Annotated in this window: 52 protein-coding genes and 1 pseudogene (1 of these 53 only partly in view); 18 read left to right on the forward strand and 35 right to left on the reverse strand. The window is 30.2% G+C overall.

Features of this window, described 5'->3' with window-relative positions; genetic code table 11:
- A protein-coding gene (locus tag Q4528_RS05305; protein WP_046467269.1) for a hypothetical protein crosses the window boundary here: on the reverse strand, positions 1–410 show its beginning. Its footprint begins 544 nt before the window's first position; 410 of the gene's 954 nt are visible here — the first part of the coding sequence; its start codon is at positions 408–410; its stop codon lies beyond the left edge, outside the window.
- Between the two features lie 283 nt (positions 411–693).
- On the opposite strand from Q4528_RS05305, the gene isaB (Q4528_RS05310) reads away from it, so the two are divergent.
- A complete protein-coding gene (gene isaB / locus Q4528_RS05310) occupies positions 694–1,203 on the forward strand; it encodes an immunodominant staphylococcal antigen IsaB family protein (protein ID WP_046467270.1) in 510 nt (169 codons plus the stop codon).
- Positions 1,204–1,269: 66 nt separating this feature from the next.
- Here the strand turns inward: isaB (Q4528_RS05310) and Q4528_RS05315 are convergent, their stop codons facing one another.
- The 3 genes from Q4528_RS05315 to Q4528_RS05325 all read right to left on the reverse strand — a co-directional run bounded on the left by Q4528_RS05315 (position 1,270) and on the right by Q4528_RS05325 (position 5,002).
- Complete coding sequence (locus Q4528_RS05315) at positions 1,270–2,007, reverse strand: methyltransferase domain-containing protein (RefSeq protein WP_046467271.1); 738 nt, start codon at positions 2,005–2,007, stop codon at positions 1,270–1,272.
- Between the two features lie 493 nt (positions 2,008–2,500).
- Positions 2,501–3,739 (reverse strand): ArgE/DapE family deacylase, encoded by a 1,239-nt coding sequence (locus tag Q4528_RS05320; RefSeq protein ID WP_072291838.1) that lies wholly within the window; start codon positions 3,737–3,739, stop codon positions 2,501–2,503.
- Positions 3,740–3,922: 183 nt separating this feature from the next.
- On the reverse strand, positions 3,923–5,002 hold the full coding sequence (locus tag Q4528_RS05325) for an amidohydrolase family protein (protein ID WP_046467273.1): 1,080 nt from the start codon (positions 5,000–5,002) through the stop codon (positions 3,923–3,925).
- Positions 5,003–5,219: 217 nt separating this feature from the next.
- On the opposite strand from Q4528_RS05325, the gene Q4528_RS05330 reads away from it, so the two are divergent.
- The 4 genes from Q4528_RS05330 (at position 5,220) to Q4528_RS05345 (ending at position 10,248) form a co-directional block, all read left to right on the forward strand.
- Entirely contained in the window at positions 5,220–5,816 is a 597-nt protein-coding gene (locus tag Q4528_RS05330) for a TetR/AcrR family transcriptional regulator (protein ID WP_017637806.1), read from the forward strand.
- A gap of 283 nt (positions 5,817–6,099) precedes the next feature.
- Complete coding sequence (locus Q4528_RS05335; RefSeq protein WP_046467274.1) at positions 6,100–6,801, forward strand: ABC transporter ATP-binding protein; 702 nt, start codon at positions 6,100–6,102, stop codon at positions 6,799–6,801.
- Between the two features lie 11 nt (positions 6,802–6,812).
- Entirely contained in the window at positions 6,813–9,431 is a 2,619-nt protein-coding gene (locus Q4528_RS05340; RefSeq protein ID WP_046467275.1) for an ABC transporter permease, read from the forward strand.
- A 163-nt stretch (positions 9,432–9,594) separates the two neighbouring features.
- On the forward strand, positions 9,595–10,248 hold the full coding sequence (locus Q4528_RS05345) for an FMN-dependent NADH-azoreductase (protein ID WP_303520929.1): 654 nt from the start codon (positions 9,595–9,597) through the stop codon (positions 10,246–10,248).
- Positions 10,249–10,358: 110 nt separating this feature from the next.
- Here Q4528_RS05345 and Q4528_RS05350 read toward each other — a convergent pair whose 3' ends face one another.
- Positions 10,359–11,729 carry a CitMHS family transporter gene (locus Q4528_RS05350; RefSeq protein WP_303520785.1) on the reverse strand — a complete coding sequence of 457 codons (1,371 nt, stop codon included), beginning with the start codon at positions 11,727–11,729 and terminating at the stop codon, positions 10,359–10,361.
- A gap of 219 nt (positions 11,730–11,948) precedes the next feature.
- On the opposite strand from Q4528_RS05350, the gene Q4528_RS05355 reads away from it, so the two are divergent.
- The 6 genes from Q4528_RS05355 (at position 11,949) to lip (ending at position 19,122) form a co-directional block, all read left to right on the forward strand.
- Positions 11,949–12,977, forward strand: a complete 1,029-nt coding sequence (locus tag Q4528_RS05355; RefSeq protein ID WP_046467278.1) for a family 20 glycosylhydrolase — start codon at positions 11,949–11,951, stop codon at positions 12,975–12,977.
- 288 nt (positions 12,978–13,265) lie between these two features.
- Entirely contained in the window at positions 13,266–14,489 is a 1,224-nt protein-coding gene (gene icaA, locus Q4528_RS05360; protein ID WP_017637812.1) for a poly-beta-1,6 N-acetyl-D-glucosamine synthase IcaA, read from the forward strand.
- Positions 14,459–14,785 carry an intracellular adhesion protein IcaD gene (icaD, locus tag Q4528_RS05365; RefSeq protein WP_046467279.1) on the forward strand — a complete coding sequence of 109 codons (327 nt, stop codon included), beginning with the start codon at positions 14,459–14,461 and terminating at the stop codon, positions 14,783–14,785. Before icaA ends, icaD begins: the two co-directional genes overlap by 31 nt.
- A complete protein-coding gene (gene icaB / locus Q4528_RS05370; RefSeq protein ID WP_046467280.1) occupies positions 14,769–15,647 on the forward strand; it encodes an intercellular adhesin biosynthesis polysaccharide N-deacetylase in 879 nt (292 codons plus the stop codon). The genes icaD and icaB overlap by 17 nt, the downstream gene beginning before the upstream one ends.
- The gene (gene icaC, locus Q4528_RS05375; RefSeq protein ID WP_046467281.1) at positions 15,631–16,698 is read left to right on the forward strand and encodes a polysaccharide intercellular adhesin biosynthesis/export protein IcaC; all 1,068 of its coding nucleotides are present in this window, start codon (positions 15,631–15,633) and stop codon (positions 16,696–16,698) included. The genes icaB and icaC overlap by 17 nt, the downstream gene beginning before the upstream one ends.
- A 249-nt stretch (positions 16,699–16,947) precedes the next feature.
- A complete protein-coding gene (gene lip / locus Q4528_RS05380) occupies positions 16,948–19,122 on the forward strand; it encodes a YSIRK-targeted triacylglycerol lipase (protein ID WP_046467282.1) in 2,175 nt (724 codons plus the stop codon).
- Positions 19,123–19,425: 303 nt separating this feature from the next.
- On the opposite strand, the gene Q4528_RS05385 is transcribed toward lip, so the two are convergent.
- The 3 genes from Q4528_RS05385 to Q4528_RS05395 form a co-directional block, all read right to left on the reverse strand.
- The gene (locus Q4528_RS05385) at positions 19,426–19,743 is read right to left on the reverse strand and encodes a hypothetical protein (RefSeq protein ID WP_046467283.1); all 318 of its coding nucleotides are present in this window, start codon (positions 19,741–19,743) and stop codon (positions 19,426–19,428) included.
- A gap of 214 nt (positions 19,744–19,957) precedes the next feature.
- Positions 19,958–21,013, reverse strand: coding sequence for a PTS sugar transporter subunit IIC (locus tag Q4528_RS05390; protein WP_029056677.1), 1,056 nt, complete (start codon positions 21,011–21,013; stop codon positions 19,958–19,960).
- 713 nt (positions 21,014–21,726) lie between these two features.
- The gene (locus Q4528_RS05395) at positions 21,727–22,578 is read right to left on the reverse strand and encodes an arginase family protein (RefSeq protein ID WP_177244140.1); all 852 of its coding nucleotides are present in this window, start codon (positions 22,576–22,578) and stop codon (positions 21,727–21,729) included.
- A 315-nt stretch (positions 22,579–22,893) separates the two neighbouring features.
- On the opposite strand from Q4528_RS05395, the gene Q4528_RS05400 reads away from it, so the two are divergent.
- Positions 22,894–23,367 carry a peptide-methionine (S)-S-oxide reductase gene (locus Q4528_RS05400; protein WP_017637820.1) on the forward strand — a complete coding sequence of 158 codons (474 nt, stop codon included), beginning with the start codon at positions 22,894–22,896 and terminating at the stop codon, positions 23,365–23,367.
- Between the two features lie 450 nt (positions 23,368–23,817).
- Here the strand turns inward: Q4528_RS05400 and Q4528_RS05405 are convergent, their stop codons facing one another.
- From Q4528_RS05405 to Q4528_RS05415, 3 genes are read right to left on the reverse strand one after another with little or no spacing between them, the layout of a single operon-like run.
- Positions 23,818–24,228 carry a phosphate-starvation-inducible protein PsiE gene (locus Q4528_RS05405; RefSeq protein ID WP_046467284.1) on the reverse strand — a complete coding sequence of 137 codons (411 nt, stop codon included), beginning with the start codon at positions 24,226–24,228 and terminating at the stop codon, positions 23,818–23,820.
- Positions 24,229–24,275: 47 nt separating this feature from the next.
- Positions 24,276–24,614, reverse strand: coding sequence for a nucleotide pyrophosphohydrolase (locus tag Q4528_RS05410; RefSeq protein ID WP_046467285.1), 339 nt, complete (start codon positions 24,612–24,614; stop codon positions 24,276–24,278).
- Positions 24,607–26,337, reverse strand: a complete 1,731-nt coding sequence (locus Q4528_RS05415; RefSeq protein WP_303520792.1) for a DUF2075 domain-containing protein — start codon at positions 26,335–26,337, stop codon at positions 24,607–24,609. Before Q4528_RS05415 ends, Q4528_RS05410 begins: the two co-directional genes overlap by 8 nt.
- Before the next feature lie 400 nt (positions 26,338–26,737).
- Between Q4528_RS05415 and Q4528_RS05420 the strand changes: the two genes are divergently transcribed.
- Positions 26,738–28,429 (forward strand): DUF262 domain-containing protein, encoded by a 1,692-nt coding sequence (locus Q4528_RS05420; protein WP_046467287.1) that lies wholly within the window; start codon positions 26,738–26,740, stop codon positions 28,427–28,429.
- A gap of 700 nt (positions 28,430–29,129) precedes the next feature.
- Here the strand turns inward: Q4528_RS05420 and Q4528_RS05425 are convergent.
- The 7 genes from Q4528_RS05425 to Q4528_RS05455 all read right to left on the reverse strand — a co-directional run bounded on the left by Q4528_RS05425 (position 29,130) and on the right by Q4528_RS05455 (position 35,445).
- Positions 29,130–30,818, reverse strand: coding sequence for an ATP-binding protein (locus tag Q4528_RS05425; protein ID WP_046467288.1), 1,689 nt, complete (start codon positions 30,816–30,818; stop codon positions 29,130–29,132).
- Positions 30,811–32,226 carry an SIR2 family protein gene (locus Q4528_RS05430; RefSeq protein ID WP_232515337.1) on the reverse strand — a complete coding sequence of 472 codons (1,416 nt, stop codon included), beginning with the start codon at positions 32,224–32,226 and terminating at the stop codon, positions 30,811–30,813. The genes Q4528_RS05425 and Q4528_RS05430 overlap by 8 nt, the downstream gene beginning before the upstream one ends.
- Before the next feature lie 385 nt (positions 32,227–32,611).
- Complete coding sequence (locus Q4528_RS05435; RefSeq protein WP_046467290.1) at positions 32,612–33,019, reverse strand: aldehyde dehydrogenase family protein; 408 nt, start codon at positions 33,017–33,019, stop codon at positions 32,612–32,614.
- Between the two features lie 151 nt (positions 33,020–33,170).
- Complete coding sequence (locus tag Q4528_RS05440) at positions 33,171–33,557, reverse strand: UCP028583 family protein (protein ID WP_303520796.1); 387 nt, start codon at positions 33,555–33,557, stop codon at positions 33,171–33,173.
- Positions 33,558–33,662: 105 nt separating this feature from the next.
- Positions 33,663–33,797 carry a hypothetical protein gene (locus tag Q4528_RS05445; RefSeq protein ID WP_256219690.1) on the reverse strand — a complete coding sequence of 45 codons (135 nt, stop codon included), beginning with the start codon at positions 33,795–33,797 and terminating at the stop codon, positions 33,663–33,665.
- Between the two features lie 261 nt (positions 33,798–34,058).
- Positions 34,059–34,634 carry a TetR/AcrR family transcriptional regulator gene (locus Q4528_RS05450; protein WP_017638061.1) on the reverse strand — a complete coding sequence of 192 codons (576 nt, stop codon included), beginning with the start codon at positions 34,632–34,634 and terminating at the stop codon, positions 34,059–34,061.
- Positions 34,635–34,659: 25 nt separating this feature from the next.
- Positions 34,660–35,445: an arylamine N-acetyltransferase gene (locus Q4528_RS05455; protein ID WP_029056664.1), complete on the reverse strand. Its 786-nt coding sequence runs from the start codon at positions 35,443–35,445 to the stop codon at positions 34,660–34,662.
- 141 nt (positions 35,446–35,586) lie between these two features.
- Here Q4528_RS05455 and Q4528_RS05460 point away from each other — a divergent pair, with 141 nt between their 5' ends.
- Genes Q4528_RS05460 through Q4528_RS05470 form a run of 3 tightly spaced genes read left to right on the forward strand, consistent with a single transcriptional unit; the run spans position 35,587 to position 38,396 of the window.
- On the forward strand, positions 35,587–36,984 hold the full coding sequence (locus Q4528_RS05460; RefSeq protein ID WP_046467291.1) for an MDR family MFS transporter: 1,398 nt from the start codon (positions 35,587–35,589) through the stop codon (positions 36,982–36,984).
- Positions 36,985–37,006: 22 nt separating this feature from the next.
- Positions 37,007–37,378 carry a DoxX family protein gene (locus tag Q4528_RS05465; RefSeq protein ID WP_029056662.1) on the forward strand — a complete coding sequence of 124 codons (372 nt, stop codon included), beginning with the start codon at positions 37,007–37,009 and terminating at the stop codon, positions 37,376–37,378.
- A gap of 52 nt (positions 37,379–37,430) precedes the next feature.
- Positions 37,431–38,396 carry an amidohydrolase family protein gene (locus tag Q4528_RS05470; protein ID WP_029056661.1) on the forward strand — a complete coding sequence of 322 codons (966 nt, stop codon included), beginning with the start codon at positions 37,431–37,433 and terminating at the stop codon, positions 38,394–38,396.
- A gap of 203 nt (positions 38,397–38,599) precedes the next feature.
- On the opposite strand, the gene Q4528_RS05475 is transcribed toward Q4528_RS05470, so the two are convergent.
- On the reverse strand, positions 38,600–39,481 hold the full coding sequence (locus Q4528_RS05475) for a LysR family transcriptional regulator (protein WP_046467293.1): 882 nt from the start codon (positions 39,479–39,481) through the stop codon (positions 38,600–38,602).
- A 108-nt stretch (positions 39,482–39,589) separates the two neighbouring features.
- Here Q4528_RS05475 and Q4528_RS05480 point away from each other — a divergent pair, with 108 nt between their 5' ends.
- On the forward strand, positions 39,590–40,159 hold the full coding sequence (locus tag Q4528_RS05480) for a LysE family translocator (RefSeq protein ID WP_029056659.1): 570 nt from the start codon (positions 39,590–39,592) through the stop codon (positions 40,157–40,159).
- A 257-nt stretch (positions 40,160–40,416) separates the two neighbouring features.
- Here Q4528_RS05480 and Q4528_RS05485 read toward each other — a convergent pair whose 3' ends face one another.
- The 7 genes from Q4528_RS05485 to Q4528_RS05515 all read right to left on the reverse strand — a co-directional run bounded on the left by Q4528_RS05485 (position 40,417) and on the right by Q4528_RS05515 (position 44,731).
- Positions 40,417–40,626, reverse strand: a complete 210-nt coding sequence (locus Q4528_RS05485; protein WP_141768797.1) for a hypothetical protein — start codon at positions 40,624–40,626, stop codon at positions 40,417–40,419.
- Between the two features lie 6 nt (positions 40,627–40,632).
- Positions 40,633–40,881, reverse strand: a complete 249-nt coding sequence (locus Q4528_RS05490) for a hypothetical protein (RefSeq protein ID WP_029056657.1) — start codon at positions 40,879–40,881, stop codon at positions 40,633–40,635.
- Between the two features lie 167 nt (positions 40,882–41,048).
- A complete protein-coding gene (locus Q4528_RS05495) occupies positions 41,049–41,777 on the reverse strand; it encodes a hypothetical protein (RefSeq protein ID WP_029056656.1) in 729 nt (242 codons plus the stop codon).
- A 330-nt stretch (positions 41,778–42,107) separates the two neighbouring features.
- Positions 42,108–42,605 carry an immunodominant staphylococcal antigen IsaB family protein gene (isaB, locus tag Q4528_RS05500; RefSeq protein WP_052728890.1) on the reverse strand — a complete coding sequence of 166 codons (498 nt, stop codon included), beginning with the start codon at positions 42,603–42,605 and terminating at the stop codon, positions 42,108–42,110.
- 301 nt (positions 42,606–42,906) lie between these two features.
- Positions 42,907–43,710: a Cof-type HAD-IIB family hydrolase gene (locus tag Q4528_RS05505; protein WP_046467294.1), complete on the reverse strand. Its 804-nt coding sequence runs from the start codon at positions 43,708–43,710 to the stop codon at positions 42,907–42,909.
- A gap of 283 nt (positions 43,711–43,993) precedes the next feature.
- A complete protein-coding gene (locus Q4528_RS05510) occupies positions 43,994–44,572 on the reverse strand; it encodes a Fic/DOC family protein (RefSeq protein WP_052728891.1) in 579 nt (192 codons plus the stop codon).
- The gene (locus tag Q4528_RS05515) at positions 44,573–44,731 is read right to left on the reverse strand and encodes a hypothetical protein (protein ID WP_017638051.1); all 159 of its coding nucleotides are present in this window, start codon (positions 44,729–44,731) and stop codon (positions 44,573–44,575) included.
- 200 nt (positions 44,732–44,931) lie between these two features.
- Here Q4528_RS05515 and Q4528_RS05520 point away from each other — a divergent pair.
- Positions 44,932–45,201, forward strand: a pseudogene (locus Q4528_RS05520) (type II toxin-antitoxin system PemK/MazF family toxin); the annotation flags it as partial.
- A gap of 145 nt (positions 45,202–45,346) precedes the next feature.
- Here the strand turns inward: Q4528_RS05520 and Q4528_RS05525 are convergent.
- The 9 genes from Q4528_RS05525 to yycF all read right to left on the reverse strand — a co-directional run bounded on the left by Q4528_RS05525 (position 45,347) and on the right by yycF (position 57,202).
- Positions 45,347–46,846 (reverse strand): NAD-dependent epimerase/dehydratase family protein, encoded by a 1,500-nt coding sequence (locus tag Q4528_RS05525; RefSeq protein WP_046467295.1) that lies wholly within the window; start codon positions 46,844–46,846, stop codon positions 45,347–45,349.
- Positions 46,847–47,136: 290 nt separating this feature from the next.
- On the reverse strand, positions 47,137–48,300 hold the full coding sequence (locus Q4528_RS05530) for a hypothetical protein (RefSeq protein WP_046467296.1): 1,164 nt from the start codon (positions 48,298–48,300) through the stop codon (positions 47,137–47,139).
- Between the two features lie 29 nt (positions 48,301–48,329).
- Positions 48,330–50,120 carry a DUF4209 domain-containing protein gene (locus Q4528_RS05535; RefSeq protein WP_303520805.1) on the reverse strand — a complete coding sequence of 597 codons (1,791 nt, stop codon included), beginning with the start codon at positions 50,118–50,120 and terminating at the stop codon, positions 48,330–48,332.
- Between the two features lie 46 nt (positions 50,121–50,166).
- Positions 50,167–50,646, reverse strand: coding sequence for a 23S rRNA (pseudouridine(1915)-N(3))-methyltransferase RlmH (rlmH, locus tag Q4528_RS05540; RefSeq protein WP_002466394.1), 480 nt, complete (start codon positions 50,644–50,646; stop codon positions 50,167–50,169).
- A gap of 363 nt (positions 50,647–51,009) precedes the next feature.
- Positions 51,010–51,810 carry an MBL fold metallo-hydrolase gene (locus Q4528_RS05545; RefSeq protein WP_026083453.1) on the reverse strand — a complete coding sequence of 267 codons (801 nt, stop codon included), beginning with the start codon at positions 51,808–51,810 and terminating at the stop codon, positions 51,010–51,012.
- Positions 51,811–52,536: 726 nt separating this feature from the next.
- Entirely contained in the window at positions 52,537–53,328 is a 792-nt protein-coding gene (locus tag Q4528_RS05550; RefSeq protein WP_046467298.1) for a two-component system regulatory protein YycI, read from the reverse strand.
- Positions 53,329–54,669 (reverse strand): two-component system activity regulator YycH, encoded by a 1,341-nt coding sequence (yycH, locus tag Q4528_RS05555; RefSeq protein ID WP_046467299.1) that lies wholly within the window; start codon positions 54,667–54,669, stop codon positions 53,329–53,331.
- The gene (walK, locus tag Q4528_RS05560) at positions 54,662–56,488 is read right to left on the reverse strand and encodes a cell wall metabolism sensor histidine kinase WalK (RefSeq protein WP_046467300.1); all 1,827 of its coding nucleotides are present in this window, start codon (positions 56,486–56,488) and stop codon (positions 54,662–54,664) included. The genes yycH and walK overlap by 8 nt, the downstream gene beginning before the upstream one ends.
- Positions 56,489–56,500: 12 nt before the next feature.
- Positions 56,501–57,202 carry a response regulator YycF gene (yycF, locus tag Q4528_RS05565; RefSeq protein ID WP_017636740.1) on the reverse strand — a complete coding sequence of 234 codons (702 nt, stop codon included), beginning with the start codon at positions 57,200–57,202 and terminating at the stop codon, positions 56,501–56,503.
- Positions 57,203–57,671 lie beyond the last annotated feature (469 nt).

Raw genomic sequence — 57,671 nt, forward strand, 5'->3', positions numbered from 1 at the left:
TCAGGTGAATTTGGAATATCTTGAATTTCTCTACTTACAGCAAAATTTTTCAAAGTTTTAGTCTCTTTACCATCTGACATCTGAGCTGTATATCTACCAGTCAAAATATCATTTTTCGTTAAAGTATATTTACCTGATTCATTCGCTAAAAATACTAAAGCTACTTTCTCTTTCTCAGATAAGTTAGCTATGTCATTACTAGATGAACTTTTCGAACTATCTGAATTACTTTCTTTATTTGAGCTATCTTTACTAGAAGATGATTTAGAATTATCCCCTTTACTGCTATTTTCACTCTTTTGACTATCTTCTACATTTGATGCACCTTTGTTTCCACTTGATGAGTCATCATTATTACACGCTGCCAATAATAAAAGTGCTGTCCCACTTAAAAATAACAATTTCTTCACTAATAAGTCCCCTTTGTTTAGTTAATGATTTAATTTAAATATACATAAATTTACATTTATTGCAAAAATACTTTATACATACAGACTATACTATATTTTTATATAAATATAGACGCGAAACAAAATATTTCACAATATAGATATAAATGATTGATGTACTATATATCATTAAATAAAATAAACGAAAATAAATTTATACTTTAAGTTTGAATATCTTATAATAATATTGTAAATTAAAAGAGGTAGCGTTTTCACTACCAAAATCATATAGGAGTGATGCTTTATGAAGAAATTAACAAAAACTTTTGTTGCTAGTAGTATTATTCTCGGCACTGCATTAGGAGTAAGTGTTTCTGCAGACAATGTATCATCTCACGAAGCTCATGCTGCTTCATCTCAATATTGGTATAAATATAATGGTTATACCGCTTCTGGTGGCAATTTTGTATTAAGTTCATCTTTCTACAATGGACTAAAAGCAGGTAACGTAGAATTCAACGGTGTGAAAGTAAATAGTAAGTATCAAACACCTAATAATTCTAAAGATATTTATGATCAAAATTTCCAACAATATAAAAACCACAAAGCAAATAATGTAGAATTTAAAATCAAACCAAATACAATTACTTTAAAACAAGTGAAACAAAAATATGGTAATCACTACGATTTCCAAAATCCATTAAATGGTCCTACTAAGAAGAAAGGCGATGGCTTATATAGTTATCAAGTAGGTAAAGGGCATATTGTTTTTGTTGTACAAAATGGATATGTCACATACGCGAATGTATCTTAAACATAACTTTTAATATATAAACGAGGCTAGAACCCATTTTGCGGGTTCTAGCCTCTATCTTGTTTATTAACCTTTGATTTTTCCTGTTATGGCAAAGGCCATATCTCGTATAAAAGCAGCTAGATTTTGATTCGCTTCTTGATTTAATTTGTCTTTAAATGTATCGATTGAAAAATCCTCTTCCACTACTTGGTGTGCTTTCATTCTAGGTAACATCATTCCCACTAGCCATTCTAAATCATTATTTTCAGAAGTATGAATCACCGCTTCAGCGAAGTAATCTATATCACGCATACCTATTTCGTTAAATAATTGATATAGTTTTTGTCCAATATGAATATCTCCACCTTCTTTTTCAACAGTGTCCCAAATACACTGTATTGCTGTTTGATGGTTTGGTAATTGATCTGCACCCGTTCCTCCATTAATCGCATCACTCTCTTGAAAACAAAATTGCCCGCCAGGTTTTAAAAATCCTTTTAATACAGATAAAGCTTGTTTCACATCAGGCAAGTACATTAATACGCGTCGACCAACAATTGCATCAAATTGACCTAACGTCTCGGGTAATTGATAAATATCATGTAACTGATAACTGACATTTTGATATGCATTTCCTTCAATTGCTTTAGCCAATAAGTCTTCATTCATATCGATACCAATAACTTCTCCTTGTGCACCTACGCGTTCGGCGATTAATTGTGTTACTTCACCAGTAGCACATCCAATATCTAGTACACGCATACCTTCATGAATATCTGCACGCTCTAGTAACTTGTTAATAACTTCATTTCTCTCATTCATCTATTTTTCTCCTTCATCAAACATTTTTGTTTATATATCTTACTGAAGCTCACTTTACATAAAAATATAAATGACGCATTAAATCTATTTGCAAACTGAACAACAAAATTATATAATATTATCTTAATATAAATACATGATTAGAAAGGACAGACATCATGAAATCAACTCGCATCTTATATTTATTATCAATCATTTTAAGTATAGTTAATTTATGCGTTGTTTATACAACATTTTTTACTAACTTATTTAATGGTAACACTTTCTCACTATGGTATTGGCCAGGTGCCACTCTTATTATCATAACTTTAATCATCAATTTAATTTCTCTTTTTAAATATGGGCATCGCTTTGCTCTTATCATATTAATAATACTGAACGCAGTCTTACTTCTTATATATTCTGCGCCATTACTATTAGTTTAAATTAAAATGGAGTTAGCCTACGAAGACATATATTATGTTTCCATAGGCTAACTCCAAATACTAAGAAACTAATCCTCATTTAAATAAGTCGTTAATAATTCAGTATAGTACTCAATAAATTGATGATAAGTCTCTTTATTAACATGTTCATTGATTTGATGTGGTACAGTTCCAGGTCCAAACATTAAGAATGGAAAGTGTTCATCTTTATCTCGAAGTAAATTAGAGGCATCAGTCACACCTACAGTTGGAGTCGCAACGACCTCACGATTAAAGATAGTCTTTGCAACTTGTTGACCTAATGCTATTAAGCGATTCTCTCCTGTTGTAAGCACTGGATCTAAATCTAAATATATATCCTCTTCAAGTTGTCCACCTTCTCCATTAATTTGATTGATATGTTTGTCGAATAGTGCTTTCACTTTATCATTATCAAATTCTGGGACAGTACGTATATTAAAATCCGTTGTGGCCTTATCTGGTATTGAATTCACTTGATTACCACCATGAATCATTGTGTGATTAATAACTAAACCTTTGACCACTTGTGCTAATTGTTGTTCATCTATAGGGCCGTTTATTCTTTCCTTAACGCCTTCTATAAAATGTGAAAAGTCTAACTGTTGATAATTTAATTCTTGTTGAAGTTGTTCATATTCATCATCTATATTACGCACAAAATCTAATAAAGGTTTAATCGCATTTTTACCTACAATTGGCACAGAACTATGTGCTGCTTGTCCTCTAGACACAATTTGATAATCCATTGAACCTTTATGTGCATAGACAATACCTGACTCAGATGGTTCAGCAATGATAAGTGCATCTACATCGTCCATATAGCCTGCTTTGTATAATTGTTCGGAACCAAGCTGTTGCATTTCTTCTCCAGCTGTCGCCATTAACTTAATTGTACCTTTTTCCAATAAACCACGTTCATGAATGTCTATCATTGCAATGACTAATGCAGCTAGCCCTGCTTTCATATCCGATGTCCCACGACCATATAACAAGCCGTCTTGTTCAGTTAATTCAAATGGTGGATATGTCCAATCGCCATAATCACCTTCCGATACTACGTCCATGTGACCAGAAATGCCTACAACGGGATGACCGTCGCCTATTGAGGCAATTAGATTAGCACGCTGATGACGTCCTTTAATTTCATCAATTTCTGCTTTGATACCGTGCTTTTGTAGTAATGATTGTAAATATTTTGCTACTTCAATTTCATTATCATTTACGGTTTTAATCTCTATCAAATCTTTTAATATTTGTAATTGCTCATCTTTTGAAAATACACTCATGTTAAATACTCCTTTAATACTGTTGTTCCATTAGGATCATTTAATAATATTACCCATATCCTAACCTGCAAAAATTTAATCTTTGGCAACAGATTCATGGTATCTATCAAAGTGCAGTCAATCAAACAATTCATATTGAAATATAGCTATTGCCCTTTAAAATCTTTCAATTGATAGCTGTTACTATTTTAACAATGCGTTACTATTGTCATTAAAAATCTGATGCTGCTCATTTTCATCAAAATAATTAGACGCCCCAATATCTTGTTCCATTTTAGCAATCCAATCGTTAGGTGCATAATGTGCATCTGAGCCAAAAACGATATGAGATGTATCAGTAACTTCTTTTAAACTCGCAAATGTAGAGTCACCTGTTGAAAGTGCTGTATCATAATAAAATCGACGAATATAATCGTCAGCAGAATATTGTAATTGTGACATTCGCTTCAAACTATGTAGATATGTTTTGAACATTTTTCCATAGCGAATAGGGTGTTTAGCAACTTCTCCAATCATCCTTGTCTTACTTCCCGTTAAATATGGCTTCAGACGTTCTTTCGGATTCACCATTATATAACTTAATGTTTCAAGTGTTTGGTTAATTCGCCATTCTAAATACGGCAACGTACCTCCAGCATGCGCCAAAATAAATGTAATATTTGGATAACGATCTAACGTACCACTCAATATTAAATTAGTCGCTGCTCGCGAAGTATTAAAGGTAAATTCTTCTATAAAATCCGCTACAACATATTGAGGTTTTTTCACTTTATCTGAAGACGAACTAGGGTGCACAAACACCACGCCATGACGATCATTAATTGCTTTCATCACTGGCTCAAATATATCGTCGCCTAAATATTGATCTCCATAATTAGATAACAATCCAATACCGTCTAATTTCAATTCATCTAGAGCATAAGCTACTTCATTGATTGACTGTTTAACATGCGGCATCGGTAGTAAAGCAAAGCTTTTAAAACGTTCTGGGTAGTCTTTCTTTAATTGTGCTTGATACTCATTTACTTCTCTAGCTACTTTAGAAGCTTGCTTCTTATTAAACGGTAATGTTGCCGGCTCTGAAATAGAAGTTACACCTATATTTATGTTTAATTCATTCATCATATTAAGACTGTCTTCAGGCTTCCAATCCTTGATAGGATAGCCCCCAGCAGTTGTTACACCTATTTTACGTAATGCGTCTTTATATACTTTAGGAATAATGTGATGATGAATATCTATTATTTTTAGATTCTCTTTCACAATCAAACACTCACTTTCTATAATTGGGATCAATTGCAATATCATTTAAGTTATCTTATATTTTAATGGACAATACGTCTATTAAATAACTTAACAAATTTCCATAATGAATACTCGTAGAAACTTCACCAAATATAGGTTTAATGTACATATCAATGATATATGTTGATTATCTTTAACATAATAGAGTATTTATGTAATAAAGGATGGAGCAGAAATGGACAAAAGACAAATTCGTACTAACCAATATTTAAAAAAGGGACTTACTCAATTATTAAATCAAGTGAGTTATTCTAATATCACGATTAAACAATTAGCTGACGCTGCTAATATCAATCGCAGTACTTTTTATTTACATTATAAGAGCAAGGACGATTTCTTAAACTCTGTAATTGAGGAAACGATTGATGAGCTTACCGATTATGTAAAACAATCTTCAGTCAATGATGATGCTATATTTAATACTGAATTTAAAGTGTCTTTCACACGGTTATTAGAATATATTGAACTTAATTTTGAGTTTGTAAAAGTACTCATTACAAATATGAATACAACCTATTTCCGCGCATTACTAGTAGAAAAGGTTCGTGAAAATATTTACTATCCATTATTGGAAAAAAACAACGTTGAAATGAACTTCCAAAAAGATATTATATTGAATCATACAATATATGGTGATTTAGGAGTTATTGAAAGTTGGTTTAACAGCGAGAATTATTATAGCTCTCATTATATTGCGGAGGTACTTTTCGATGTTTCTAGCCATTCTCCCATATCACTATTAGGTATTGAATCTGAATTTGAAAATCAATAACCTAACGTCACCTATATCATATTCAAATATGCACTCTAAAGATTAGTTACTCGTCTAATTTTTAGAGTGCTTTTTTAGTTAGCTTAGTTTCAAATCAACTCGTACTTATCTATTATTTCTATTTTGATAGACGATAATATACATACTGTCTATTAAGTCAAATTTTTACAAAATGAAAGCAAGATTTTCTAATCAAAATATGCTACTTTAACTAATAGACACACTGTCTATTATAAACAAACCAATTATTATTAATATTTGACTATATGGAAAGAGGGATCATATGGCGTATATAAAATTAGAAAATTATTCAAAAATATTTGGAACTGGAGATCAAAAGGTCTATGCAAATAACAATATTTCATTTGAATTAGAAAAAGGTCAACTTATGGTCATTGTGGGTTCATCTGGTGCAGGTAAATCAACATTATTAAATACATTAGGTGGTATGGATTCAGCTACAGAAGGAAAAGTCATCATTAATGGTACGGATATTGCTCAATTTTCCGAAAAAGAATTAACTACTTATCGACGAAAATCAGTTGGCTTTGTCTTCCAATTTTATAATCTCATCCCTAACCTAACGACTTTAGAAAATTTAGAACTTGCATCTGAATTATCATCAGAAGCATTAGACCCTAAAGAAACGCTAAAAAAAGTTGGTTTAGAAAAAAGAATGGGTAACTTCCCTTCCCAACTATCTGGTGGTGAGCAACAACGTGCTTCTATTGCCCGTGCCGTTGCGAAAAACCCAGACTTACTCTTATGTGACGAACCAACAGGCGCATTAGATTACAAAACTGGTAAAAAGATTTTACAAGTTCTGCAAGATTTAAGTCATGAAAATAATAAAACGGTCATCATCGTGACGCATAACGCAGCATTAAAAGATATGGCAGACCATGTAATTGAAATATTCGATGGAAAAATTAAAGAAGACTACATCAATGATCATCCTAAACCAATATCAGAAATTGAATATTAAGGAGGATATACATGAGTAAATTAAATAAAACGATATTACGTGAATTTAAATCTTCATTTCCTCGCTTCATTTCAATTACTATTTTGTTAGCTTTAGGTGCTTTCATATTAATCGGCTTAAAAGTAACGGGCGATGATATGCGACTAACTGGAGATCAATATTTTAAAGATCATCATATGGCTCACGCACAAGTAACAAGTCCTATTGGCTTTTCAAAAGATGATAAACAACATATTAATAATATGGATCATGTGGCTAAGACGGAATATAGCATTTCCAAAGATGCTCGTATTGCAAATTCAAATAAAGCTATTCGATTAAACGAAAACACATCAAAATTATCTACCTACAAAGTTAAAAAGGGTCGTTTGCCAAAATCTTCTAATGAAATTGCTTTAAATGCGCAAGATACTTCAAAATATAAAATTGGACAAACAATCGATTTTACAAATAATAAAGGTAAAAAAGATATTTCTGGACTTAAACATCATCAATACAAAGTTGTTGGTTTCGTAACCTCAAGTGATTACATGCAAAAACAAAATTTAGGCGTAACGAATGTTGGTAAGGGACAAATCGATACATTCGGCGTACTAGCAAAATCTGGATTCAACACTTCTAAACCTAATGTAGCCAAATTAACTTATAATAACGCTCACGGTAACAGCTACTCAGACCGATTTGAAAAACAAATTAATAGTAATGCTTCAAATAATGCTGATGATTTAGAAAAATGGTCTGACAAACAACGTTCAGATATGAAAGATGATAAACAAGCAGAACTTAACAAAGCGAAAAAAGAGTTAGATCAACAAAAAGATTCAGTTAATGAAAATAAAGCTACACTTCAACAAACTGGCAAACTAAAAGACGCTCAACAAGATATAGCAAAATCTGAAACACAACTCAAAAATAAAGAAAATGACATTAAGAAATTAGATGGTATTAACTATGAAATCCAACCACGTAGTGATTACAATCAAGGCTATAGTCAATTTGGTGAATCAGCGAAACGTATTGATATTTTATCTAACACATTCCCTATCATTTTCTTTGCAGTAGCAATTTTAGTTACATTTATCACAATGTCTAGAATGGCTGAAGAAAAAAGAATGAATATGGGTGTAATGCGTGCTCTTGGCTATACAAAATTTGACGCTATGAAACTGTTCTTAATTTATGGCACAAGTGCTGCAGTTATAGGTACTGCACTTGGTAGTTTCTTCGGTACATGGTATTTACCTGAAAAAATTTATCAAGCCTATGCTGCTAACTTGATTGTGCCTGAAATCCAAACACCTACTCACTGGTTGTGGATTGGTATTAGTCTATTAGTCGCATTACTTTGTACAGTTGTACCTTCAGTATATATTGCTTGGAAAGCTTTAAAAGAACAACCTAAATATTTATTATTACCAAAACCACCAAAAGCCGGTTCAAAAATATTATTAGAACGTCTACCATTTATTTGGAATAAATTGTCATTCAATCATAAAGTGACTGCTCGTAACCTGTTCAGATACAAAGGCCGTATGTTTATGACAATACTCGGCGTGTTTGGCTGTACAGCACTGTTAATTACTGGTTTCGGTATGCGAGATTCATTAAATGGTATTATCCATAACCAATATCAAAATATTATTCATTACGATATTATTAGTGTTTATAATACGCATGCCTCACAACAAGACAAAGATAAATATAATGACAAAATTAATGATTTAGACTCAGTTAAACAAAAAGATGATGTCTACTATCAATCGGTTACTACTAAACCTAAAAACGTTATAGATAATCAACAAATTTCTATGATTGTTCCTAAAAACTCTAATAACTTTCAGGATTATATGACCTTACGTGACGCCGGTTCAGATAAGAAAATGAAATTAAGCAATAATGGTGTTGTTATTTCTGAAAAATTAGCTAAACTTGGCCACTACAAAAAAGGTGATACCCTAACAATTAAAGATGATACGAATGCAAAACATAAAGTCAAAATTGATGGTATCGCTCAAATGTATGCTGGACATTACATGGTGATGAACAAACAATATTACGAAAAAGCATTTGATAAAGATATCGATTACAATGCTAAAATTTTAAATTTAAAAGATAGATCCGCTTCAAATATTAATAAAGTTTCAAGTGAATTAAATGAACAAGATGCGAGCCAAACAGCCGTGCAATCCAACCAAGCTAAAACAGCCATCAATACAATTTTAGACGGTCTTGATAATATCGTCTTAATCATTGTCGTTGCATCATCTGCATTGTCATTCGTTGTACTCTTCACATTAACGAATATTAATGTATCTGAACGTACACGAGAACTCGCCACACTTCGAGTATTAGGCTTTTATAAAAAAGAAACAGTGATGTATATTTACCGAGAAACAATACTTCTCACTATCATCGGTATTTTAACTGGATTTATCGGTGGCACTTATTTACATCACTTTATTATGGATACATTGCCACCTAACAATGCTATGGCTGACTTAACGTTATATTGGACAAACTTTACATTCTCTACGCTATTAACGTTAGTATTTGCATTTATTGTAATGCTGATTATGGCTAGAAAAATAAGTAGAATTGATATGCTCAATGCGTTAAACTCAGCAGATTAAGGTAAATATATGTATATATTCCTGTAATTAAGGGACATGCAACTCATGAGCGAAGCGTTCTAGAGTTGCGTGTCCCTACTTTAATATTTGTTAATTTAAAACTATATAATAGTATTTTCAAATTTATATGTATATACTATGAATATTACATTTAAAGGAGCAAATAAAATTAACGAAGACATTACTTATTAATGCGCATCCGTATTTTAATAATTATGCGACTTATACTGCTAAATTGAAAAATTTATTTTTAGAAAAGTTTAATACTGCATTTCCAGAAGGTGAAATTGAAGAATTAAATTTATATGATATTGCACTACCTCGTTTAGAGAGTGATCAATTATTACATGTGTGGTCTAAATTAGGTTCAGGAGAAGAATTATCAGCTGAAGAAAGCCAAATCGCTGAGATGTCTTCATTTTTACTAAACCAATTTAAAGAACATCATCGTATTGTTATTTTGACACCTTTACACAACTTCAATATCACATCTAGATTAAAAGATTATATCGACAATATTATGGTGGCTAGAGAAACATTTAAATATACTGAAGATGGTTCTGTTGGGCTGATGACAGATGACTACAAAGCATTATTACTACAAGCGAGTGGTGGCGTTTATACAAATGATGACCGTTACACACCTCTTGAATTCTCATACCATTATTTAAGAGAAATGTTCAAAGAAATTATGGGCTTTGACGAATTTTACGTAGCTCGTGCGGAAGGTACATCAGTGCTGCCAGAAGATGAAATTATGAAAGGCGCTAAAGAAGACTTAGACCAAGTATTCGATGCGTTTTATACAAAAGGATAATATCAAATAAAGAAACCCGTAATAGAACGATTTAATCGCTCTGTTACGGGTATTTATTTTGTCTTTATATTAAATAATGATATTTAGACTACCTCAAGACTGCCCAAACATTAAAATGCCACTGTACCTACCAACATTGCAATTAATAATAATACGATTGCGAAGCCCCATACCCAGAAGAACGCATATTTGATATATGTTCCCATATTAGCTTCAGCTAATCCAAGTGCAAGCCATAATGCTGGTGCAAATGGGCTCACAAATGTACCAATAATATTACCGATGACCATTGAGTATGCAGTAGATACTTGAGATACGCCAAATTCTGCTGCAGTTTGTTTCACAATTGGTAATAACGCAAAGTAATAAGCGTCTGTACTTGTTAATAAATCAAGTGGCACACCTAATAATCCTACAATAATGTGGATATAAGGGCCTACAGGTTGTGGAATGATCTTAATTAAATCTGTTGCGATTGATTTCAACATTCCTGTATGGTCTAACACACCTAAAAACATACCGGCACCGACGATAACTACTGCCATCATTAATGCGTTAGGTGCATGTGCTTTGACGCGGTCCATTTGTTCATCGACACTCTTATAGTTAATGATTAATGCTAATGCGACACCTATCATAAATGCAAATTCTGGTGGTGCTATATTTGAAAGCATAATGACCATAACTAAAATCGTTAACAGTGTATTAATCCAAATGATAGACCCATGCTCTTTTGCGCGACCTCTAACTGGGAATTTTATCTCTTGATCGTGTTCATAATGTCTCACCAATTTATGTATATCTATGTCTTGTGTTTGTTCAAGCTCTCCATTAGCGATACCTTTTTGAATGCGTCGTTTCTCTCTAAATCCTAAATAAACAGCTAGTATCATGACTAATACAAAGCCAATAATTTGTATAGGTATCAAACCGTACCATAATTCATTAACACTTTTAGCCTTTAACACTGTTGCTACACGAGCCATTGGTCCGCCCCACGGCACCATATTCATCACTGCTGCACTAAGTGTTAATAATAAGATGAGTAAGTAACGACTCATGTTCAATGCTTTATAAAGTGGTAATAACGCTGGAATACATAGTAAAAATGTAACCGCTCCTGCGCCATCTAATTGCGCAATCGTACCAAGTAGCGCTGTCATAATACATACAATAATCACATTACCTCGTGTCATTAATAACAATCTTTTAACAACTGGCTTAAATAAACCACTATCTGTCATTATGCCAAAGAAAATAATCGCGAAAATAAACATAATGACGACATTCATGACTTGTGCCAAACCTTTGTCAAAGAACGTCACTAAATCATGAACGTTATAGCCTAATATAAGTGCCCCAAGACATGGAATTAGTGTCATCCCCACGAATGGACTAATCTTCTTGGCAATTAACAAACCAACAATCGAAATAATAATGAGTAGACCCATTATCGTTAACCACATATGATCCCCTTGCATGACTAACATCCCCTTTTAAATTATTAAATTTTAAAACCCCTAAATATTTAAGTAGAAAAAATTTTCCGAAAATTTATTTATTACAAATATTTTAACATAAATGATTAATCGAGGAATATATGGGTATTTAAATATATTATTATTTTTAACTTAACTACGCTATTTCATTTTAAATAGTATCTTGTACAATAAAAACTTTCTAATTAAAAGGGATTAATCATGTTAAAGAAATTTATTTTATGTCTCATAATCTTTTTAGCGATATTCACTATATTTTTCCAAAAGAAACTAGATAAATCAGAAATAGAAAAAGGCATTACGTTAGATATTGCACGTAAACACTATACAGAACATAGTATTAAGCAAATTATCAAACATCTAAGTAAACATCATGGCACATATTTACAGTTACATTTTTCTGATAATGAAAACTACAGTATCTATTCAAAAATGTTAAAGCAGACATCCAACAAAACGAATTCATACTTTTTAACTAAAAAAGAACTCAAATCTATTATTAAATATGCGAACAAAAGGAATGTGCAGATTATTCCAGAAATAGATTTACCTTCTCACTCAAAATCCATCCTTACTTTATTAAGAAAACATCATCCTGATACATATCAAAAAGTCGTATCGCAAGATGATTCAAGTACGATTGATTTTATAGATAATAAAGATTCATTGAAATTCTCTAAAGATTTAATTTCAGAAATTAGCGGTTTATTTAAACAGCCGAAGTATAAAGATGAACAGAAAATGGTCATTGGTGGCGATGAAGTTCCCGGTAGTGGTGCGAACCAACAACAATTCGTAAAATACATCAATCAAATTTCTAACTATGCGAATTCCAATAACTATGAAACAAAAATATGGAACGATTCCATAACTAAAGAAGGTCTGAAACAGTTAGATCAATCCATTATCGTTATGTATTGGCAACAGAAAAATCAAAATAGCTTAACACCAAAAGACTTTTTCGATTACAACCATCAAGTTGAAAACTTTAATAGTCAGTCCTTATATCTATTTCCTAGAGATGAAAAATCAACTTCAACATCTAAAAATATTGATTTAATATCTGACACAAAAATAACGTCATTTAATACGTACCATAATCATCAAAAGAACTATTACGATACAAACCTAAATGGTGTGACGATGAGTTTTTGGGGAGAGTTTGCTTCTTCTCTAAGTCAAAATGATCTCATCAAGTACATTATTAAATACATTAAAATATTTTTCTAATATTAAGCTATTGTTAACACAACATTTTTTGTCCATTGATTTATTGCTAAGTTTTTCCTTTTTGACAGTAAACTAAAACTGTCTAAAGCGTTTTTTCACCCATAAACTCTTTTTACCGACTAAAACTTCTTAAGCATAAAATTTTTAACTCTATTATTAATAATAGAGTTATTTTTGTTTAATAATAATTATACCACTTATAACTTTTTTATATATTAAAAAAGTGTTGCAACTCCTAGAAAACTGCATTATCATCAGTTCATGTTAAAAATTCCTAGGGGGAGAAACATGAACTTATTAAATTTCTTAATACTTTATCCGTTATTTATGTCTGTATTTTGGATAGTAGGAACGATTATTTATATGTTCTTTTCTGAGCTATGGCTTACTCAAAAACCGACTAAAGCCATAGGAGAAGAAGGTATATCATTTTTAGTTCCTTGCTTTAACGAAGAAGAAACAATTAAAGATACAATTGAAAATCTATTGTCATTAGAATTTCCAAACAAACAAATCATTGTCATCAATGATGGAAGTTCAGATAATTCTGCACAGATTATTTATAAGCTTCAAGAAACAATGGATTTCACATTTGTCGATCTTAAAGTCAATCAAGGGAAAGCCAATGCTCTAAACAAAGGTGTTGATTATGCCGAGTATGATTACGTTATGGGCATAGACGCAGACACGCTTATCGATAATTGCGCACCTTACTTTATGATTCAACACTTCCAAGACAATCCTAAATTAGCAGCAGTTACTGGTAATCCAAGAATAAGAAATAAAAAATCTATACTTGGTAAAATCCAAACTATTGAATATGCAAGTATGGTAGGAAGTATCAAACGTGCACAATCTTTAACAGGAAAAATTAATACAATCTCTGGTGTATTTACACTATTTAGAAAATCTGCAGTTATACAGGTTGGAAAATGGGATATCGATATGATTACTGAAGATATTGCCATCTCATGGAAATTCCATCTAGCAGGATTTCAAATTAAATATGAACCTAGAGCACTTTGTAGAATGCTTGTACCCGAAACTGTGGGAGGCCTATGGAAACAACGATTAAGATGGGCACAAGGCGGACAAGAAGTTTTAATTCGTGACTTTAAAGCCGGGTTAAAATCAATGAATCCAGCCATTTATTTACTCGTATTCGAACAAATCTTTTCGCTTATATGGGTTTACTGCGTTGTCTCTATTTTAATCATTCAAATTATAAATGCTAACTTCTTAGACTACTACTTCTTAAATTATAAATTTTCACTCATCATTTTATCGGCCTTATTACTAACATTTATCAATACAGTTCAATTCACAGTTTCACTTATTGCAGATAGTAAATACGAAAAAATTAATATTTTCACTATTTTCTATTTAAGCTGGTATTCAGCTATATATTGGTTGCTTAACGCTTCCGTCGCTATTATTGCCTTTCCAAAAGCACTTACTAGAAAGAAAGGAGAGTTTGCCACATGGACAAGCCCAGACAGAGGAAAAAGCTAAGTACATATTTTTGTTTACATTGTATAAGAGAAGTCATTACTTTTGCATTAAGTATTATATTTTGGGTCTATTTCGCTATAGCCTGCATTCTAATTATTGGCTCACTTTTCAATTTAAGTCATGAATTAGTTTTAATTATAAGAACGTTACTGAACATTGAACAAGACACTATGTTCGAAACTTTCAATTTATTATTAAAATTCATCATTTTTGATGCTATTGTATTCTCATTATTCTTATTAATTAGAAAAAGAATATATAAAAAAGAAGGTATTAATCATGGGAAAGTGTTCTAAACTTATTGCCACCCTATTATTCACGTCATTATTTTTCTTGATGATTTTTTATGACAATACTTCATTCGCTAAAGAAAAGAAAAACCCGTTAAATAGTAAACATCATGAAAACAGCGCTTTAGCATTAAATTACCATCGTGTCCGTGATGGTAATTGGTTTGAAGATACATTATTCACCATTTCAAGTAGTAAAGAAATTAATGATTATAGTGTGACTAAAAAAGAATTTAATAAACAAATTAAGTGGTTGAAAGATCATGATGCACACTTTTTAACAGAAAAGGAATTACAACATTATAAGAGTAAAGGTAAGTTCCCTGCGCGTAGTGTATGGATCAACTTCGATGATATCGACATGTCCGTTTATGACAGTGCTTATCCGATATTAAAGAAATATAATGTACCAGCAACAGGATTTGTGATTACCGGCCATGTCGGAGAAGACGATTTCCACAATCTTAACCTTATTAATCTAAGTAAATTAAAAGAAATGCAGAAATCAAAGATTTGGACATTTAGTTCACATACACATAACCTTCACTCATTAACTAAAGACAACAAGTCAATTATTACTAAAAAAAGTGGAAAACAAATTAAAAATGATATAAGTAAAAGTAACCATTATATTAATAAACACTTTGATAAAACTAATAATTCTTTAGCCTTTCCATATGGAGAACCAAGTAAGAAAAATATAAAAATATTGAAATCTGAAAATATTAAATATGCTTATACATTAGCAGACCGCTCAGTCTATCCAGATGATGATAATTATGCTATTCCACGTGTTTTAGTAAACGAGGATTCCTTTAATAAATTAATTAAAAAATGGGATGGTTTTAAAGATGGCAAGTCAAAATAAAAAGAAAAAAGAACTCATCTACCTCAGAGCATTTCTCTGTGTTATTATTATCGTCACACATATACTAACGCAATATATGCGCGGTATAGATGGTGATGATACAGCGCAACTTAAAGTTATTTATTATGCTCAAAATATATTTATCTTTGGCACACCGTGTTTCATCGTGTTGTCTCAATTACTGACAACGTTAAATTATTCTTCATTAAAATTGAATTATTTAACATCACGTTTTAAATACATCATTATGCCCTATTTATTAGTAGGTTGTTTCTATTGTTATAGTGAATCCAGAAAATTAGGAGATCCTTTCTGGCATCAATTCTACCAAAATGTCGTATTAGGATATTGGTATGGTTATTTTATTATCGTTATAGTTCAGTACTTCATATTAAGCTATATCATCTATAAAATATCACCTAAAATATTCAATAGTAAAATTCTATTAATAGGATCATTCATTGTTCAATTTGTATTTTTGCGTTTACTACATACAAATCATGCATTCGAAACACAATTACATCACATATATCCATTAAGTGATAATACATTTATTTTAGGATGGATCTTTTTCTTCTTCCTAGGTGGTTATATCGGCTATAACTACAATAGAATTATGAAATTTGTTTATGAATTTCCGTTTATTATACTAACTTTATCTGTAGTGTCTTATTTAATTTTTGTGTTTGCATTTGGTAAACATGATTATTGGAATGTAACAAGTTACACCGAAACATTAATGCTATATCATACATTTATGTTTTTACTATTACTTAGTCTATTTATTCATTTCAATACGTTTATGTATGGCGTCACGAATTTAGTTAATTCATTTTCATTTTTCATATATCTATTACATCCTATTATATTAGAATATCTATATGAATATACGTCTATTTTCATCAATACAAGTATTATCTTTATAGTAATATCATTAGTGTGTACTTTAGGTATGTGTGTGGGTGTTGGTATTATTCTCCGAGAGTTTGCTCTATGTCGTTTCGTAATCGGAAAACAACCGTATAAACTAGATATAAATTTAAAAAACTAATACTATACATGTATTTATTATCATTTGTGGTCTGTAAACTATTTACAGATTACAAATGGTTTTTTATTTAGTAAGCTTGTAGCTAGGTTGGAATTGATGTGTTCAATAACTTTAAGAAATTGTAAATAGAAATTTATATTAGCTTCATAATTCTTATTTATGATGAAGGCATCTCGTGATTGAATTTGATTAACTTTAAATTTGATCACGTTACAGTTTAAAAATTTAGTTAATAGAGGTGCTAAAATCATGACAAATAGAACGCATGCTTATAGTATTCGCAAACTAAGTATTGGGGCATCTTCAATTATGGTCGCAACGATGCTTTTAATAGGTGGCGGTAGTGTTGCACATGCCGATGAAAATAAAACCGAACATAATCACGCACAAACGGCTGCTACAACTCAATCAGTTCAGCATTCAGCTCAAACTGAACAGACACAAAATGAGAACTCAAATAATCAAAATAACAAAGCTTCATCTATAGCGAATGAAAATGCGCAAACAACTGAAATTAAAGATGGAAATTTAAATTCACAACAAGAAAGTAATAATAGTGATGTTTCACGTGAAAATACAAATACTAAAACACCTAATGATAATGAAGAAAAGACTGTAAAAGAATCAGGTGAGCAGCAGCAAAAATCAACACAACAAAATCAAGAATTGACTACTCAAGAAGACTCCCTTCAACCTAAAGATAATCAACAACCTAATGATTCATATGTAGATGAAAACCAATCTAACAAATCAAACTCAGAAAAACAACAACCTCACGAGCAATCTAAAACAGATCAACAATCTAACACTCAAGTGGAGAAATCGAATCTAACACCATCATTAGAAAAAGACCAAACTTCTAACGAGCATCAACTATCACCAACTCAAGCTAATGACAGCAAAAATAAACAAGAGATCCCTAAGACATCCCTGCAAGAAGACTCTAATAAAGATGTGTCGTCAGAGACTGAGTCACAACAATCATTATCGAAACAACATATCACAGCTAAAGATTCTTCTGCAGCAGGAGAAAAAACTAATGAAGTGAATAATCAGTCACAAACTAAAGACACTCAATCTCAAAATGACATCAAATTGAGTCAGTTAGATAATAGTAATCAAACACACAGCAGCCCAACAAATGATAAAGATGATGAATCAAAAGACGGTATCAATACACTTACAAAAAACGCCGTAGCAATACATAACAATAAATCTAAGGATAAAGCTGTACAACCAGCAAAAGACCAAACAAATAAAGTTGCTCCTCAAATTCAATATAAAAATCATGACCCTATTATTCTTGTACATGGCTTTAATGGTTACACCGCCGATAATGGTCCCGGCCTTGATAACAGCAATTATTGGGGTGGCGATCGTCTTAAAATCACTCAAGAAGCGCGTGCTAAAGGTTATAACGTCAGTGAAGCTAGTGTTAGTGCATTAGGCAGCAATTATGATAGAGCAGTTGAACTATACTATTACATTAAAGGTGGCACTGTAGATTACGGCGCAGCACATGCTGCAAAATACGGTCACGAACGTTATGGTAAAACTTATGCAGGTGCTTATAAAGATTGGAAACCTGGACAGAAGATTCACTTAGTTGGTCATAGTATGGGCGGACAAACCGTTAGACTATTAGAAGATATGCTTCGTAATGGGGATCCTGAAGAGGTTGAATACCAGAAGCAACATGGTGGCGATATTTCCCCGTTATATAAAGGTGGACAAGATAATATGGTTTCCTCAATTACAACGCTTGCAACACCTCATAACGGTACACATGCGTCAGATAAATTAGGCAATGAAGCTATCATTAGACAGGTACTATATGACTATGCTAAAACTCAAGGTGGTAAACATTCCCGCTCTGACCTTGGTTTAAGACAATGGGGATTAAAACAACAGCCTAACGAATCTTATACTGAATACGTGAAACGCGTTAAAAACAGCAAACTTTGGACAACTCAAGACAATGGCTTATATGATTTAACCACTCAAGGCGCACAAGAACTTAATAATAAGACATCTTTAAACCCTAATATTGTATACAAAACATATTCAGGTGAATCTACCGAACCAGATAAAAATGGTATTTATAAACGCGATCGTCATATGAACATTAAGTATCTAACAACAGCAAATGTTATTGGTAAACTAGACGATAAAGTTTGGCGAGAGAATGATGGACTGGTATCAACCATTTCTGCCAAACATCCATTCAACCAAAAATATGTGGATGCTTCAGATCAACCTCAAAAAGGCGTATGGCAAGTGACACCTGTTAAACATAATTGGGATCACGGTGACTTTGTCGGTACACAAAAAAATGAAAAAGATATCTCAGTAGAAGAACTTCAAGGATTTTGGGATAACATTTTAGCGGATACCGTCAAAAGCGAGAAAGTTACAGATAAGTAGGATATGTAAAAACGTCCTTCCACATTTTATCTCGTGGAAGGACGTTTCGCTTTAAATGGATGCAAGACAAAAAAATAGCCCCCGTAATGGAAGTACGGGAGCACCTATTACATAGGCTGTAAGTAAATAGCATATGTCGAGCCATAAACTCATCAAATATGTTTACTAAGTTTTACACCTAGTTGTTGAATCGCTTTCAGTCACTGGGTGTTTTTTTATACTTTTATAATACTATATTGTAGGATTATAGACAATATTTTTAAAAATAATATATCTTAATATAGCTAATATCTATAGCACGTTTCAATTACATTCTTTTATGTCATTATATAATTCTACAAATTTCTTCCCTTCTGCACGTGGCACATAGTCAAAAATCCAATTTTCGCCATCTTTTTCAGTAATAACAATTCTAAATGGATTCAAAGATAAACCAAATTTCACACTTTTAATCTTATCAAAATGAAAGTTGTTTTTAATTTCAGAACCTTTTAAAAACCCATCCGCTTCAAAGTAAATGGCATCTTCTAATAAACAAAGTGTTCCTGGGATACCTTGAGGTTGAATATTTTTCATTAAACCATGAACCGTATAAACTGGATGATCTAAATTAATTTCCATGTTATATCTCCCCTAATGTTTGTCATTAATGTGGTGAGTCTTTACTTTAAACAGATATGAAGATAAACCAATTTGCATTTTTATTATTCTTAATATGAGTATACCTAAAGCATGTGACTCGCTCAAATTTTAATATGATATTTTATGAATTAAAAAAGCTCCCGTATGATCTATACGAGAGCGTCGATTGAATATTAATGACGTTATTATTGGACTATTTTGATCTGAAAACAAACACTTCTGAATCGTATAATTTCAAGACTTTTGTAAATAAATAGTTGAAGAAAATGGCTGCTACCAATGGGACAATAATATATGTAATAGCAACTATTACCAGTCCACTAGCCATACCTCCGTCTAATAATCCTAATGATTTTATAGGTCCTACTAAACCAATTAAACCAAAACCTGCAGAATTTGGTGCACCTTTAATATTAAACAAACCGCCTATAAGTCCTGATACTGCGGCTGAACATACAATTGGTAAGAATATAATCGGATGTCGTATTGTATTAGGCATCATTAATTTAACCGCACCAAGAAGTACTGTAATAGGAACACCTACTTTGTTTACACGCCACGCTCCAACGGCTAACACAATCGCACAAGTACCAGCGCCAATTGCAGCAGAGCCAGCAGCTAATCCAGATATACCAATTGCGACACCTATTCCTATGGACGATATTGGTGATACTATAAGAATTGAAAAGATCATTGCAATCAATATCGTCATAATAATAGGTTGTGTATTCGTTAAACTATTAACAAAATTACCTATGCCAACCGTAATTAATTTAGTATAAGGTAACAGTAACAAACCAATTAAACCAGCGACACCTGCCCCAACAATAGGTAACACAATCATATTAAAATTTTCTACTCGATCTTTAATCAATAATATAATACCTACTGCAATAGCAGCTGTAATCATTGTGTTGATTAAATCACCTATACCAGTAATAACCCATTTATTATCTGTAATCGTAGTTGCTCCTGAACCCACAAAGGCTGCTGCACCCACTACAGCAGTTTGTAATTGTCCTAATCCAAATTGTATCGCAATAATGACGCCTGTAAGTATTGGAGTCGTATATTGAATACCTTGAACCACAATAGCTATCTTAGCGAAAATTTCGTTATACTGACTTAAATATTTACATAATTCTCCTAAAATCGCATTGGGAATCATCCCTACTATAATTGCTATCGCTAATCCATTTAATACATTAAATAAAAATGTTTTGGGTGTAATTATCTGTTTCTCGCCCATATTTCAAATACCTCATGTAACTTTCATAATTTTTCTTAAATTTAAAATATTCTAAATAATATTCTTTAAAAAAACACTCTCGAGGAGAGAACCGGACAAAAGCGCTTAGGATATCGTTAATTCGTTTTCCAGAGCATAAATACTTTATGTCTCAGCCTCTTATACGAAAGTGTTTTCAAGTTATGATTATGATACCATTATTTTCCATAATAGCATAGTTATTTTATAAGTTTTTAAGCAGTTTGGTGATAGCGTTTTCAATTATAGCGAACATGATAGGTACGTTCTATGTCTCTATAATAATAAAGACAAAAAATAGCTCTCGTACTGGAATACGAGAGCACCTACTACCATGTTAGTGACTAAAACAACACCAAGAGTAGCGTTGGAAAAATGATAGCTAAATTAAAGACATTAATCAAAATACTTACTAGAAAAGTATCTGCTTTGTATATAAAGTGGAATATGGTTGAAGCGAGCAATAAGAGGAAACTCGCAATAAGAAAATATAAACAAATATCTAACCCAAATTGACTTAATCGATTAAAATTAATAACAATCAATATAACTAGAACTAAATAGTTAATGATATTCAGCAAGTTTAATGTTAGTTTCATGTATTTGCTCCTAAATTAATGATCTTAATTAATACAACTCAACTTTAGCATAAATAAAATCGCTGACATGTTAAAATGCCAACGATTTGAATAACTCTATTTCAATATATCTAAATCTTTAAGCGTATTGCGCAAATTCATTTCATCCCATGGCATATATTCTGCGACAGTGAGTCCAACTATTTCATTATTTTCTGAAATACCATTCAATATTTCATTCAATCTAGCTAAAGACATTTGTCCTGCAGCAGCTGGGAATTCATCAACATTTGGTTCAGCAAAATAAGTAGCACGAAATTCTTTAGGATTCAGCACATCTATATCAAAGTGCACTGCAATTTTCTTAAAGTTATTATCATCTATCCATTGTTGAATTTCTTCATAATTAAAACTATCACTACCTTGAACTTTATATTCAAAATCCAATTGTTTTAGATTGTCTTTTTCAAAGTCTAACAATTCTTGTAATCCTACATATAAAAATTGAGATGTTTTAAATGGTGCATTCATTAATTCAGAAATGTGTTTGTCCCCTTCACCTAAAAGGTTAGCAACAATCATCGCATGTTCATTAGTAAAATCTTTAGGGTATGAGATGTCAGGATGTGTATCAATCCAAACAACGCCTAAATCCTGACCATATTTTTGATGTAAATAGTCGAATGGCGCTTGAGAAACAATACAATTTCCACCTAGCGTAATGATTTTATCAGGTTGTTCACGTTTTATATCTTGTGCTTGAATGATTTGATTTTTAATTTGAGATTGACCATAAACACCATTTTCTAATTGCAATTCCGCTTCATTAGGTTCAGCTACATTCACTTTAAACTCATCTTGATGATTGTCGTTAGGAAGAAGCCAACTCAATAATTGCGCACCAAAATAATAAGCGTCTCTCCCACCCGCTTGCCAGTCAGGTGCAATTAATCTAATTGTTTTATTCATTTGAAATCCTCCATTTTTTAGTAATTACTTTCCCTATTTTTAAGCCTTAATTCAGTATCAGTGTATGGCAATGATGTTTCACGATTCAATGTATTTGTTTATAGATCATTTTCAATCCTAAATAAAAATTTAAAAACTCCCGTAAAGAAATACGAGAGTTTTTAGAAAAGTAGTTTGTGAGTAATTAACTTATGTCGAAGCAAAATCTTTTTCAAGATTTTTTGCTATATTGTACTAATGTATTCATTTGAATTATTGACGATTATTCGTTACAGTTTAATTGAGAATTATTTTCAATTAAAAGGAGCGAATAAGATGGAAACAGTTTATTTAGCTGGTGGTTGTTTATATGGTGTGGAAGCTTATATTAGAACACTTCCTGGTGTTATCGATACGACAAGTGGTAGAGCGAATGGAATTACCGATACTTTAGACGGCGAGTATGATGGTTATGTAGAAGCTGTTAAGACAGAATTCGATCCTGAACAAGTATCAGTGACTGACTTAATGGGATACCTTTTTGAAATTATTGATCCATATAGTCTTCATCAACAAGGACAAGATATTGGTTTGAAATATAGAACAGGCTTATATAGTGAAGATCCAAAACATTTAAAAGAGGCACAAGCGTTTATTGACGCCATCGAAGACCATCATCTTATAGCGACGGAAGTCTTACCACTGACTAATTATGTAAAAAGTGCCGACATGCATCAAAACAGACTAGAACGCTATCCAGATGACTACTGTCACCTACCAAAATCATTGGTATATAAATATAAAAAATAGTGGTTGATTAGATTGAGTGAGTTCAAAAATCGTGGTTGAGAAGCTTTGAAAATCTTAATAAGATATAAAAAATGGTTGGCTATGCATCATTGCAAAACCAACCATTTTGTTTGAGTTTAGTGAGTTCTTCACCATTTTTCAAAAGGAAGGATATTGTGAAACGAAAAACAAGAAAACGTATTTATCTCACACTTATGCTTGTAGATTTAATAACTGTTCTTACTATTAGTGCTTTAACTGATATGCCTTACAGTATGGAAAAATATTTCGGCATATTATTTACAATACTACTTACGCTTTATTGCTTAGTACCTAGTGACAAAAGAAGATAATAATAATCATTGAAATCTAGGAGTTCATCAAATTTCAGTATCTTATAATTTCTAAATAAAAAAGAGGGAGCTGTGCTTTCACACAAACTTCCCTCTAAAGTAAACTCTGTATTTTAATCTAATCGATGGTAAATTTTCTTAAACAATACAATGAAATGGTCAAAATAAATATACTTAAGACTAATAAAATAGTCTCAGTAGCATTACTATGTTCTACAATAATGATCCTCACAATTGCAGTGATACCGATATAAATAAAGTATTGTAATGAAAAATGATAATTGTGTTTAAAATATTGAATAATTAACAAGATAAACTCAATATACATAAATGACACTAATAAATCTTCGATAACTTGACTATATTTCAAATCTTTATCTTGTAAAAATAGATTGTTAAAGAAACCAAAACATTCGTTAAATAAAAAAATAACTAAAGTTATAGCTATGATAGCGATACAAATATTAACTGCTAATAACAATAAATTTGAAAACCGCTCACTTATCTTATCTGGTGTGAATTTTTTCATCTGTTCTCCTTAATGTTGTTAATTCTGTTTATAAATAAATTTAAATTTTATAATTCATTATATTTAGAATTGTTATCTTTACTTTTTTCTAATGGGTACTTTTCAGCATTTTTCACTAGTTTCTTGCGAATAATATCATTAATATCAAAATCTAAGTTATCCGCTAACATATAACTATAAATTAAGACGTCAGCTAATTCTTCGGCTAATCTTTCTTGCTTATTTTCTACTACTTCTTCAGGTGACTTCCACTGGAATAATTCGAGTAATTCAGCAGCCTCTAAGCTAATAGATAATGATAAATCTTTCTCATTATGGAATTGTCTCCAATTACGAGCATCTCTAAATTGGTTGATTTCTTTTAATATTTCTTTAGTTTCATCCATTATTTTCACCCTTTGCGGCTTTTTTAAGTGCTTCCCTAAATTGATCATCTACTGCATAAATATATAATCCGTTAACACCACGAGTTAATAAGACATTTAATTCATTTTTTAAAAGCATATCTGAGAAGTACTGTTTTGACCCATCTTCTAAAGTTCTTTTTCGAGTTGCCTTTTTATTAGCACTACTGCTTTCATCAAAGATGATTTTACCATCTCGATATTTAACAGAAGGTCCTATCACAACCCCGGCATAGTTTAAATCTAATCCTTGAATAGTATATGTAGATCCTATTTCATCAATTGTTTGTTCTCGTTCAACCCATGGTAATTTAGATTGGTTTCTTTTAGTTTTTAATTGATAATTCCATGGCATAGACCAGTTTCCAATTTTAACGCGCCAAAAATCCTCATCTTCAGGAGGCTTGTCCTTATACTTCCAGTCGAATGTAGCAAGCATTCTTGAAATACCACTATCTATGTGTTGTGCTTTATTTCTAATAGCATTTTCCAAATCAACTGGCGTATCAAAAATTTTAATTTCATACCCTTTTTTATCTTTAGGTATAGTGTTAATTGTTTGATTATCTACTAAATTTCTAATCCATTTAACTGTGGAATCATCACTATTAATACGCATTTGATTTTTTAAAGTTACAAGATTATTTTTACTTTTTGTAACATCAAAATATTCGTTTAGTTTGTCTGCTTCCCAAATTTGTTCAGTCGTTAATACTTGTTTCAAGTCAAAAACGATTACTACAACTTTAGCTCTTGCTAATAAATCATCTAGATGATTTTTACCTTGATAACTTTGTTTACCTTGAGTTAAAAGTAAATGTGCCTCGTCTACAATAACAACATCTACCTTTTCATCTGGTGAATGCTTATTAATAAAACTCGTTGGCTTACCAACTATTTTATTGTTTTTGTTAGATATACCTAATTTAGATGCTATTTGTCTATATATAGAAACATGTTCATTTTGATTTACAAGAAGGTGAATATCTAGATTTTCATCTAAATCCAAATGATATTTTCCTAATTCATATAGTAATGTACTCATTAAAACAGTTTTTCCAGATCCCGCTTCTCCTTCAACAATGATCAATTGTCCATCTTCGTCTAAAAGTATAGATTCTTTAATTTTAGTTAAGATTTCTTCTTTCGCATTAATTTGTTCTTGAGTCAATTTATGGAATGGAGACGCTTTGAATATAGCTGAATCCTTGATAATACTTTCGATAGGGAATAGAGATTTATTTTCTTTGTTTAAAGATTTCCAAATCTCAGAGAAAATTTCGTCTAGCATGTCAGACGTATAATATTCATTTTGTTGATTAGTTCTACTATTATGAACCCTAGTAATATTATCAACGCTTAATAAATACTGCATTAATCTATTTTCAATATCGAGTGTTAACGATTTATTAAATATCTCATGACCAATCACATACATTGATGATTGATTTGATTCAGAAAATTCTTCCCAAAAAGTTTTTACCTTTGTATCAGCATTAAGATGCTGTCTCGTTCTATTTCTAATGTCGGCTGTTTCTCCGACATAAACTTCAAAATTGTTTTCACGCTTTTTATCATTAATTATGTATACAGTTGGATACCTTAATAAATATCTACCATCTGCTGAAGAATTCCACTTTTGTACTGAACTATCCAAATTATCCAATGAATATTTAATATTTTCTATTTTTAATAAATTTCCCATCATATCACCTATTGAATTATCATCTATTAATCTCTATTTTATCAATTTTGTGATACTTTTATATAGTTTTTTGATATTTTTACTAGAAATACTCCATTTCATTAAAATTATAAAGTTCTGCTTTCTTTATTTTTATTTGGAGAACATTTGCCATCATTTGATGTAATCTCAAACTTCTATTTTTAAAATATATTAAATTTCTAAGATAATTTACATATCATTTTTAAATAATCTTAGCTTCAACATCCAATAACTAAATTCATTTAAATTCAATGTAATGAATTATTTTTACAATTATTTCGCTAAATAAAATAAAAAATCAACTTTTTTCATTTTTAATATTCGAAAAATATTGTAAAATACATTTAGTTGTATAAAAATTATAAATGAGGTGGAAGCTTTGGAATCCTTACTAAAAGCTGATGATAAAAAACTGAATGAATATCTTTTATTATCTAATGGTAAATTTATTATACCTTATACCCAGCGTCCCTATGAATGGAGTAATTCTCAAGTAGAAAGATTATTTGAAGATATAATAGCTATTTATGAAGGAAAAAAGGAACAACATATACTAAATTTTATTACAATATATTTGGAAGACGACCATCAAAATATATTTGATGGTCAACAAAGAACAGTCACATTATTAATCTTTATTTGTGCAATAATACACAAAATAGAGGATTTAGGAGAAAAGGAATTAGCTAATCAATTAAAAGAAGAGTTTATAAAAAAAGAAGATTGGCGTTCTAATTCAGCTAATAATTCAAAAATTATTTTTGGTAAAAAAGAAACTAATGATTTCTTTGAAAATTACATTATCGAAAATAATTTAAATTACGAATATAATATAACTGATCATGAAAAAGGTTTAAAAAAGAACTATGATTATTTGAGATCTTTAATAAATGATTATTATAAACAAAACAACTTAAATGTAAAAAATTTATTACAACTTGTAGAATCTATGACTGAAAAAATGTATGTTATTATACTCGAAACACCAAATGAAGATATAGCAAATCAAATGTTTGAAACACTAAATAACACAGGGAAAAAATTAGTAGATTTTTATGTATTAAAAAATAAATGTATTAAAATAACTTCAGAAGATATTACTGCCAAATACTGGGATGAAATAGAAGCTAACACTGATTTACTTAATAAAAATCAATTTTTAACTCAATTTGTTTCTCTATACAATGGAAAGACAAGTAGTCAAAAATCTTTTGAAACGCTCGAAAAAAAAGGTTTATTAAGAGATCGAGAAAATATAGAAAATTTACTTTATAACATGAAAAAAGTTTCTAAATATTTTTTAGAACTACATGAACCAAATCGACGTAAAAGAAATGAAGATAATGAAAAAGATCTTAAGTTATTTAATAAATTAGTTGAAGGTCTTAAAATACTTGGTGCGATTCAATATAGACCTATTATACTTGCTATGAATTATAAAAATTATACATTAAGCGAGATAAACAAAGTTTTAAAACTATGTTCAACAATACAAATTAGAAATATATTTTTTGCTAAACAAAAAGCAAACACTCTTGAAAATTTCTATCCTGACTTAGCAAAAAAAATTTTCATTTCAAACAATTCAATATTAGATATCATTATTAAAGAACTCAATAATAAAATTATTAGTAATGAAGAAACTCTAGCAGCAATAAAACATAAAGAAATCAAAAATACTGAGAATAAAATCATTCGTTATATATTAAGAAATATTTATGATCAAGAAAATAATAGAGAAATCACAATTAATAATGATGCTCAATTTGTTAATTTAGAACATATTTTACCTCAAAACCCTAAAGATAACAGTACCTGGGAAAAATTATTTGATACTGATATAAAAGAATATACTTATAAATTAGGAAATCTCACATTAATTTTAGGTAAAAAAAATTCAGATCTAGGTAACAAAGAATTTAATGAAAAGCGTTTACTCTTAAAAGAAAGTAAAATTAGTCACAATGTCGAAATTTCAAATAATACTAGTTGGACTAGATTAGAGATAGATAATAGAACTGAAAAATTAGCTGAAAAGGTTCTTGAACTGTGGCCAATTTTAAACATTTAACTCAAAAATTACAACATCATAGCTTATAGCAAATGTAAAAAGAAATATTATTGATAGAGCCCTCCGTAGAGTTGTACAAATATGACTCCTCTATGGAGTTCTTTTTAATCAATCAAAATTATAATTTCTTTATCATCATATGAAAATAAAAAAGTAGGTAAAATATATTAAAACACCATTTTAATTCGGTTCGATCATATCAAAAAATATTACTTACATTATTGAATTTATATTACAAGAAGATAAAGAGGTATATTTGTCGTCATATATGGATTTATATCATTTGGAAATCTTAAGATATTATATCAATCTGAAAGCTATATATTTTGAACAATGTTATTGAATCTTTAAATATAAATTGTCATTTAGAGCAAGTAAGACATTATTAAAATAAATTATATACTTAATAATCAGAAGTATTTCACAGTATTTTAAGAAAAACTTTCTAAATAATGCTTAAATAGAAAATCTTCTCGGATTATTAAAGCAGTTATTGTATTATGTACAAGCATTTGAATATATCACTAATTAAAATATTCGATTCATAAATATATAAATTTTTATAGAATAAACATCAAAACCAAATTAAAAGGCTTGTTTCCTAAGTAATATAGAAAATAAGCCTTTGAAATAACATACTAAATAAAATAATTATTAATATATAACCAAAAATATCTTTATCATTTTAAATTTTACTATTTTACTTCTCATAAATAATTTTCGGTGTAGATGTAATATTTTTTGAATATGTTTCAGTTATTTTTATCTCTACAGGTATCGGAAATAATTCTCCCACAACAAATGCAGTTCCATTTGGTAAATTTGAAAATCGTTTCAGTTGAAATCGATTTATATAAGGAATCGTATTCATAATATATTCTAAATCTACATTGTTTTTTATTCTATGTATTATAAAATTATTACATTGGGATAACACTGTTGAGGATAGTTCACTTGGTCTTTGACTTGATAACATTAAAAAGCAACCAAATTTTCTACCTTCTCTAGCTATCTTTTTAAAAACTTCTACTTCATTAAACTGACTATTTTCTTTTAATTTTGATATATATCTATGTGCCTCCTCAAAAATAAATATATTAACTGAGCGTTCTTCTATTTTCTTAATTTTATTTTTCTCAAATTCCTTTTTTAAAATATATGTTGTAAAAAACAACAACAAATCATCATCTAATTCCGAAACAGAATAAATATTTGTTTTATCATCTAAAATTGTGTCTTCATATCCAAAAAGTTCATAAAATCTTGATTGAACATTTTTTATACGTGTTTCAAGTGTAGCAGAATAGGCTCTAGCTTGATTATTGCCCTTACTTTCTTCAAGTAAAAAAACGTAGTTTAATCCTTCTAATAATTTTTCAAAACTTGGAATATTATAATTTGCACTTTCTAATATTTCGATAATACTTAAATCATTACTCTTGCTAGATAAATGTTTTTCTAAATCTTCAATAAACTTCTTCTCATCTTCCTCCTTCAAATTGCCATATTGGGAATGGTATTTACTAGTATCAATATCCGTCCCTTCTAATATACTTATAATTTTTGTTCTCTTTCCAACAACATCTGTTTGTTGATTTCTATATAATTGTAATGCTAAATAGCACTTTAACCACAAAATATCTATTTCTTCATTTTCAATCGCATTTGCAATTTTTAATGCCATTTGTAAAATAGGTAATTGGACTAGTTCAGAGGGTTTTATTAAATTAACCCAATCTTGAAGTTCTAAATTTTTAATATTTATCTTAAAATCTTTTAATACGTTAATTTTTGTTACATTATCTATTCCTCGATATTCATCATGGATATCAAAAATGTGAAAATGCAAATTCTCAGTATTTTGTTTATTAATTTTTGAAATTATTTGCCTTACTGTTGTTGATTTTCCTGAACCTGTGTTACCTATTATAGCTGTGTGATTTGTTAAAAGTTTATTTGTATTAAAATAAGCATCGTATTGCTCATCAATCAATCCCAATATAATATCATTATCATTTTTATAATATGAAAACATTAATTCCATCTCTTCTTTACTTGTTAGATATACTTTATCTTGTAAAAAAGGATATTTTTTTAAGTTAAATTCAATTTTACCATTCCTTATCATACCTACTGGTACACATTCGAAATTGCCAACATACTTGAATTTTGATTCCTCTTCACTAGATAAGGGAATTTCTTTATCTTCCACTTTTACAACTTGGTATATAAATTTCTCACTATACTCATTTTTTATCGTTACATAATCTATAACACCTTTAGCAATATATATTTGCCCTAATAAATTATAATTTAATTTTTCAAAATCACTAACTTCAAATATCAGTTTATCGAATGTTACGCTCGTAACTTTTCCAATATTATGCATTCTGTTCAATATCTCCTTCAGATTCATCAATATTTTGGTATATTAGAAATTCATCTACAATATATTGGAAATAATGTACTTTTTGATTATTTTTTATTTCTCCTCCTATAATATGTAGATTGTAATTTTTATTTTCTTCATAAAATTCTTTTAAATTATCTTCTGATTTATCGCCAAATATTATTAAATTAAAATCTTGATTCTTTAAATTTTGCGCTATGATATTATTGATGTGCTCATCTGGAAATCCATAACCAATAATAATAAGTGTAGTATCTTTCTTTTGTAAACAATTAGAAAATTCTCTAAATAACTCTGAATATGGTGCTTGTGATGTCTCCTTGTGTTTTAACATAGTTGGATAAATCACCACTCTTTCATTATTTTCATCATCACTATAATAATCTTTTTGTTCTAATTCTCCCATATTATTAGATTTCCAATTAATTGATCCGTGTATTTTATATAAATTTGCCTCTTTAGATATAGGCTGCCATTTTTCTTTATATTTATTTGTATCATCAACTATCCTATATTTAAATTGATTAATATCAAACTTTTTTTGAATTGTGTTTTGGAATCCTGTACTATAGAAAATATTATTTGCCTCAAGTGCATATTCATTGAACAAGTCATAATTTGTAGTGAATATTGAAACTTTTGATTTAAGTGTGTTCCTTTTGTCAAAAACATGACGATAGAAGTTTTTATAAATTTCAAATGTGCCAGTTGTATATTTTTCACTATTAGTTTTAGGAATAGACTCAATAAAATCTTTTTTTAATATATTGAATGCATCTTCTAAATCGTTATTTCTAGGGTTATAGTACAACCCATTTTGGAGCCAATTTAATAATTCTTCTATATTAGTATAGTTTCGATAATACTTATCTATTACTTCATTAATTAGCTTCTTATCTCCTTCATAATAATTATTTAACCATTCTACATAATCATTTAAAGTTATAAAATTTTGCCCTTCAATTTGCATTATAATTTTATTTCTATTTTTTATTTCATTATCTTTATTTCTTACATACCTATCAAATTCACTAATTTCTTTTGAATCTAAAAATAATTTAACTTGTTTTAAAACTTGTTCCTTTTCTAATATTTTTTCCATTGTCTCTCGCATTAAAGGGACTGCTCCTGTTGAACAACCAGATCCTATAAATATTGATAGATTATTAGAAGATAACTGTTTATTAATAAAAGTAGAAATCTTTTCATGTTGTTCTTTTAATGTCAAACCTTCAAGTTCGTCTTTTTCTTTATTGATATGATAAATTGTCATATTTAAATTCTCCCAACTTAGTTTTTTATCTTCATCTTTACTTACATTTTCATCTATTTTAAAACTCATTATATATTGCATGACATAGTTTATAACTAATATAATATCAAACACTTACCTTTTTTAGTATTTCTTTTTTATTATTTAATACATATCTATTTTATGATAAGAAATTACTATTAAAACTCCTCTCAAAACAAGCTATAGTTATTAAAGTATTTGTATATTACGTATAATCACTCTTGTAAAATAAAAATTAGTGCTCTGAATTATTAGAAGGAAGTTAGTCTACTTTATTATGAAAAAGTCTAATTAATAATGTGCCATTTAATTATTTAGAGTACTAATTTAAACAAGTGGATTGAATTTTTTTCAATATGAAAAATTTAAAGACCTCAAATTTTTTAATCATCATAAACAAAACAAGCCCCGTACCACTTTCATTAAGTGAGTACGGGGCTTGGCTTTAATATAAAACATCCATTTTAAATCGAACTATTTAGAATGGATATGAACGTTTTGTTTGTTGTACTATGACCCATTTTAATTCTGTGAATTCATCGATGATAAATGATGTACCGAAGCGACCAATGCCTGAGTTTTTAATACCGCCGAATGGTGCGTATTCGTCTGTTGCAACAGTTTGGTCGTTAACGTGTACCATACCAAATTCAAGATTAGATGCGATTTGTTCTCCGCGTTCTAAGTCTGAAGTAAAGATAGCTGAGCTTAAACCGTATTCAGCATCATTTGCTTTTGCAATCGCGTCTTCATCAGTATCAGCCTTAATAATTGTTGCGACAGGTCCAAAGATTTCTTCTTGTGCTAATTCACTTTGATTATCAACATCTTTATAGACAGTGGGAGTTAATACATTACCTAATTGTTCATCGCCAAATTTTAACAAGTTTATAATAAAGATTTTGATAAAAATAGTTCAACATAATGTTTTAAGATTGATTTTCTTTTTCTAAACCTGCAAATATGAATATATGAAAAAAATTTTTAAATAGATTGAGGTATCTAATTTTATCCGCATATCTTAAAAACATCTATTTCTATTCAAAATAATTATCTACTTCATATTGTGTAATCACTACAGAACACAAAGGAAATTCAAAGTTCTTAATCTTTTGATTTTTAGCTATCTCATACACTTTATCAATTAATTTTTGTTTAAAAAGTTTATATATAATTGTATTCACAGACTTTACTTTAGAGTTATAAGGTCGTTTATAGTAAAAAGTATCTATATCTTTCTTTATTTTTGCTAAGACACCTTTAATAGTACCATCATAACAAAATACTATTAAATTAATTGCATTTGATAATTCTAATGCTAACTCGTCATATTCTTTTTTTATTTTTATCTTACCTTTATCTACATGTTTACTTTTATCACTTTTATCACTTTTTGAATCTAACAATTTAAAAGGATTAAACAATGGTAATTTTTCTTGTTTTGTTAGTTTTAATAAATCTTCAGCTATACTATAACCACAATTAAATGTATCTACTTCATCATCTGTATTCTTAATCTTATATGAAAATCAATAATAACGATCTGTTAGCTTCCCTCCAACACCATTTTTACATTGCCCATCTAGTATTTTTTGATGTGAAATTGGTGTAATATCATATTTTTCAAGAAAATTCTTTCTGTTTTCATGACCTATTAAGTTCATGTAACTTCACCTTCTTTACTACACTTTTATATACAACACGTAAAATTTTCAACCCACATTAATTATATCCTATCTCTAAATTACATCCAAATTTCAATTATATCTAATTTTAGAACACTTTCAATTACTTCATCTAGTATTCAAAGCTCAATTAATAGAAAGTAAGTATAATTAAAGTAGTAATTTTTTCATTTCATCTAAAAATCACACTTAAATATTGATTTACTCAGTATATGTTAATCCTTCTATTCTGAAATCTACTTATATCTGAAACAAGTCTAATAGTTTTGTTAAGAATTGATCTTTAGATAGTTGTTGATTATGTTTTACAAAGTAATAGAAGTCGGATGAAAAGGAATTAAGCATTAAATTAAGTCTGAAATCTAAGTCGTCTGTGTACATGTCTTCTTCGAATTGTTCACTTAATAAATTTTTAAGTCGCTCAAAAAATGGAATATTAATAATCGAATTAAAGTGCTCGCTGGATTTTTCTATGAAATTTAATGTTGTGAAGTTAGCTTCTTTTAAATCTAAATACTTTGATAAAATTGTATAGATTTTATCTCGCACAGACCATTGTTCATTTTCCGATAAAAGATTTTCTATTTCTATAAACATTTGATCGACCTTTTTATCCATAATAGCCTGACATAACAATGATTTACTTTCAAAATGACGATATAATGTACCAACGCCAACACCTGATAGTTTAGCGAGATCTGACATTTTTTTAGTGCTTATATCTTCTCCCTGTTCAAGTAAGTCTTCCATTGTTGTTAGGATCATCTGTTGGTTATATTCGGCATCGCTTCGTTTTTTTCGCTGATTTCTTTCCATAATAACCCTTCTTTTAAAGTTATTTTTAACTTTCTAATCTATCAATTTTAACATCCAAATTAAATTCTTCTTTTAAAAATTGTCTATAATTCTCAGATGTTACGTCATATTTTTCTTTCTTTTGTTGTTTAGTTAAAGTTAAATTATCTTGTGACATTGTAGCACGTCCGTATGACTTAGGCATTGTGACTAATAAACGTTTCACAAAGGTAGAATTAGGATTCGTTTGGTTATATTCAATATTGTAATCAAAGTCATGAATATGGCGAGGTGTTAATTCCGCTTCATATTGTGTATCCCAGTCATCATCTTTCCATTTTTGTATATAAAATAAGTTATCGTTGACGTAAATCGCACGAAAATCTCCGTTAATATCATGAATAATTGTACTATTTTCTTCTTGAGTAATTGGCATTACACTTAATGGCAAATCACCAAATCCCACATCTGAAACATAATCAACGCCATCAATAGGTACTATTAAAGACATATGAGAACCTTTTAAACTTCTGCCACCACCAGGGGTATGAATCGTTGCAGAAACCATATTTACAGTAAATCCTTTATGTTCTAAATACGCTTTAAAGAAATTATTCATCTCATAACAAAAGCCACCACGTTGATGATTAACTACTTTGTTATAAATATCTTCTACTTCTACAGAAATCTTTACTCCATTTTGAACGTCTATATTTTCAAACGGAACAGTTAACATATATTGTTTTAAATAATAATTGAGTGCATCTAAACTAGGCGTATTATATTTTGTATTATCAATATTTAAATATTGTTCTAAACCTTCAAAATTCATTTAAATTACCTCTTTCATTTCTATATGTTCATTTTATTAGATACATAATATCATACCCTCGAATCATTAAATTGACAAACGGAACGCATTCCGTATAAAATAAGTGATAGTAGGTTCCACTTAAAAGCGGGGTGTCAAAATTTGGGAAATGAATATGGTTTTAATATAGATTTGAAGCAACGGAACCGTGTGATAGCTGTCGTAATGATAGGTGCTTTTGTTGGTGTGCTGAATCAAACATTGATGACGACAATACTTCCAGAAATAATGAAAGATTTTGCGATATCAAGTAGTACAGCACAATGGCTCACAACAATTTTTATGCTTGTCAATGGGATTATGATTCCTATCACAGCTTTTTTAATTGAACGTTTTACATTACGTTCTTTATTTTTTAGTGCAACGTGTTTTTTAATTATTGGTTCATTTATATGTATGTTGGGAATTAATTTTCCGATGTTATTAGTAGGACGTAGTATCCAAGCTTTAGGTGCTGGTATGCTGATGCCACTTACACAGACTTTACTTTTCATCATGTTTCCACCTGAAAAACGTGGAATGGCAATGGGAATGTTTGGTCTTGTGATAGGTTTTGCACCCGCAATTGGACCTACTGCAGCTGGTTGGTTCGTCAATATATTCGATTGGCGTTACCTGTTCCTAGTTGTCTTGTTGATAGGTATTGTTGATTTTATATTCGGATATCTATCATTAGAGAATATAACAGAACTAAGTAAGCCAACTTTAGACAAACTATCAGTTATTATGTCGACGATCGGCTTTGGTGGCTTATTATATGGCTTTAGTACAGCTGGAAACTTAGGTTGGTCACATCCTATGGTTTATATCACTATTATTGTTGCGATAATAGTACTAACCGCATTTATTTTCCGACAATTAAAACTAGAATCACCATTACTGGAATTTAGAGTGTTTAAATATAATGACTTTTCAGTAGCAATGGTCTTAATTGTACTTATGTTCATGTTATTTATAGGGAATCTAACCATTTTACCGATTTATATGCAAACGATGATGAAATGGTCACCATTAGAATCAGGACTTATTTTATTGCCTGGCGGGTTGATTATGGGATTATTATCACCTGTCACTGGTAATTTATATGATAAAATTGGCGGCCGTATATTGAGTATCATTGGGATGTTAACCATTATGATTGGTGCATTGTTCATGGCTCAATTTAGTGAAAATACAACACCTTTATATGTAATTATTTCATTTTCAATTGTCATGTTAGGTAATGCTATGATTATGACGCCTATGACAACTCAAGCTTTGAATGCTTTACCACGTCAATATATTGCTCATGGTACTGCGATGAATAATACGATTAGACAAGTTTCAGCTGCAATAGGTACTGGCATTTTAGTCACATTGATGACTGGACTAGGTAAAACATCATCATTGAGTGGTATTCAAGGCCTTATTCATGGCCTAGATATTACATTTTATGTTGTTGCGTTGATTGCCTTAATAGGTACTATCATTGCATTTTTTGTTAAAAAACAAGGAAATTAATATTATATTGGGGGATTTTTAAATGTTATTAAGACATGTTATTAACGCATATGTAGGTAGTGAAATTTTTAAAAGTAGTCTACCAAAAGTAAAAAACAGTGATGAAATGGCTCAACAATTCGAACAAGGCTTTGGTTTATCACGTAGATCTATGAGATTAGCAGGCGCTTTCGAAATGATTGGATCACTTCTTTTATTTACTTCTATTTTCGGTAAATTAGGTAAGAAATTAGTAGCTGTTGGTACGATTATGATTAACATTGTTATGGGTACAGCAATTTATAACCACTACAAAGCTGGTCATGGTCATAAAGGCGCTCAAGCTGCTTCTAAATTTTTCTTCTTAAATGTATTAAGTTTACTGGAAGTGTTAAGCTTAACTCGTAATAAATAAGTTATTGGCAAAAATTGGATTATGAATAACAATTTTTAATGGAGGGGAAAGTATGACTGAAACAAAAGCGATTGATACACACGCACATTTATGGAATGAAGATTATTTAGATAAACTTGGTAAATTAGGCAGTCAAGGTACTGAGGTAGCTAAAGGTATTAATCAATCTGCCTCTAAAGAAGATTTAGACAAACGTTTCAAAATGATGGACGATGCAGGCGTAGACTTACAAATTATTTCTGCAACGCCACAATCTCCACAATGGGGTACTAAAGAAGAAGCTCATCAAAGTGCTCAAGAAATCAACGACTTATATGAAGGGTTAGTTCAACAATATCCAGATCGTTTCTTAGCATATGGTGCCGTCTCTCTTCCTTATGTCGATCAAGCTATTGAAGAGGCACAAGCACTACTTAAAAAGGACGAATTTGTGGGCATTGCTATTCCAACTATCGTGAAAGATAAGGTTTCTGTAGCTGACAAACAATTTGAACCTTTCTTTGCAGCAATGAATGAGTTAAATGCTACGATTTATATTCATCCAACAGGTTGCGGTGCTCAAAGTCCGTTAGTCAATGACTATCAATTAGAATGGGTTATTGGCGCACCATTAGAGTCTACATTCATTACCTTACAATTGATTAAAAATGAAATTCCACAGAAATATCCAAATATTAAATTCCATATTTCACATTTAGGTGGCGCATTACCATTCTTCATGACTCGTATTAAAGATAATTATGAAGACTGGAATGCCTTTAATATTGATCCTTATGAAGTGTTAAATCGTCAATTTTGGTACGATACAGCTAACTTCCATGAACCTTCATTGATTAGCTCTATTGAAACATTTGGTAAAGATAAATTTATGATGGGGTCAGACTTCCCTTACTTCCAAGATGAGAAATATACTCGCGGCGTAGACTATATTAAAAATAGTGATATCGACCCTGATACTATTGATGGTATTTTAAGAGGTAATGCCATTGAATTTTATCAAATAGATAATCATTCTTAAGGCATTGCTTGAAGATTTAATCGTAACTATAAGCGTCAATTTTTAATCAATAAAATGATAAAGAAAATCCCTTTTGATTGGTCGTCCATAATTTTATGAGACTACTTTCAAAAGGGGTTTTTATTTTACTTTAGTGCTTGATTGGGGGATGATGAATGTAACTTTTTATGGAGAATTTTGTTTGCTTTGAAAATGGAATTTTTTTATTTACTGCTGAAAAAATTTGTTACCTCGTCAATTATCAGGTGATTAATATCTTTGTTCCATGGATATGATTTAGTGAGTATATATGAACCTAACTTTTCTACAGAAAATGGTGTCTCAATTACTTTAAGTAGTCCCGATTCAATCTCTTTTTTTACAGTACGATAAGGTAAAAATGAAAAACCTATATTATCTAATAACAACGATTTGATAACACCTATACTCCATAATTCAGTTATTTTTATAATATCTAGTTGCTGACTTTGTATGATTTGTTCAAACATATTTCGATATACAGACCCTTTTTCATTAATTACAAAATGATTGTATTGTCGGTGCTGTAACAATTCATCAAAGTGATCTGGTGCTTCTTGATGTGCCACGATAACAATGTCTTCCTCACAAATTAAAGTAGAATTCAATTTATGATGATTTACACCATCATTCAATACAAAGGCAATATCTACTTCGTCCTCAAGTAACTTCTCTTGATTCATACTGCAACTATTATTTTGAAGATTAATATCTATATTGGGATAATCGTGAATCATGTTTTTAATGACTTCACTCAATCCTGTAATCATTAATGATTCTGGTGCAGCTATTCTGACTTTTCGAACGGTGTTATTATGTGATGATATTTGTTTGATTTGTTGTTCTGCATCATAAATTTGATTAATCATCGGTAAGATTTCTTTAAGAAACGGTGTAGGACGTAGTTGTTTATGCCGATAATCAAATAGCTTTTGATTCAAGGTTTTCTCTAGAAGTTGTACTTGCTGAGTCACATTTGATTGTGTGTAATTAAGCCTGCGGGCAGTCTTGGTATAACTACCTGTTTCGATTAATGTTTTAATTATTTTTACTTGTCGCAATTCCATCGTCAATTCACCCTTATATATTAGTAGAATTAATTTCAATATTATTATCATTAATTTCACTTATATTAATATCCTTACTAAAATAACATAGAAAGGTAGGCGAACAGCGTGTTATCGTTTTTAATCTATGTCTTTGTTACTTCTATTACACCAGGTCCAAGTAATTTATTTATGATGAATGCTACAAGAATATATGGTTTACGTGGTGGTAAGTCTTTCATAACAGGTATTCTTACAGGATTTGCCTTTTTAGGGTTAGCTTCTTATATTGTCATCCTTTTATTTAGTAAATGGATTGTTTATATTGAAACACCTCTTAAATATTTAGGATTTGCTTACTTGATTTATCTATCCTTTAAAATATTAACTTCAACTAAAAGTAAAGCACCTTCTAAAGCCTATCAAAGCTTTAAAAGCGGTTTTGTACTTCAAGTCCTTAATATGAAATCACTATTATTTTTTATCACTTTAATGGGCGCATTTATTATCCCTTCAGTTACTGGTTCAATGTGGATTCTAATTTATTTGATTATTAGCGTCTTGATTGGTTGGGCTTGTCTTTTAGTTTGGGCATTTGCGGGTAGTATGCTTAATGAATGGCTAAATCAACATCAAACTGCCTTTAATATTGTTATGTCTTTATTACTTTTATATTCAGCTATTTCTATATTTATTTAGAAAAAAATGATAGCTTTGGTTAATTAAATACATCTCTTCAACAATTTGAACAATCTATTCATAAATATATAAATTTTGATAATAACATAAGATGTAAAGCAAAATTAAAAGGCTTATATCCTTAAAATTACAGGAAATAAACCTTTGAAATCGAATATTAAGTTATTAAGTACAACTTTGGGGATACAGTAAATCATATCGCTAACTAGAGGATCTTATTTATCATTACACAATCTCAAATCGCTTTATTTACTTGACTAAGTCCCTTCTTCTTTATGTCTTAGCGTAACCACTTTTACTATTAGTATTACCGTAGCTGTCATTGCTAATAGTATATAAGATATTCCCCCTAAATCTTTTAATAGTCTGCTTCCATTTACATAATTCACGCCGCCTTCATCCATGAATATCTTGGTACTACGATCAATGACAAGTAGTAATCCATACATAAACGTTATGGACGTCACTATGCACTACATGACGATTTGAAGGACAAACACTGGCTCATCAATAGTTTTCTTTCTCTTGTAAAAAGGTAAAAATACCAAAGCATAAGGAAGTAAAAGTAGTATAAAAACTAAGCCAAATGACAATAATATATACCAAAAAAATGGACCAGAAAATAAATAATATATTGCTATTTGTGATACTCCAATGGTTATAAGTACCACAAATACAAACACTAATACTTTTTGTAGCTTACCATTTAACTTATTATCCATTTTATAGTATCTATCTAATTGCTTTGACTTTTTTAAAATTAAGTGACTTGTGCCAAAAACAATTAAACAAAACAAACCTATTATTAAGAAAAATAATATAAAGAAGATAACGAAGACACCCACCTTATTTTTTAGCCAACATCAGTCTTACTGTGACTAACTATATTTTAAGATCCTTGTTTAACAGTATTGCGCTTATCTAAAGTGGTATATGTAATGCAAGCTTGTATATATAAAGCTAACCATAATTCATCAGGGTATTTACCATCATTGTTATTCACATTAATTTGGTTTTGTTCCCCACGCTTTTTCGTCTTTTTACTCTTTTTATAATCTAGCCCTGTTCGTTCAGCGGATAAAATAACATTGTTATGTTCATCTTTAATGACAGTAGAATGGAATCGATCAGGATTTTCAAAATGATATCTTTCCTTGTCTTTATTGACAAAACTATACGGAAATAGACGTTTGAAGCCGCCTTCTTTAAACATTTTATCTTTTTTAAATGTGCCTATTTCATTACCATCTAACAGTACTCTATACAAAGCATAATTAGTTATCCCCTCAATACGTTCAATAATCACTGAATGATCATCAGATCTGACTTGTGTCCCATGCAATGGTTTTATACCAAACATACTTCTCATCTTTTGACTATTATCTTTGTAATATGGAATATGACATAAATTCTTTTTACCATAAATAGGGATATATTGATTATCTAAAATCATACCTGGTGATTGATAAAAATATTTTCCGTCACCATATCCACTATGATCAATCGTTTTCAATTTATCTTCGCTATAAGTCTTTTGAGATTTCTTTCTAATTAAATTAATAATTAAAAAAACTAAACCTAAAACAATGATTAATCCAATTAATGATGATCCGTTCATACTATGCTCCTTAAATTTTGACTTTAAAAATAATCACTTAAATTATACGTCTATTTAAATAATATTATAAACACAAAAATATAGAAACTTTAATATTTATTTAATTTTAATCAATATTAAAAGATTGTGAGGATCACTAATATAATTATTGTAAGCATGAAGTTTTAGAATTTGCGTAAAAAAATAGATTAAACAACTAAGTGTTGATTAATCTTTTTATTTTGAGGCATTGGTTATCGTTTTGTTTCACCTCGAAGTTTATTAAATTTTAGTTCACAAAAAAGTAGATACTGTGCGCAAAACACATAGTACCTACTTTTATTTTTTAAATTATGCGTTATATTTTCCAATCATGACTTTTTCGATATATTTGCCATTATAATTAAAGCTAATTTGTTGTCCATTCACATTATAGATAAGACCGTTGTGTGTTTTATCTTCTTTTAATTTATATCCAGCATATGCTTTTTTAACATCAGATACTTTTAATGATTTATTAGTAACGGAGAATGAAGCAGAAACTGGTTTTTTATTAATGTATTCGAACTGTTGATCATATTTCTTTTTATATGTTAGTGAACTACCACTTTTAAATGTTTGTGCTTTTGCGTCTACTTTAATATTGTTCATTGTTACATTATTATGTTTCAATGCATTAATAAACGTCTTTTCAGTCACAAATTTTGCGTTGTAACCTGCATTCCCATTGTAAGTGTAATGAGGTGTAGTTGCTGCATGTGTTACTGGAGTTGCTACACCAGCAACACTAACCGTTGCACCTGTTAAAACAATACCTGCTGAAAGAATCACTTTACCCATTTTATTCATAATTTTTCCACATCCCTATTGAAATTGGTTATTGCTCTTTTATATTACGAAATTATTACAAATATTACAATAAGTTTTCACAATATTTTTTATATTTATTTTTTGTTGTTTCATCACTTTACATATTTTTGTTAAGAACAAAAAATTAAGCTTTTTTAGTTAATGGAAATGTGTAAATAATAGGTTCTAAAAAGTGATTAAATATTGAGAGAGCATTTTTGAAGTTTTTCTTTATTGGATAAAAAGCAAGCTAAGATACGTAATGGGCTAATGTACCTTAACTTGATTTGTATAGCAGTTTTTAATTCTCGTAGTTCTCAAGCAATGTATTTAATGTTTCTATGACGCCGTCTCTATCATTATTAATAGAAATTAAATTAGCTTTATCTTTTAGTTCAGTATAGGCGTTATCCATTGCAACTTTGTATCGTGCATTTTCAAATAAAGGAATATCGTTTAGTCCATCTCCAAATACAATTGTTTCTTCACTGCTAATATTTAGTAGATTTTGAAGAAAGCGAATGGTTTTCCCTTTATCAACCTCTTTATGTGTGATGTCTATCCATTGCTTTTCTGAAGCAACAATATATAAATCATCATTGTATTTTTCTAAACCTTTAACATGTTCAAAACACTGACCTTGTGTATCGAAAATAGTAATTTTTAAAATATCTTTATCAATCTTATTTAAATCATCTAAAAATGTTACTTTCTCATATGACCCTAAAACCTTATCTCGTTCTTTCTGAGAAATAGTATCTTCTACATAAGCCATGCCCTCTGTACAAACAATAATAACTAGTTGGTCATCAGTATGTTTAATGGTCTTAATCAATTCAAGGCCCAGTTGATTACTGAACGTCTTGGCGTAAATATTCATATCATTGATTTTAATTCGAGAAGCACTATCCCCGATGATAAATAAATCATTAGTTAAATCTCCAACAATCGCATCCACACGCTCATTTTGCTTACCAGTACAAAAAGCGAAACGAATCCCCTTATCCTTCAATTGAAGCGATAAGTTTTGAAACTTTTCACGATTAAAACTACCTTCCGAATTCAAAAACGTCCCATCCATATCTGTAACTACTAATTTAAACATTTTAATCCCTCATTTGTGTTTTTAGTAAAAATTGTTTACTGGTTTAGTTTTATAAATGATATAATTTCTAAACTAAAGTATGAATTGAAAAATCACTATAAGTAACTGATTTGTGTTCACTTTGTTTAAAAAAGTAACATTAAGAATTGTGGATAAAATAGAGCATCTGTCATTTTGCTGTGATGGAAGCTTTAATTTGTAACCAACAACGTGACTACTAACTTGAAACATATGTATTATTTGAAACGAAACTATTACATGCCTAACTATATACCTATAAAGATTATTTTAATGTAAACAGTGTATCTTCAAATATTTTAATTAACGCTTCTTCATTCCAAATTGATTTTTTCATTGCATCTATATAATTTTCTCGATCTAATAAATCAGTACGCCATTCATATCCTTTTAGCTTAGCTATTTCTCTAACTATTAACCTTATTGTTCTTCCGTTACCTTCACGAAAAGGATGTATCATATTCAACTCTATTTTATAATAAGCAAGTTTCTCTGCTGCAACCTTTATATCGGACCACTCATCTTCTAATTTAAATTCTTCGATGAGTTTATTTAAATTTGTATTAATATACTGTGGTTCACAAAACCGCGTATTTTCTTTCATAAGGCTTACATCTCTAATCTCACCAGCAAAACTGTATATTCTTTCGAATAGTTTTTTATGTAATAACTTGATTGAACTTACAGATAATGGAAACAAAAAGTCGTATCCCTCTTCTTGCATTAAACCTTCAACAATATAAAAAGCAACTTTCTCAAGTTGCTCTAATTCATCTATTGTTTGGGCACCTAGCAAGTTCGAATTTATAAGATATTCGTCCTGAAAAGTTGCTTTATATTTCATTTATTTAAAAGCGATTTTACGAATCACTTCATTCGTAATTTCCTTTTTATTATTAATAACATCAAGAATTTGTTTTTGTTGTTCCTTAGTTACATCCATGCCTTCAAGTGAAAGATTTTTAGCGATTTGTTTGTTAACTTTTGAATCAATTGTAATCATATTATCGCCTCCTGATGGTAATATTATACCATAGTCTCTTTTAACTTATCGATACTCAATATTTGTAATAAGTCTAATGTTTTCTTATAAGATTAGTAACTTTTAGCTTCACTTATGATACGCCTCTGTGTCTCTCTTAGCGATACGGTGGAGGTAATTTTTTATTGAGTTTCTGTTGAACGATATCCAATACTCTTTAGATACACACATGCCTAGTCATAAACAATCAAATGAGCATTGAAGGTACTGATTTCGTTTGGGTATTACCAATTACAAATCGAGAAGTAAGATTCCCAACTGACATTGAAGTCAAAACTAAAAAAGGGATAGTTACAGGTGTCATAGATACTATTCAAATACGCTCACTAAATCTCAATGTTCATTATCATAACTATAGAGATGAATTACAAGACAACTTAAAACATAATGTACTACAAGCGGTACAGACGTATTTAAAACCTACTTTATAAATAAAAGTAATTTAGATTTGGCTATAATATAATGCACCCCAAAAGTTAGATTTTTGTCCGACTTTTGGGGCGCTTATTATTATAATTTTTTGTTTGATTTAATTATTTCATTTAGTTTTATAGTCTATTTCCACTTCTTTAGCCACTACAATTCAGCATTAGATATGTTGTTTTTTCTAGCTAGATACTTCTTCACTCCATATAAATTTAAGGCAACAGCACCAACGATAACAACAGGTAAAATAACTTTTTTCATATTCACAGCTCCATTTTTCTTGTTTTTCTCAGTTTCTAACTTCAATTTAAAAATGTTCATTACACTTTTATGCACTTTCGCTTGGGTATACTTATAGACCCACCATGGTAATGTTGGTCTATATTCTTGTAAGGCAATAATACATTCATCACTATTAGGCAACCTTCTAAACTCTAATCTCGCATTACCACCATCTACATCTAAAGCAAAATCCCCACCAACAATTCGATATAAAATTCTCTCATTATCAGAAGCTTTAAAGTCTTTTCTTAATAATAATAATTTCTTATTTAAGCATGGGACAGTAATCGTAAAGTTATCTTCGTCAAAATCACTATTAACGACATTTAATGTAATTTTATTTAAGAAATTGGCATATACTTCTGCTAATTGAATCATATTCATATCTTGAGGTAAGACTACCCTCGATATTGCTCTAACGTCTTTAATATCAGTCTTACGTGATGACTTCGATTTTTTTGGTGTATGCGTTTCTTCTTCTAAAGCAATACGCACACTTTCTTTATAATGCGTCTTACCTATAGAAATACCTTCCACTACATGGTCACTTTCTCGAACCATATCATGAATTAAGCTATCCATTAACGGATAGACCATCTCTTTTGGTACTCCAGAAATAAGTTTCACCCAATATTTACTTAGCCAAATAGGAATAATAGGTAAATCCATAGTAGGTAAACGTTTATCTAGTACCTCTGCGGTTTGGTTGAAAAGGTCTTTATAAGTCATGTGACTAGGACCACCAATATCTATTGATTCATTCTCATTTGGCGTACGTTCTACTATTTTATATAAGCCGTCAATAACATCATCTATTGCGACTGGCAATGTTGTATTGTAAGCCCATTTTGGCAATAACAGACCGGGTAATCTTTCTACTAATTTTTTTAAAATAGGATAAGAACTTCCTTTAGAACCTATAATTAATCCAGCTCTTAACGTACTTACTGGTACACCATATGATCCTAAAATTCGTTCACATTCTAAACGACTTCTCAAATGTGGGGATAATTCATTGGTATCTGGTATCAAACCGCTCATAAATACAATATGTTGAACTTTGTTATAACTCGCAGCTTTAGCAAAGTTGTCAGCTAACAATGCATCCATGTCTTCAAAGCTTGCCTGTGTCAATTTGGCTGAAGGCATCATAGAATGGACAAGATAGATTGCGATATCAATATCTTCCATTACCTCAGTTATTTCATTTAAATCAAATAAATCAGCAGCTTTCCAAGTAACATTGTGTTCATCCGATTTATTCTCTATATTTCTAGAAATAGCTATAATTTCATAGTTTTCTTTTAATTTATTCATTAAATGACTACCGATATATCCCGAAGCGCCCGTTAATAGAATTTTTTTCATATATTTAGCCTCCAAATAGAAAAAGATGAGCAGGCAAACATTACCTCAGCTCATCTTTAGATTAACAAGCTCACTTGCTTGTTATCATAATGGACAAGAACTTCATGTCTCTTACTTAACGTTGTACCCTTCTTAAAACTTTTTAAGCTTTTATTAGGAGGAATTATGGTTTGGGTATAAGTAATTTAAGTATTATTTGTGGTACGCTTCTCCCTGTCAGTGATATTACTAAAGTAAAAACCATTATAATAATTTATTAATTATCTTCTCTATAATCAACTCTAATAATTCTATTTTGAAATAATTTCGTTAATATATTTTTCATACATCTCTATATTTTCTTGTATATTGTAATTTGCTTTCCTAAGATTAGAAAGTCGAATATCTCTATCTTTTTCTAACAATTCTTGTATTTTAGAAGCTTTATCTTTTGATAATTTTTTAAATATATTATTTTCTCTATATACATATAATTTTCCTTCATGTGCTAGCATCCTGCTTATTGAATAGTTATTTATCACATTACTCAAACCTTTATCTGCTGTAAAAATTGAATGCAAAAAAATTTCTTTGCTATTGGTATTTCTTAGAGCAATTTGGTCTTCTGATGTTCTAATATGAAATAAATCCCAAGCTATACCTTTTAATTTACTTAATAAATTTTTACTATTCAAATTGGTAGATTTAAATATATTATTTTTACCATTATTTATGTAATCAAAAATAACACTTAACTCTAACTCTGAATAAGCTAATTTATTTTCAGTTTCTTTAATAAAATTTTGAATCAAGTAAACAATTTTATTTTCTGCTGATCTTTTACTACTATTTTTTATGAAAAATGCCATTAAAACTAATAGATAAATTGCTTGAAATTGAAGTAAATTAGAGTCTTGTATATTCATCATATGATAGTATCTATCATCTGTGTCTAAAATAACTTCTGAATCATTAAAATATCTTGAAAAATTACGATTTTCAAAATCAAATTCGCTTATCCTATCAAATATAGAAAATGATAGTAATGTCTCATATGATTTCACTTTATTTATTCTATGAATATTATTTCCATTTTCTAATAGATAAGGAACACAACTCACCTGTTGTTTGCTCCTTTTTACCTTACTTAATATATTAAAAAAATCCTCCTCATATTCATTATCAATAATTAGATTTCTTAAATAGCTCATTACATTACTATCAAAATCAATACATTGACCAACTTTAATTAATTCATTGCCATTTATAATATCATTATCAATAATTACTAAATTATCATAGTTTGCTATTTCAACTATATAATACATATCACTATTAGTTAAAATTTTAGATATTTTTCTTACTTTCATTTTTTCATTAATATCAAACAAACGTGATCCAACCAATAATTCTTGATTTTTAGCATATTCGATTAATGGCTGTTTTGTACTTAATAATAGTTCCTCTAAATTCAAAATATATCACCTAAACTTCATTTCATATATTATTCATTTTTCTCTATATCATACCTAGTTAATACCAAAAATAAGTAAATAACCAAAATGCAATTTTGATAGTTTAAATTTGAGAACTCAATTAATCCATGAGCTATCTCATTACGTAAATTCAATCTTGATTGTTCAACCATTACAAATTGAATTAACTTATGAATATCATCTCCAAAAGCTAATTTAATATCATCTCTAAGTAAAAATTCATTGAATGTTACTTCTTGTTGCGTATTTTTTTTCCTAATAGATGTAGTTGAATAGCCAGCTTTAGAAAACATTCTTCTAACTGTAGATTCAAATTGAGGAACTAAAATATGCAAAGCGCTCATATAATCATTTTCTAAAAATCGAGATATTCCCTGTTCAATAAAAGGAACATTTTTATTATCTAGTAGTTCCCATCTATTAAATTTTTGCATGAAATCTTCAGTAGAAATTTCAAATTCTAAGATTAATTTATCAAAAATAGCTTTAAGAAGTAAGTTAACATTAATATTTAAATGGTACATGTAATTACTATTTAAATTGAATGTTTTATTATCTTCTTTTGTAGTAGTTTCCTCTATTTTTTTTCCATCATTCAATAAACTTTTTGAAATTAAATCATGTAAAGGAAACTCTTTACTTAATTTATCAGACTGTTCTTCAACTACCGTGATTTTAGGTATTAAGTAATTACTGCATGCTATTTTATCTAACGAATTTTGTATATCTGATGAAGTAAAATGTTCAACAAATTTATCAATTTCATCTTTTGAAAATTCTATTTGAGTACTTATTTGACTCATTTCATTACTTTTTTCCCATTCTTCATATGTACTTCTTATTAAAATTTTCATCTCATCAAATTTCTCTTTTTCTCCTATATTCTTATAATGTTCCATCGCTAACTCTAAAAATCTTGCTTTTACTAATAAACTTTTATTTTCTCTACCTTGTTGATATTCTGCTTCTAATTCATAGCTTTCTCCAATTTCTTTTTGCAACTCACTCATTCTTTCTGAAGAAATTAAACTGGATTTTCTGTATTGTATAAGTTCTTCACAAAACATTCTATGTTGGTGATAATTTTTATCTTCAAAACAGTTATTAATAGCATTTTCTAAAACATCTATAATTTTATTTGAATGATCTTCTAAAATCATTTTTTTGTACTTAGATTTTAAAATTTCTCTTATAAGTTTCGAAAGTTCATATAACCAACCATACTCATTATTATCATCAAATTCACTAATTTTTAGATAAATTAATTCGACAGCTTTTTCGAGTTTTTCCCTATTTTCCATTAGAAGAGATACTTCAACTAATCTAGATAATACTGAGATATAACTAAATCCTTCTCTAAAATTTGAAATAAGCTTCACTAGGCATGATAGTAAATATTGTGAAATCTCATATTTATTTTTAGCTGTTTTCTTATCACCATATTCAAATAAGAAATCGGAATATCTTGCTTTTAAAAATATATTGTTTGTCTCATTTAACCTTTGCTCATAATATTTAATTTGTTTATCAGTAAATTTTTGAGTATCTGGCCACTCGCTACCATCAGTAAGACTAATTAATGCTGAAAATCTTCTTTCCTTTTTATTTTTTGATAAAATAGGATTTCTCTCACATAAAGAGAAAATTTCAATCTCATATTGTGCCAATTTCGCTTCATTTTTTAGATTTTCTTTTTCAGCCCAATCTCTAATTTTTATAAAGCCTTCTTTAAATTCTGTATAATATTTAGTAGTCTCAATTAACTCCAAATCTTTTACTTTTTCTTTAAATTTTTCCATAAATCACCTTATTGAATTTAAAATATATTAATAGTTACAGCAATTTTTATTTATGATACGCTTCGCCTCGCATAATCTTGAATGCTCTATACACTTGTTCAATCAACACAACGCGCATCATTTGGTGTGGGAAGGTCATTTTGCTGAATGAGAGTGCATAGTTACTGCGTTGTAATACGTCCTGATGTAGTCCGTTTGATCCACCTATCACAAAGACAAAGTCGCTTTGACCCTGTGTCATGCGTTGATTAAGTTCTTTAGCTAGACCTTCTGAAGACAACATTTTTCCTTCAATTTCTAATGTAATGACCGTTGCTTGTGGTTTAATCTTAGCTAGTAAACGTTGTCCTTCTTTTTCTTTTACTTGTTCAATTTCTTTATCGCTCATATTTTCAGGTGCTTTTTCATCTGGTACTTCTATTATTTCAATTTTAGTGTATGCACCTAATCGTTTTTCATATTCTGCAATTGCTTGTTTCCAGTATTTCTCTTTTAGTTTTCCAACTGAAAGAATTGTGATTTTCATATTATCCTCCACTTATACTTATTAGAGTTATCCACAAGTTATCAACTTGTTCACAGTATTCCCTCTTATTGTACCAGTTTATATCCCCAATTTTTATAAAATATTAGTATTTACTCACAATTTCTGTGGAATAACTTGTTATTTTGTGGATAAGTATGTGTACAATGTGGGTATTTCTGTGTGTATTGTACATAACTCTGGATAACTATGAACAATTCAGTGGATAACTTCACGATAGTCTTAATCTATTTTATCCACTTATCCCTTATAAACATCGCTTTTAAGACCTTCTTCCATGACTTTTCCACAGAAAAAGACATAAAAAAAGAGCAAGACCTTCTCGTCTCGCTCTGTCTAAAATAACTATAATGTATATATTGGTGTCGCTTGTGCTTTATCTGTATCACACAATAAGACTTCTTTTTCAGTATCAATATCATGTTGATTTAACACTTGTCCAACACTCATACGTGCTAAGTCTTTCATATTATTATCTTGAGATAAATGAGATAGGTAAATACGTTTCGTATTACCTGTAATCACATCTGTCATCGCTAAACCAGCATCTTCATTAGATACGTGTCCCATATCTCCTAAAATACGTTGTTTTGTCTTCCATGGATAACGACACATGCGTAACATATCCACATCATGGTTACTTTCAAAGATAAAAGCATCACTACCTTGAATCATGCCTTTCATTCTGTCTGAAACATAACCTGTATCTGTTAAAATCGTAAACTTCTTATGATCATTATGGAAAATGTAAAACTGTGGATCAATTGCATCGTGTGACACGTTAAATGACTCTATATCAAATCCTGCAATTGATTGTGTTTCATAAGGGTTGAATATGAACTTTTGATCCATTGGAATGCGACTATCTTTCTTTTCTATTGCTTTCCATGTATTTTCATTCGCATAAATAGGTAAGTTATATTTACGTGCTAACACGCCTAGACCTTTAATATGGTCAATGTGTTCATGTGTAACTAAAATACCATTTAAATCTTTGATGTTGCGGTCGATTTGGCCAAAAAGTTCTTCCATCTTCTTACCTGTTAGACCAACATCAACAAGAATACTTCCTTTTTCATTTTCTACATATGTGGCATTGCCCGTACTACCACTTGCTAATACACTCATGCGTATCAAGCGGCTCATCCTTTCTAATATAGCACTCATCCCTCTTAGTGACGTAAGAGTGCCTTCCGTATCATTTTTGTATTTTTCTTTATTAATTGATTAACTTTTTGATTTCAGTTATGTACTGAAACCACCCGTTCTTAAAATAGCTTATATTATACTATACCAATTATGACATTAATCTGCCAATACTCCGTTTATTAAACTACCGGTATATTGATAAATTAAGTTTTTCCCTTGAATGATTTAATTAACGAGATAATTGTTCAACATACAAATGAGAACATAAAAACTGCCTACAAAGTATGAGACTTTGTAGACAGTTAAAATTATATATTAATACGTAGTATTTATGGCGAAGACTCCTGAGGGAACAGTACTAGTTGAAGACCTTAGAAATTCTCACAGATTTATCTGTGTAGCATTTCTGGCTGAAACTGTACCCTAGGAATGCGAAGCCATACAATACGAAGTATTACTTTTAAAGGTTCGCCTGAGCTAAAGCTCTAAACGCTTTTCTACAGACCTGGCAGTAGCTGACTGATCATTAACTTCGTCTTTGACTAGTTACTAATCTAGTCATCCTTGCCGGGGCAAGACTAACAATAGCAAATCTGTGATTGACGGCTTTCGAAAAGCAGAGTTCTCGGCAGAAGTTCTCACGGCTCGACAAAATTTGAGAAACAATTTTGCTCTCCGTTTCGATTCTGCTCAAACTCTAAGCGCTTTTCTACAGACCTTTTACTACTTATCTATAACTTTAGGGTTGGTACTTGTGGCTTCGACGTAGTATGTCTTAGTTTTGTCTTTGACGTTATGTTTAACTTTGATTTCCCAGTTAGGTTGTAATAACTGAACGTTAGTTTCTTTAACAACTGAATAGTAGCCTAATCGTGCGTCAACTACTTCATCATGGCGTTTAAGATAGCGATTGAAGTATAGGGCTTCTATTGCTTTTCTCGGGCCTATTACTTGGCTTTTACTACTATTTGAACCTTTAGCTGCTTGAATATCATTCATCATTGTTTGTTTATAACTAGATGCTTTATGATCATTAATATTGAACTTCAATAGTGCTTTACTATTGTTCATTATAGGGTAGCCATTGTAAGTTTGTTCAAAAGTCATTGAATCAGAATTCATCTTACTCAACTGATAATTTTTACCACCAAATATATTGTCTTTCATATAATTCTTAATCTCTTTTAAATTACTATCACTTACATTGACTGTACTATTTATCTCGCCATTAAGCACCTTACCTGAATCGGATGTACTCAAGCTTGAATGTTTTTTAGCATAACTTGAAAAGTTTTTAGACTGAGCAGTAATTTGTTGCATTTCAGTATTTTTAACATCTTTATTTAAGACGTCAGTGGGGACTTTAATCTCTTCTTGTTGGAAGTTAACACGATTATCACTTACCGCTTCATTAATCTGTGATTTATTAACTTTATCTATATATATAGCAACTAAGAAGATGTTGACAAGAATAAATACGAAAATGAATAGTGTCTTTGTCAGTTTCCAGTTCATTTATTCTAGCCCCCCATCTTTAAATGCATACCATTTGCCGTCATATTCGACATACCATTGAGGCGTAAATTCGCTATTACGTTGTACTTCAATATCATCATTTTTAGGTCTGTCATCCATATTGTAACCGACTGCTATATTGGATACACGTTCAAAATCAATACTATTATTGTTAGCAAGTGCTGAGCGTACTGATTCTGCACTTTGTAATGACTTTTTATCGCCACTATTCAATATGACATCAGTTCTTAATAATGAGCGTTTGTAATCAAATACACCTTTATCGCCCCATGTCACTTGAATTTCATTTAATTTTTGAGTATTGAACGTAGGGTAACCATTTAAGAATCGTTGATACGTTAATTCACCACTCATATTATCAGTGCTAAACAATCTATAATCTTCGTCTAAGAAACCACCATGTCCATTGATAAATTCGAATGTACCTCCAATTGTTTCTTCCATATTGGTAGAGCTTTTCTCATCTTCGGACAAGTTTCTATAATGATATTTCTCACTCTTATCGTTATAGTTAGCAACACCTGTATTATTATTGTACGTCGTCAAGCCACTTTGAGAACTACGGACGATCGTTGAATCGTTAAATAATACAGAATTCATTTTTTCTACATTAATCGTATTAAATACCATACGATAACACTTGAGGTCTTTAGGCTTATCTGGTGCAAAAATATGTGTTGCTTTATCAATTGTGTCTTTATTGGTGATGATTTCTGTATACTTTTGCATTTCTGAGCTAAGATTTTTTAATGATTGATTCACATCTTTACCTTTAACAGATGTTTTCATCTTCACAACTTGATGTCTATCTTTACTAATCGCATATAATATCACATGACCTTCTTGATCTTGATCAATAAGTAGTCGATTAAAGTTAAAATGATTCGGTGTCTTAGCATCTATGTTTAATACTTGGCTTAAATAAGTTGATAACGGTAAATCATATGTGAAATCAAGAACAATAAAGTTATCGCTTAATTCAGGAATAATTAAGTTATGATTTCGTTTTAAATGCTGTACTGAATCAACATTTTTATCTTTTAATGGACTTAAGATTTGAGATACTGCATGACCTGTTGCTGGCATACCTTTTGTTTTATCGTCATTAGATTGAACGATTTGAAATGGTGTGATGGTTTTATCCATTTTCGCACTCATAGGTTTTCCAATAGGTTTAGAATTATCTTTCTTATTATCTGATGACGTACTATCAGCATTTGATAGATCAGGTGAGAAGTTCCATACCATGTAGGTTAAGACGATACTCATTAATACAAGTAGTATCAGGATAATCGTTTTGATGTATTCTTTACTATTCATCCCAATCACCATCTTCAATAATTTCACATGGTAGGGTAATGAAGATAGATGTACCTTGTCCTTCGACACTATTTGCCCAAATACGGCCATTATGTGCCTCAACAATCTCTTTAGAAATTGCTAAACCAAGACCTGTACCGCCCATTTTACGTGTACGTGCTTTGTCGACACGGTAGAATCTATCAAAGATTTTATCTACTTTATTAATAGGAATACCGATACCATTATCTTTGATACGAATCGTCATTCTATTGTAAAGTGCATTTTGTTTCACGTGGAACTCAACGCGTTTATCACCACGAGAATATTTCATTGCATTCGTAATGACGTTATCAAATACTTGTGTCATCTTATCTGGATCTATTTCAGCAAAAATAGTTTGCTGTGGAATTTCGCGTACGAATATTGTATCTTTAGCTGACATTTCATGGCGATTAATAATCTTGTTAATAAACATGTTAAAGTCGACAATTTCTTTCGTAATTTGATCTGATTCATTATCCATTTTAGATAATTGAAGTAAGTCATTAACGAGTCGAATCATACGTTCAGTTTCTTCACGTGTAACGGATAAGAATTGTGGTGCTAAATCATCGTCTTTCCAAGCACCTTCTTCTAGTGCTTCGATATAACTATTCATAGATGTTAATGGTGTACGTAGTTCGTGTGACACGTTAGCAACGAACTCACGACGTTCACGTTCTACTTGTTGTTGTTCTGTTACATCATGAAGTACAGCAATATAACCTGTTACAAAGCCTGTTTCTTGCACAATTGTACTGAAGTTAACACGTGCAATGATGCCTTCTTCTTCATTAATGTCTAATAAGAAGCTGTCGTTATTTTCATTAATTTCTTCTAGTGAGAATTCTTCTTCTAAGTTTAAAACACTTAACATATAGTAGCCGATAAGGTCTTCTTTAGCCATACCTAGCATTTTAAGTGCCATATCATTGGCGATACGTACACGACCACGTCTATCTGTTGCTAAGATACCGTCACTCATATGTGTGATAACAGAGTCTAGACGGCGTTTCTCACTTTCCGTATTCGCTTGTGCTTCTTGAACTCGTTTGGATAAATTATTGAATGCGAGCGCAAGTTCACCGATTTCGTCATTACCATAAATTTTAACACGTTGGGTATAGTTACCTTTAGACATCTCAACTGTCTGGTTACGCATATCGGTAATCGGTTTGGTTATCGTTCGTGCAATAAAGAAACCGAGTATGACGGTAATAAATAACGAAATAGCGGTACCTACAATAAAGATTTGATTAATATTATTCAGTTGATTGTATACGTCATTAATTTTCGATTCTATGTAAATATTGCCTATCGTTTGTTTATCAGCTTTAACAGGTATGTTATATACCCAAACCCTTTCTTTACCATTACCATAGTCTTTCAATACCATATGGTTATTACTTTGACCTAGTGATAATGCCTTTTGAACAGAGCTATCGTTTGCCTTTTGATTGATAAGATCGCGGTTAGACTGCTTCGTCGTCGCCATAATAATTTGATCTTTGTCTATAAAACGAATTTCACCAATTTCTTGACGGTTGGCATACTCGCTCAAAAGATTTTGAATATCTTTCTGAGCGTTAACCGAACCTTTTTCGTTATAAACTTTCTCAATGCTAACATCTAATTGTTTCGCATATTGCGTAATATTCTTTTTAAAGTTATCTAATAATTCCTTTTCCAAACTATTAGTAAAATACAAACCAATAATTTGCATACCAATAATAATCAGTAAGACATATACAATGACTAGTTTCGTGTGAAGGGATTGGAGTTGTTTAAGCCACTTCATTCGACTGAACCTCTAATCATGTTGTTGGAGGAAGTATCCAACGCCTCTACGTGTCACAATATATTCAGGGTGTGATGGATCATCTTCAATTTTTTCACGTAAACGACGAATCGTTACGTCCACTGTACGTACATCTCCAAAATAATCATAGCCCCACACAGTTTGTAATAAATGTTCACGTGTCATTACTTGACCCATATGTTTAGAAAGGTAATGGAACAACTCAAATTCACGGTGTGTTAACTCGATGTCATCACCACGTTTTTTAATAGAATATGCGTCTGGATAAATGACGATATCTTTAATTGAAATTTCGTTTGTTGCATCATTCACTTCTTGTGCTGGTTGAGAATAATGACGACGTAAGTTTGCTTTGACACGGGCAATTAATTCACGTGTACTAAATGGTTTCGTCACATAGTCATCCGCACCTAATTCTAATCCTAAAACTTTATCAATTTCAGAATCTTTTGCAGTTAACATAATGATTGGCATTTCGTATTTCTTACGTACTTCACGACAAACTTCCATGCCATCTCTACCAGGTAACATGATGTCTAATAGAACGATGTCTGGTTCTTCATCATAAATTAAATCTACTGCGTCGTTACCATCGTACGCGCAAAATACATCGTATCCTTCTTTTTTAAGATTAAATTCTAAAATATCAGCAATTGGTTTTTCATCGTCGACTACCACAACTTTTCTAGCCATATATATAAACCTCATTTCTCAAAGTATAATTCTACCGTTCAACTTAGCTTCATTCGTAACGTTTGAGACCTTTCTCACGACTCAAACTATTGTGCATTGATAGCACAGTAACTACTATATAATTTACCATTTATGAACGGTTAATTCTATTTTTGTATAAAAAATTATAGAATAATATTATATATAAGTTTACCACCAAAATTGTATATCACAAAATAAGTTGAACACTTTCAGTAACCTTTAAAAACTAAATGATATCTATTTCATTATTTTGTAATATAAAAATTAAGTATAAAAGTGATTAATTCAATGTTTTACATTTCTTTAGTTGCAGTGAAAGGATAAATGTTAAGTTTCGATTGCCTATTGTCATAGAGTTGTAAAATGAGTGGATTGTAGCATGATGTGGTGGGAGATTGATTCATTTATCTATAATGAAGAATGATGTGCGGTGTTATAGAGTAGAGCG

It is taken from the genome of Staphylococcus pasteuri (assembly GCF_030547725.1).
Taxonomy (GTDB): Bacteria; Bacillota; Bacilli; order Staphylococcales; family Staphylococcaceae; genus Staphylococcus; species Staphylococcus pasteuri.

Bases quoted from the DNA above. Each gene is read 5' to 3' on its own strand.
- Q4528_RS05510 (WP_052728891.1), bottom strand. From the start codon at position 44,572: ATGAAATATAAAGCAACTTTTCAGGACGAATATCTTATAAATTCGAAC.
- Q4528_RS05465 (WP_029056662.1), top strand. From the start codon at position 37,007: ATGTTATTAAGACATGTTATTAACGCATATGTAGGTAGTGAAATTTTT.
- Q4528_RS05490 (WP_029056657.1), bottom strand. From the start codon at position 40,881: ATGGATAATAAGTTAAATGGTAAGCTACAAAAAGTATTAGTGTTTGTA.
- icaD (WP_046467279.1), top strand. From the start codon at position 14,459: ATGGACAAGCCCAGACAGAGGAAAAAGCTAAGTACATATTTTTGTTTA.
- Q4528_RS05450 (WP_017638061.1), bottom strand. From the start codon at position 34,634: ATGGAAAGAAATCAGCGAAAAAAACGAAGCGATGCCGAATATAACCAA.
- Q4528_RS05545 (WP_026083453.1), bottom strand. From the start codon at position 51,810: ATGAGCCGCTTGATACGCATGAGTGTATTAGCAAGTGGTAGTACGGGC.
- Q4528_RS05385 (WP_046467283.1), bottom strand. From the start codon at position 19,743: ATGGAAATTAATTTAGATCATCCAGTTTATACGGTTCATGGTTTAATG.
- walK (WP_046467300.1), bottom strand. From the start codon at position 56,488: ATGAAGTGGCTTAAACAACTCCAATCCCTTCACACGAAACTAGTCATT.
- yycF (WP_017636740.1), bottom strand. From the start codon at position 57,202: ATGGCTAGAAAAGTTGTGGTAGTCGACGATGAAAAACCAATTGCTGAT.
- Q4528_RS05390 (WP_029056677.1), bottom strand. From the start codon at position 21,013: ATGGGCGAGAAACAGATAATTACACCCAAAACATTTTTATTTAATGTA.
- Q4528_RS05550 (WP_046467298.1), bottom strand. From the start codon at position 53,328: ATGAACTGGAAACTGACAAAGACACTATTCATTTTCGTATTTATTCTT.
- Q4528_RS05515 (WP_017638051.1), bottom strand. From the start codon at position 44,731: ATGATTACAATTGATTCAAAAGTTAACAAACAAATCGCTAAAAATCTT.
- icaA (WP_017637812.1), top strand. From the start codon at position 13,266: ATGAACTTATTAAATTTCTTAATACTTTATCCGTTATTTATGTCTGTA.
- Q4528_RS05320 (WP_072291838.1), bottom strand. From the start codon at position 3,739: ATGAGTGTATTTTCAAAAGATGAGCAATTACAAATATTAAAAGATTTG.
- Q4528_RS05505 (WP_046467294.1), bottom strand. From the start codon at position 43,710: ATGTTTAAATTAGTAGTTACAGATATGGATGGGACGTTTTTGAATTCG.
- isaB (WP_052728890.1), bottom strand. From the start codon at position 42,605: ATGAATAAAATGGGTAAAGTGATTCTTTCAGCAGGTATTGTTTTAACA.
- Q4528_RS05340 (WP_046467275.1), top strand. From the start codon at position 6,813: ATGAGTAAATTAAATAAAACGATATTACGTGAATTTAAATCTTCATTT.
- Q4528_RS05445 (WP_256219690.1), bottom strand. From the start codon at position 33,797: ATGAACTTAATAGGTCATGAAAACAGAAAGAATTTTCTTGAAAAATAT.
- isaB (WP_046467270.1), top strand. From the start codon at position 694: ATGAAGAAATTAACAAAAACTTTTGTTGCTAGTAGTATTATTCTCGGC.
- icaB (WP_046467280.1), top strand. From the start codon at position 14,769: ATGGGAAAGTGTTCTAAACTTATTGCCACCCTATTATTCACGTCATTA.
- yycH (WP_046467299.1), bottom strand. From the start codon at position 54,669: ATGAATAGTAAAGAATACATCAAAACGATTATCCTGATACTACTTGTA.
- Q4528_RS05400 (WP_017637820.1), top strand. From the start codon at position 22,894: ATGGAAACAGTTTATTTAGCTGGTGGTTGTTTATATGGTGTGGAAGCT.
- Q4528_RS05405 (WP_046467284.1), bottom strand. From the start codon at position 24,228: ATGAAAAAATTCACACCAGATAAGATAAGTGAGCGGTTTTCAAATTTA.
- Q4528_RS05350 (WP_303520785.1), bottom strand. From the start codon at position 11,729: ATGCAAGGGGATCATATGTGGTTAACGATAATGGGTCTACTCATTATT.
- Q4528_RS05355 (WP_046467278.1), top strand. From the start codon at position 11,949: ATGTTAAAGAAATTTATTTTATGTCTCATAATCTTTTTAGCGATATTC.
- rlmH (WP_002466394.1), bottom strand. From the start codon at position 50,646: ATGAAAATCACAATTCTTTCAGTTGGAAAACTAAAAGAGAAATACTGG.
- Q4528_RS05495 (WP_029056656.1), bottom strand. From the start codon at position 41,777: ATGAACGGATCATCATTAATTGGATTAATCATTGTTTTAGGTTTAGTT.
- Q4528_RS05330 (WP_017637806.1), top strand. From the start codon at position 5,220: ATGGACAAAAGACAAATTCGTACTAACCAATATTTAAAAAAGGGACTT.
- Q4528_RS05470 (WP_029056661.1), top strand. From the start codon at position 37,431: ATGACTGAAACAAAAGCGATTGATACACACGCACATTTATGGAATGAA.
- Q4528_RS05410 (WP_046467285.1), bottom strand. From the start codon at position 24,614: ATGGATGAAACTAAAGAAATATTAAAAGAAATCAACCAATTTAGAGAT.
- Q4528_RS05395 (WP_177244140.1), bottom strand. From the start codon at position 22,578: ATGAATAAAACAATTAGATTAATTGCACCTGACTGGCAAGCGGGTGGG.
- icaC (WP_046467281.1), top strand. From the start codon at position 15,631: ATGGCAAGTCAAAATAAAAAGAAAAAAGAACTCATCTACCTCAGAGCA.
- Q4528_RS05335 (WP_046467274.1), top strand. From the start codon at position 6,100: ATGGCGTATATAAAATTAGAAAATTATTCAAAAATATTTGGAACTGGA.
- Q4528_RS05525 (WP_046467295.1), bottom strand. From the start codon at position 46,846: ATGAAAAAAATTCTATTAACGGGCGCTTCGGGATATATCGGTAGTCAT.
- Q4528_RS05535 (WP_303520805.1), bottom strand. From the start codon at position 50,120: ATGGAAAAATTTAAAGAAAAAGTAAAAGATTTGGAGTTAATTGAGACT.
- Q4528_RS05415 (WP_303520792.1), bottom strand. From the start codon at position 26,337: ATGGGAAATTTATTAAAAATAGAAAATATTAAATATTCATTGGATAAT.
- Q4528_RS05455 (WP_029056664.1), bottom strand. From the start codon at position 35,445: ATGAATTTTGAAGGTTTAGAACAATATTTAAATATTGATAATACAAAA.
- Q4528_RS05425 (WP_046467288.1), bottom strand. From the start codon at position 30,818: ATGCATAATATTGGAAAAGTTACGAGCGTAACATTCGATAAACTGATA.
- lip (WP_046467282.1), top strand. From the start codon at position 16,948: ATGACAAATAGAACGCATGCTTATAGTATTCGCAAACTAAGTATTGGG.
- Q4528_RS05315 (WP_046467271.1), bottom strand. From the start codon at position 2,007: ATGAATGAGAGAAATGAAGTTATTAACAAGTTACTAGAGCGTGCAGAT.
- Q4528_RS05475 (WP_046467293.1), bottom strand. From the start codon at position 39,481: ATGGAATTGCGACAAGTAAAAATAATTAAAACATTAATCGAAACAGGT.